The organism is Stieleria tagensis (genome assembly GCF_024129865.1).
GTDB lineage: Bacteria > Planctomycetota > Planctomycetia > Pirellulales > Pirellulaceae > Stieleria > Stieleria tagensis.
Genome location: NZ_JAMYFE010000083.1, coordinates 1 through 55,128 on the forward strand (window position 1 = coordinate 1; position 55,128 = coordinate 55,128).

Annotated in this window: 34 protein-coding genes, 1 tRNA gene and 1 pseudogene; 21 read left to right on the plus strand and 15 right to left on the minus strand. The window is 55.5% G+C overall.

The features are described 5' to 3' along the window. On the plus strand, positions 1–986 hold a 986-nt coding region (locus tag NHH03_RS19485), incomplete at its 5' end, for a hypothetical protein (RefSeq protein WP_253158754.1). 307 nt (positions 987–1,293) lie between these two features. On the opposite strand, the gene NHH03_RS19490 is transcribed toward NHH03_RS19485, so the two are convergent. The 3 genes from NHH03_RS19490 to NHH03_RS19500 form a co-directional block, all read right to left on the minus strand. Beyond that, positions 1,294–3,060, minus strand: coding sequence for a serine/threonine protein kinase (locus tag NHH03_RS19490; RefSeq protein WP_253158756.1), 1,767 nt, complete (start codon positions 3,058–3,060; stop codon positions 1,294–1,296). After that, positions 3,008–3,658, minus strand: coding sequence for an ECF-type sigma factor (locus tag NHH03_RS19495; protein WP_253158759.1), 651 nt, complete (start codon positions 3,656–3,658; stop codon positions 3,008–3,010). The genes NHH03_RS19490 and NHH03_RS19495 overlap by 53 nt, the downstream gene beginning before the upstream one ends. Before the next feature lie 131 nt (positions 3,659–3,789). After that, the gene (locus NHH03_RS19500; protein ID WP_253158761.1) at positions 3,790–4,926 is read right to left on the minus strand and encodes a PQQ-like beta-propeller repeat protein; all 1,137 of its coding nucleotides are present in this window, start codon (positions 4,924–4,926) and stop codon (positions 3,790–3,792) included. A 375-nt stretch (positions 4,927–5,301) separates the two neighbouring features. Here NHH03_RS19500 and NHH03_RS19505 point away from each other — a divergent pair, with 375 nt between their 5' ends. Further along, positions 5,302–6,597, plus strand: a complete 1,296-nt coding sequence (locus NHH03_RS19505; protein ID WP_253158764.1) for a hypothetical protein — start codon at positions 5,302–5,304, stop codon at positions 6,595–6,597. A gap of 104 nt (positions 6,598–6,701) precedes the next feature. Continuing rightward, positions 6,702–7,775, plus strand: a complete 1,074-nt coding sequence (locus NHH03_RS19510; RefSeq protein WP_253158817.1) for a squalene--hopene cyclase — start codon at positions 6,702–6,704, stop codon at positions 7,773–7,775. Positions 7,776–7,811: 36 nt separating this feature from the next. On the opposite strand, the gene NHH03_RS19515 is transcribed toward NHH03_RS19510, so the two are convergent. The 3 genes from NHH03_RS19515 to NHH03_RS19525 form a co-directional block, all read right to left on the minus strand. Continuing rightward, on the minus strand, positions 7,812–9,974 hold the full coding sequence (locus NHH03_RS19515) for an SGNH/GDSL hydrolase family protein (protein ID WP_253158765.1): 2,163 nt from the start codon (positions 9,972–9,974) through the stop codon (positions 7,812–7,814). A 146-nt stretch (positions 9,975–10,120) separates the two neighbouring features. Further along, positions 10,121–11,512, minus strand: a complete 1,392-nt coding sequence (locus NHH03_RS19520) for a DUF1501 domain-containing protein (protein ID WP_253158767.1) — start codon at positions 11,510–11,512, stop codon at positions 10,121–10,123. A 10-nt stretch (positions 11,513–11,522) separates the two neighbouring features. Continuing rightward, a complete protein-coding gene (locus NHH03_RS19525) occupies positions 11,523–13,859 on the minus strand; it encodes a PSD1 and planctomycete cytochrome C domain-containing protein (protein WP_253158769.1) in 2,337 nt (778 codons plus the stop codon). A gap of 226 nt (positions 13,860–14,085) precedes the next feature. Between NHH03_RS19525 and NHH03_RS19530 the strand changes: the two genes are divergently transcribed. The 6 genes from NHH03_RS19530 (at position 14,086) to NHH03_RS19555 (ending at position 17,966) form a co-directional block, all read left to right on the plus strand. Continuing rightward, positions 14,086–14,823: a hypothetical protein gene (locus tag NHH03_RS19530; protein WP_253158771.1), complete on the plus strand. Its 738-nt coding sequence runs from the start codon at positions 14,086–14,088 to the stop codon at positions 14,821–14,823. A 217-nt stretch (positions 14,824–15,040) separates the two neighbouring features. Further along, the gene (locus NHH03_RS19535) at positions 15,041–15,571 is read left to right on the plus strand and encodes a hypothetical protein (RefSeq protein WP_253158773.1); all 531 of its coding nucleotides are present in this window, start codon (positions 15,041–15,043) and stop codon (positions 15,569–15,571) included. Between the two features lie 13 nt (positions 15,572–15,584). Then, positions 15,585–16,217 (plus strand): DsbA family oxidoreductase, encoded by a 633-nt coding sequence (locus NHH03_RS19540; RefSeq protein ID WP_253158775.1) that lies wholly within the window; start codon positions 15,585–15,587, stop codon positions 16,215–16,217. Further along, positions 16,214–16,618, plus strand: coding sequence for a DoxX family protein (locus NHH03_RS19545; RefSeq protein WP_390895596.1), 405 nt, complete (start codon positions 16,214–16,216; stop codon positions 16,616–16,618). The genes NHH03_RS19540 and NHH03_RS19545 overlap by 4 nt, the downstream gene beginning before the upstream one ends. A 17-nt stretch (positions 16,619–16,635) precedes the next feature. After that, positions 16,636–17,181 carry a rhodanese-like domain-containing protein gene (locus NHH03_RS19550; protein WP_261364364.1) on the plus strand — a complete coding sequence of 182 codons (546 nt, stop codon included), beginning with the start codon at positions 16,636–16,638 and terminating at the stop codon, positions 17,179–17,181. A gap of 11 nt (positions 17,182–17,192) precedes the next feature. Next, positions 17,193–17,966 (plus strand): SDR family oxidoreductase, encoded by a 774-nt coding sequence (locus NHH03_RS19555; protein WP_253158779.1) that lies wholly within the window; start codon positions 17,193–17,195, stop codon positions 17,964–17,966. Between the two features lie 40 nt (positions 17,967–18,006). On the opposite strand, the gene NHH03_RS19560 is transcribed toward NHH03_RS19555, so the two are convergent. Further along, entirely contained in the window at positions 18,007–20,004 is a 1,998-nt protein-coding gene (locus tag NHH03_RS19560) for an ATP-dependent helicase (protein WP_253158781.1), read from the minus strand. Between the two features lie 21 nt (positions 20,005–20,025). Further along, positions 20,026–20,649 carry a hypothetical protein gene (locus tag NHH03_RS19565; RefSeq protein ID WP_253158783.1) on the minus strand — a complete coding sequence of 208 codons (624 nt, stop codon included), beginning with the start codon at positions 20,647–20,649 and terminating at the stop codon, positions 20,026–20,028. Positions 20,650–20,891: 242 nt separating this feature from the next. Here NHH03_RS19565 and NHH03_RS19570 point away from each other — a divergent pair, with 242 nt between their 5' ends. The 4 genes from NHH03_RS19570 (at position 20,892) to NHH03_RS19585 (ending at position 25,583) form a co-directional block, all read left to right on the plus strand. Next, the gene (locus NHH03_RS19570) at positions 20,892–22,052 is read left to right on the plus strand and encodes a Gfo/Idh/MocA family protein (RefSeq protein WP_253158785.1); all 1,161 of its coding nucleotides are present in this window, start codon (positions 20,892–20,894) and stop codon (positions 22,050–22,052) included. A 13-nt stretch (positions 22,053–22,065) separates the two neighbouring features. Further along, the gene (gene ispD, locus NHH03_RS19575) at positions 22,066–22,788 is read left to right on the plus strand and encodes a 2-C-methyl-D-erythritol 4-phosphate cytidylyltransferase (RefSeq protein ID WP_315861472.1); all 723 of its coding nucleotides are present in this window, start codon (positions 22,066–22,068) and stop codon (positions 22,786–22,788) included. After that, the gene (gene tyrS, locus NHH03_RS19580; protein WP_253158787.1) at positions 22,770–24,062 is read left to right on the plus strand and encodes a tyrosine--tRNA ligase; all 1,293 of its coding nucleotides are present in this window, start codon (positions 22,770–22,772) and stop codon (positions 24,060–24,062) included. Before ispD ends, tyrS begins: the two co-directional genes overlap by 19 nt. Positions 24,063–24,179: 117 nt before the next feature. Beyond that, entirely contained in the window at positions 24,180–25,583 is a 1,404-nt protein-coding gene (locus tag NHH03_RS19585) for an EF-hand domain-containing protein (RefSeq protein ID WP_253158788.1), read from the plus strand. Between the two features lie 82 nt (positions 25,584–25,665). Here the strand turns inward: NHH03_RS19585 and nrdR are convergent, their stop codons facing one another. Further along, on the minus strand, positions 25,666–26,133 hold the full coding sequence (gene nrdR, locus NHH03_RS19590) for a transcriptional regulator NrdR (RefSeq protein WP_253158790.1): 468 nt from the start codon (positions 26,131–26,133) through the stop codon (positions 25,666–25,668). A gap of 324 nt (positions 26,134–26,457) precedes the next feature. Between nrdR and NHH03_RS19595 the strand changes: the two genes are divergently transcribed. Then, positions 26,458–26,868: a GYF domain-containing protein gene (locus NHH03_RS19595; RefSeq protein WP_253158792.1), complete on the plus strand. Its 411-nt coding sequence runs from the start codon at positions 26,458–26,460 to the stop codon at positions 26,866–26,868. Positions 26,869–26,957: 89 nt separating this feature from the next. Here the strand turns inward: NHH03_RS19595 and NHH03_RS19600 are convergent, their stop codons facing one another. Together NHH03_RS19600 and NHH03_RS19605 are read right to left on the minus strand one after the other, a co-directional pair. Continuing rightward, positions 26,958–28,280: a hypothetical protein gene (locus NHH03_RS19600; protein ID WP_253158794.1), complete on the minus strand. Its 1,323-nt coding sequence runs from the start codon at positions 28,278–28,280 to the stop codon at positions 26,958–26,960. A gap of 77 nt (positions 28,281–28,357) precedes the next feature. Next, positions 28,358–30,514: a pilus assembly protein N-terminal domain-containing protein gene (locus NHH03_RS19605; protein WP_253158796.1), complete on the minus strand. Its 2,157-nt coding sequence runs from the start codon at positions 30,512–30,514 to the stop codon at positions 28,358–28,360. 369 nt (positions 30,515–30,883) lie between these two features. Between NHH03_RS19605 and NHH03_RS19610 the strand changes: the two genes are divergently transcribed. From NHH03_RS19610 to NHH03_RS28420, 4 genes and pseudogenes are all read left to right on the plus strand, one after another. Continuing rightward, positions 30,884–33,784, plus strand: coding sequence for a PD-(D/E)XK nuclease family protein (locus NHH03_RS19610; RefSeq protein ID WP_253158798.1), 2,901 nt, complete (start codon positions 30,884–30,886; stop codon positions 33,782–33,784). Next, positions 33,781–36,300, plus strand: a complete 2,520-nt coding sequence (locus NHH03_RS19615) for a UvrD-helicase domain-containing protein (protein ID WP_253158800.1) — start codon at positions 33,781–33,783, stop codon at positions 36,298–36,300. Before NHH03_RS19610 ends, NHH03_RS19615 begins: the two co-directional genes overlap by 4 nt. 63 nt (positions 36,301–36,363) lie before the next feature. Continuing rightward, on the plus strand, positions 36,364–37,677 hold the full coding sequence (locus tag NHH03_RS19620) for a metallophosphoesterase family protein (protein WP_253158803.1): 1,314 nt from the start codon (positions 36,364–36,366) through the stop codon (positions 37,675–37,677). Then, positions 37,674–38,366, plus strand: a pseudogene (locus NHH03_RS28420) (ATP-binding protein); the annotation flags it as partial. The gene NHH03_RS19620 and the pseudogene NHH03_RS28420, both read left to right, overlap by 4 nt. A 3,630-nt stretch (positions 38,367–41,996) precedes the next feature. Here the strand turns inward: NHH03_RS28420 and NHH03_RS19630 are convergent. The 3 genes from NHH03_RS19630 to NHH03_RS19640 form a co-directional block, all read right to left on the minus strand. Continuing rightward, the gene (locus tag NHH03_RS19630; protein WP_253158807.1) at positions 41,997–43,448 is read right to left on the minus strand and encodes an outer membrane protein assembly factor BamB family protein; all 1,452 of its coding nucleotides are present in this window, start codon (positions 43,446–43,448) and stop codon (positions 41,997–41,999) included. A gap of 68 nt (positions 43,449–43,516) precedes the next feature. Continuing rightward, entirely contained in the window at positions 43,517–48,679 is a 5,163-nt protein-coding gene (locus NHH03_RS19635) for a protein kinase domain-containing protein (protein ID WP_253158809.1), read from the minus strand. A 318-nt stretch (positions 48,680–48,997) separates the two neighbouring features. Further along, positions 48,998–49,183 carry a hypothetical protein gene (locus NHH03_RS19640; protein ID WP_253158812.1) on the minus strand — a complete coding sequence of 62 codons (186 nt, stop codon included), beginning with the start codon at positions 49,181–49,183 and terminating at the stop codon, positions 48,998–49,000. A gap of 107 nt (positions 49,184–49,290) precedes the next feature. Here NHH03_RS19640 and NHH03_RS19645 point away from each other — a divergent pair, with 107 nt between their 5' ends. Then, the gene (locus NHH03_RS19645) at positions 49,291–49,608 is read left to right on the plus strand and encodes a tyrosine-type recombinase/integrase (protein WP_253158823.1); all 318 of its coding nucleotides are present in this window, start codon (positions 49,291–49,293) and stop codon (positions 49,606–49,608) included. Between the two features lie 119 nt (positions 49,609–49,727). Here NHH03_RS19645 and NHH03_RS19650 read toward each other — a convergent pair. Continuing rightward, positions 49,728–49,801: transfer RNA gene (locus NHH03_RS19650), tRNA-Met, on the minus strand. Between the two features lie 474 nt (positions 49,802–50,275). Between NHH03_RS19650 and NHH03_RS19655 the strand changes: the two genes are divergently transcribed. Together NHH03_RS19655 and NHH03_RS19660 are read left to right on the plus strand one after the other, a co-directional pair. Beyond that, a complete protein-coding gene (locus tag NHH03_RS19655) occupies positions 50,276–54,067 on the plus strand; it encodes an AsmA-like C-terminal region-containing protein (RefSeq protein WP_253158813.1) in 3,792 nt (1,263 codons plus the stop codon). A 16-nt stretch (positions 54,068–54,083) separates the two neighbouring features. Further along, a complete protein-coding gene (locus NHH03_RS19660; RefSeq protein ID WP_253158815.1) occupies positions 54,084–54,989 on the plus strand; it encodes a polysaccharide biosynthesis/export family protein in 906 nt (301 codons plus the stop codon). Positions 54,990–55,128: the final 139 nt, after the last annotated feature.

Here is a 55,128-nt window from a genome sequence, read left to right on the forward strand (position 1 = left end):
GCAAGGTCTGGATCGAAGAATCGCTCGAGCATTTCGCGGCCTGCTTTGGCATCGATCTACTGTGCTATGCGATCCTGTCGAACCACTACCACCTGATCCTCCGTTCGCGGCCGGATGTTGTCGCCAGCTGGGATGACAGCGAAGTCGCACGCCGCTGGCTATTAATCTGTCCCCTGCGCAAGATCGATGGCAAGCCCGCTGTACCGACCGAGCCCGAATTGAATTCGATTCGCAACTGCCCGGTGAAATTGGCAGAGGCCCGGCAGCGGCTGAGCAACATCTCTTGGTGGATGCGGTTGCTGAATCAACGCATTGCACAGCGGGCGAACCGCGAAGAAGAGGAGATGGGTCGATTTTGGCAGGACCGTTTTCGTGCGATCCGAATCATTGATGAAGAATCTCTGATGGCCTGCGCGGCCTATGTGGATTTGAATCCGATCCGCGCCGGACTGGCCGAAACCATCGAAGCCAGCGATCACACCTCGGTGCAACGTCGCATCGAAACGCGCCAGCAACTCGCGGCAGCGTCGCAGGACACAGGCGTTGAAACGAATTCAACATCACGCCAACCCGACTCAACGATTTCACCCCTCACTCCTGAGCAACGGCGGGACAGAATCCTTGCTCAGCTCACAATTGACGAAGCCCAAGATCCAACCGGTCCGGTCGCTAGTCAAACGTCATTTCGCTGTAGCGACAAAGGATTTTTGTCGATCAGCACCGAGGCCTACTTCGAACTACTCGATTGGACAGCACGTCAGTTCCGCCCCGACAAACCCGGATCGACGCCAGCGGACGCACCACCGGTGTTGAAACGGTTGGGGTTGGAAAAACCGGCGTGGCTAGCGCTGGTCGCCAGCTTTGAAGAGTTGTTCTGTCATCTCGCCGGCCGCTGCGATCGCATCGACGTCGAGCGAAGTTATCGCACTGGGCGTCGTTTCCAAGTACGTCCCATCGCACGCGATTTACTCACTTCGGCGGCATAGCCGGCGTGACCTTCTTTGGTCAAAAAATCTCGACCTGCCAAACGCCATACCAAACCGGTTACAGCATCGGTGCGTGCTGAGCGTGGAGATTTTGAAGTTGCGCTGTTATCGAGACCCGACGCGTTTGCAAAACCAATGGCCTCTGGAAAAAGTGCAGCTCAAAATCATTGATGAATGACCGGATCTGCTGGACGCTGCCGATCGAAATCAGATGAAAATTCCTCCGCAATCGCGTCGGTCGTCAAAAAATTACGCCGAGGGGAACGACTGCCACTTGTAATTGGGCTCTGTCCCCGGTCTTTAATCGTTAGCGAATTTGGGCGTTTTCGATTTCGTCGAGTGCGAGAGACGCGGCGGCGATGCTGCCGCCAGAGAGCTTCATTCGCCATGATTCCCGTGATCCGTCGTCCGATTTCAAGGCTCGCCAGTACAGCCAAGCGGAAACAATCAGTCCGAGCACCCCCACGACCAGCGACACAACCAACGAATTGGGGTGCATCACCGCATCAAAACCGATCGCAACGCAAACGGGAATCCACATCAACCACCATGGAAATCCAATGCCCGGACCGACGCCCAGATAGACGGATTGCAGGTGACCGAGATTGTCACGGATTTCGTCAACGGGTTTCGAGTAATCGATTCGTTTGATTCGCGTGCAGATGGCCGCAGCGGAACCGATCAAGAAGATGCCATAAACATGTAGAATCACTCCGCTGATTAGACGATGCGGAACGTGTGTGTTTCTTGCCCAGCATTGAGCGCCAAGAATAATGATCGCGATCCCGATCAAGATCTGGACAATCTGTTTGTGAAAAAGTGGTTGCAATGACACTTTGACGCGATCCAATAGTTCCCGGCGTGTAATCAGCAACCGTCCGGCCAACTCCTGTTGTGCAACTGACGCCGCGCTCGCCTGCTGCGTTGCGTCAGCGGCCGCGCCCGTGACAAGTGTCTCGGCGTATGCGGGATTGTTGGTCGATGCGATCGACTGCACGTCCGATTTAATTTGGCTTGCCTGTTGATAGCGCCGCAGCGGTTCTTTTTCGAGCGTCCTGAGAACAACGTCATCCAGCCGGACATCGATTTCGACTTTCGACGATGGCGCTGCAAATCGCCCGATGGGCAGCTCTCCCGTCAGCATCTCATAGATCACGACTCCCAGCGAATAGATGTCGGCTCGATGATCGACGTTATGGGTGCCTTCCAATTGTTCCGGCGCCATATACCGCGGCGTCCCCATGACTTGGTGTGTCGCGGTCAGCAAATCCTGCTGACTCTCGTTGCCAAGGATCCGTGAGAGTCCGAAGTCCGCGATTTTTACGCAGCCGTCAACGGACAACAGGATGTTCTCGGGTTTGATGTCGCGATGGACAACGCCTTTGTCATGAGCGTATTGCAACGCGTCGCAGAGAGAGGGCACGATCGCGAGTGCATGTTCGGGTGCCAGTCCGCCGCTCTTCACAATGTCTCGTAGAGTCGAACCTTCAATGTATTCCATCAGAAAATAGTACGTGTCGGCAACGTTGCCGAATTCGTACAGGGCGACGATATTTGGATGATTCAGTTTCGCTAACGTGCGAGCTTCACGCGTGAACCGTAACGCGAACTTGACATCATGACCGAATTCCTCTGGTAGAATCTTAATTGCAACGACGCGGTCGAGACCTTCCTGGCGAGCCTTGTAGACCGCGCCCATTCCCCCCGCCCCAATCAGTTCAATGATTTGAAGCGATGGCAATAACTCGGCCAGTCGCTCGATACTCGGCGGAATAAATGTACCTGCTGGCTTGCCGCCCACGTCAAAGGCGTCGTGAATGGCTTCGGCGTCATCGGGGAAACGGTCCAGGTATTCCTGCTTGGCTGGCGTTTCCCCCCGTCGTCGTCGATAATCGACGTCAAGAACGACCAGTTCAGCTAACAATGCATCACGCTGAAAATTCTCGTCTTCACCGGCGATCACCGATTCAATCGAAGGTGCCCCACTTGTCTGCCATTTTTGCTCAAAATCGGCGCACAGATCATCGATCCGCTCCAGAGTCTCGATCGCTAGTTTCTTTTGGCGAATGCTCATTGTCTTCAAACAACTCCTGCTGACATTTTTCTCGAATCAGGTGCAAACGACGTTCAATCGTCCGCTCAGAGCAGCCAAAACGCCCGGCAAGTTCCGCGTTTGAATACCCCTCCAACTTAGCAACCGCTAAATCTCGGAGCTGTCCGACACCTAAATGAGAAAAAATTTGTTCGACCGACTCTTGCATCATCATCACCATCTCAGGTGATGGCTCGTCGCCGAGCGCTTCGATGAGATTGTCATCATCGTCCGTTTGGTTCAACGAGAGCACTTTGACGTTTCCACCACGTCGTTGCCGCTGGTCATGCCTTCGCTTGTCAACGATCTTTCTAGCCGACATCCGCAGCAACATCCGCCAAAGATCACTTCGATCCGACAAATCCGGAAACCGCCCACCTTCGGCTGCGTTGTAAAAACTGTCGAAAACACTTAGCACGATATCTTCCTCGTCCGAGACGGCTCGGTTCTGCCCATACAAGCGGGCTCGAACCGAACGCACGAGTCGATCGAAGTAGTGCTGCCAAATGCGATTCGCGGCATTCGAATCACCCGCCTTCACTAAGTCAATCCAGTGGCTGACATTTGTGTTTTTCGACATGCGGCAAGACCGAGAGATGCAAAACGGAAAGGCAACAGAATTCACACACGCAATCGTACCACCTCCAGCATGGGCATCGAAATCAGATGCCGATGGTCTGGATACCGTCCCCGAGCAATGGAATCGCCGTGTTATTCCTCGATGCGATAGATGGCGTCTGCAGTTCGCATGATCAATGCGTTGCCATCAACGGCTGCTGAGGCAAGTGTTCGTTCGCCGAGATCGTTTTCCGCCAAGACGTTGTATTCGCGACCGGTGGCGATGACTGTCGTAACACCTGATTCATTCGTGTAGTAAATCTTGTTGTCAACCAAAACAGGCGATGCAGAGAAACCGCCGCCCACGCGTTTCGTATAGATAACGTCGCCGGTCTGTGCGTCCACGCAAATCGCGATTCCACCGTCACTGATCGAGTAGATCAGTCCTTCGTGAGCGAGCATCGACGCGGTGTGGGGAACATTTCTCTTGATCGACCATTTCAAATGAGTCTCAGTGACATCACCGCTGCCCGTGGGGTCGATCGCCAGCATGCTAGGGGTATCGTAACTGGTTGAAAGAAAAACCAGCCCTTGGTGATAGATCGGTTTGGGGATGACCGAGTATCCCGAGTAGAGCAACTGCCAGATGACATTTCCGTTGGACGGATCAATCGCCAAGACACTATCGCTGCCTGGTGCGATGACTTGTTTCTGGCCATCGACGATGATCAACGAGGGCGTGCAGAAAGAAAACTTTTTCTTCGCATCGTTCGGGCGTTCCACTTCCCACGCTACTTTGCCCGTCTCTGCATCCAAGGCGACCACTTTGGGATCACTCGCACCATCACATGTAAAAATCAACTTGCCATCGACCAAGATCGGCGAGCCACCGTTGCCGTGGACGGGTTTAAAAAACAGATCGCGGTTCTGCCAAATGAGATTTCCATCGAGATCAACGCATGCAGTTCCTTGATACCCAAAATGGACAAACACACGATCACCGTCAACAATGGGCGTCGGGCTCGCATGCGAATTCTTCTTATGAATCTTGTGGCTCTTCTCGGCCGTTTGCTCCATCAACGGCACAGACTTTAAAAGATCACCGTTCTTTGCATCCAAGATGATCAATGTCAACGCGTACTCAGTCGCTTTGGCATCCGCTTCTTGGTTTTGGGGAACCGCCGCCGTGACGTATATCCGGCCATCGGCAATGACTGGAGAGGACCAGCCTTGACCCGCGAGTGGCGTTCGAAATGCAATGTTCTTATCACTCGACCATTCCGTGGGCACGTTTGAATCTGCGTTTGCGATCCCGTTTGCCGACGGACCTCGAAAAACAGGCCAAGAGTCGACCGCGTCAGACGATGTCGAAAAACAGAGAATGCCGATGGATGTCGATATCGCAAAAAGGCAACGGGAAAGGCCGCCTAGTGTTGAAGTGATCATGAGGGGGTTGAACGCAAACGTTGATGGGAGTGTTGGATACGAGGATGCCGAACATTCTATGATAACCGAAGTCCGCCAAAGTAGAATCGCCGCATCCAATGATCACCGTCGCCACATCCGCTACCCGGTTCGCGTCATACTACTGCTTCGATGATGTCCGGTCGCACAGGTGCGTTCAGAAAAATGATGCAGATGCCCGCTAAAACAGACGAGCTTGCGATGAGTAAACAAACCAATCAGAACACGACCGCTTCAATGACGCGGCGGCAGCTGCTAATTGCGTCTGTGGCAACCGGCGGGATGCTGTTGCCAGGCACCGCGAACACTTGGGCAGATGAAACGGATTCACTCTCAACCGATCATTTCTGGTATCGGTTGGCTCCCGATGGCCCCTACATTGATTCGCAACGCGACAACAAGGCATTCGGTTTCGGCCTGGACAAAGTGTATCTGTCCCACGACAACGGCCAGACGTGGCCGCACCACGCTGATTTCCCCAATGCGAAAAACATCACGTTCAGTTGCATCTTGAAGAATGGAAACATTCTTTTCGCGACACGGACGCGACTGTATCTAAGCACCGACAATCTAGGCAGCTTCAAGCAGGTGATTGTCAAAAACACCGACGGCAGCGACTACCTTCCGCATCGGCAACTCGATCCCGAAAAACCCGGCTGGTACTTTCATCCACTCGATGGCGTCCACACCTGGGAAGTTAACGGATCGGAGATGCTGGTGTGGGGAAATTATTGCAACGTCTTGGGCGGTGCGGTTCCGGTCAACATTTACTATTCGACCGATCAAGGACAGACCGTCAAAATTGCGTACTCGTTTGGTCAGAACCCTGAATTCCAACAACCAGGCGGCACGCCACGCGATCTGCTGGGCAACCCCAACAATCCGGTCGTGTGCCGGCACATCCACTGTGTCGCATTCAACTCCGCCGAGAACGCTTTTTACGCATGCACCGGTGACCACGATCGCACCGCCGCCGACGGCAGTAACAAACAAGAATGCCATTGGCTTCGAGGCACGTATGACGCCGCGGATGATTCATGGGATTGGACGGTTCTCGTATCGGTGAATTCAAACTCACGTTTCAAGTCAGGCGGCATCAACTTTGTCGATGGGAAACTTTACTGGGCGTCCGATGCCAATGGAAAGAACGGGGAAATGCCACACGATCGCGGCATTTTCCGCTGCGAACCGGCCGATCTGACGGACCAGACAAAACACGAACTGCTATTCAATCCGCTGTTCGAATCGGCCAACATGATCATCGAAGATGGCGTAATCTTATCGGCACACTACGCACCCGCGTCGCCCTATGCGACAGGCATCATTTTCTCGCCGGACATGGGCGAGACCTGGGCACAATACGATTTGAAAGAGTTCGGCCAACGCAGCGGGATTCGTTTTCAAAAAAAGAACAGCGACGGCTGGTTTCGCGTTGATCTACGCAAAGGATGGATCGAGCGCGGCGAAGTTCTATTCATCAAGCCGAAGTCCAGTTAGACGTTCTGGCGTCTATAATCGGGGCTCAACCATCGATGACTTCCAACCGCATCCGCTTTTAAGACGTCATGAAAACCAAACTGACCAGGCAATTTGCCGTTCTGATGATCGTGACAACTGCGTTCGGCTGGTCGCCGAAAGCGAGCGGCCAGGATGAGATCATCACCTTTGAGTCTGTTCCGTCAGAACGCGAATCGATCAGTGGCGAGGAACCGCTGGCCGCAGAGTTTTCGGCGAAGCAGGCAGCGATCTATCTCGACCGATCTTCGCTGACGTGGCAGAAAGAAAAGAAGTGTGTGACTTGCCACACCAACATGCCGTACATGTTTGCGCGTCCTGCACTGGCATCGGTGCAAAAAGATTCGGGCGAAGTGCGCGAATTCTTTGAACAATACCGAACGGTACGCTGGAAAACCAAGGGGCCAAAAGAAAACCAAGGTTTCTGGCCGATCGTCGTTGGGGCCGGGCTGACATTCAACGACATGCAGACCACAGGGGAACTGAGCCCAGTGACTCGCGATGTCTTGGACATGTTGTGGACGGTGCAGCGGGCCGACGGCGGATGGAAGTGGCCGCACTGTGATTATGCCCCGATGGAGATTGATGATCACTACGGCGTCACATTGGCGGCGCTGGCCGTTGGAGTTGCGCCGGGGGGATACTCCGAAACGGCCGTCGCCAAAAGAGGGCTGGCCAACTTGCGTGTATATTTGAAAAACAACCCGCCCAAATCGCTGCACCACCGAGCAATGATCGCTTGGTGTTCGAAACGCATCGCTGGTATTGAAACCGAGGACGATCGGGCAACGACACTTCAGGAACTGTTGGCGATTCAACTGGCTGATGGCGGTTGGTCAACCGCCGGATTCTTGACTGACTGGAAGGGATTGGAGCGTGATGATGGCGAACCTCTGGACACGCAAACAAGCGACGCATACGGCACGGGATTGGTCATCGTGATCAGCCGAGAGTTGGGCGTGCCGGCAAGCGATCCGCGTTTGCAAAAAGGCATCCAGTGGTTGCTCGCCAACCAACGCGAAAGTGGCAAATGGTTCACTCGTTCACCCGTCAATGACGCAGGAAATCTGATTTCCAACACAGGGAGTGCATTCGCCGTCCTCGCACTGCAAAGCTGTGGAGAGCTCCCTGGCTGGCCATTTGATTCGTCTGAGAACTGATTTCGTCAGAGCCCAAGAAAGCTGGGAAGACCGTCTCTAATCCACCAGCAAAGCGGAAAGCACTTGCGCGTAGACACGATGTCCAAAATCGTTTGGATGATTCACGCCGTTTCCGGTTAGATCCGAATCCTTCTTTCGCTTCATGAATTCGCTCCACACACTGGTCATGTCAGCCAGCGCAATCCCTGGTCCGCAAAGCGCTGCCAATTGATCGCGATACTCGGGAAATACATCGTGATTCAAACGAACCCAGTCTCGATTGCCTAGCATTGATGCGATCAAGATGAACTCCGAATTCGGTAGGGCGGATCGCGTCCGACTGATCATGGCTTCTGTATTTTGACGGAACTCCGTCGCGGAACGGGTTGCCGAATCGTTCATGCCAAACGCTAAGATGACCAAGTCGGGCTGATGACGTGTCAATTCGTCGATCATCGTGATCCCCCAGGGAGTGGATTTCCCGCCCACGGACAGGTTGGTTAGCTTTACCTTTGTGTGATAATGGGATTGCAAATGTTCAACAAGCAAGTCTTGGTAGGCTGGTTGATACGGCGCACCGTGTCCCCACGACGACGCATTGCAACCGGTGGAAATGCTATCTCCTAACAATACGACTGAGAGTTCTTTGTGATCTCGCAGTTTCTTGATCGTGATTGGAAGCATGTCTGCGTCGAATGTCGGCATCGAGACGTTCCAATCGTCAGCGGCCTTCTCGTAAGTGACGTACGTTTGCAGTTGGTGGTACTCCAATTTTCCACCGAACATGATTTCCCCGTCGCCATCACGGTGTGTCAATTGAAATCTCTGCGAATTTGCGGGACGCCGGAGGTCCGACGGCATTGTCGTCACGATACGTGAACCGACAGGGATGACAATTTCGGAACTGCCTGGCGTGAACCGGTAGTCAGTTTCGTTTTCGTAAACGATCTCACCTGATGAACTGCGCACCGAAACGATTCGTTTGATCGGGAACAACAACCTGGCGCGAGCCTGATTCGAGTTTGCATCCCGTAAAAAAAGCACGGACTCCTGTTCAACAATGTCGCCGGACCAGAACGGTCGCAACTGATCAGGCGAATAGGTCCAAGCGTCGCGCGCTAGTTGGTCACAGAGCCAGGCATAAATCGTTGCCCCAATCTGTTTGTAGCCAGTTGCGTTGGGGTGAACGGCGTTATGGTTGGGATACCCATCGACGGGATCAAGATTCAAATGCGTGGGCACACTGCTGATTTGTGGATCTGCTTTTGCCTTCACAAACTGCAATTGTCGCTGGACCAACCGATGTTGAATTCGTTTCCATCCCCAACGTGTATATCGATCCTGGTAGTTCGACTGGAACGCTTCCTGGCGAGCATTGGGAGGCGTCGTCAAGCAAATGCCAATTTGTGCCTGCGGTGCTGCATTTCTGATCGCCGCCAGCAGTTGATCCGCATGAGCAAACATCTTGTCGATCGACGCATCGATTCCAGCGGCATTTTCTGGCGGAGCGCCGAAGCAATCGTTGATGCCCAGCAGGATCACAACGTGAGTCGGCAGGTGGTCGTCACCGCGTCGGGCAAAGTACCGATGCACATCTAATTCCGGCTCTGAGGTCTCGTTGAGAAACACGAACGGACTACTGCGCTTCTGAACTGATCCATCGGGGTTGGGTTCATATTGGGTGACAAATCGAGCCCATGTCCATCCGCCATAGCCCTCGTGAGCAACACCCTCGGCAGCTGAGGATGGCCTTTGGGTGCCGATCATCTCCCAACGGTGATTGGTCGAGAGCAGCCTGGCGATTTCATTAGGATACTGAGTCGCCGAGGTCAAGCTGTCGCCGATGACCAATAGGCGAAGCGGTTCAGCAGCTGGGCGGGCGCGGTCCTCGGTCACCTTGAGAACACTCGACTTTGACTCCACTAATTTGTCGTCGGCGGTGTACACCGACACCTGCAATGAATGATCCCCGGCATCCTGAACGGTTGGCGTTGCGGTCCAGTGTCGGTCGACAGTGCGACCGACATCACATGTCACTTTGAATCGGTAATTCTGAGGCGACTGAGTCAAGACAATATTGTCAAAATACACGCTGATCGGCACGCCGGTGACAGCGAAAATCTGCGGCGGAAGCGTCAACTGGAGTTCGGTTTGACTCTGCTGCGCCCAAACCGGCGAGACAAAAACACAGGCCAGAAGCATCCAAAGCGTGCGATTCATATTGTTACCGATAGATTGTTTGATCACGTCGAGAAGACACGCAAGACGTTGGACATTTCTGTTCTTTAAAGGTTGCCGGGTAGAGTCGCCCTTCGTCAAATCAACAAGTCGCGTCTCGTTGTGTTGCCGGCGGAACTTCAATCGGTCTAGGCAAGGATCTCATGAATGACTCGCCCATAGACGTCCGTCAGCCGAAAGTCACGACCTGCATGTCGGAAGGTAAGCCGTTCGTGGTCAAGTCCAAGAAGATGCAAGATTGTTGCGTGCAGGTCGTGCACGTGAACTTTGTCGATGACGGATTTGAACCCAAAGTCGTCTGTTTCACCGTAGCTGAGACCGCCTTTGACACCACCGCCCGCCATCCACATGCTGAATCCGTGGTGATTGTGGTCTCGACCGTTTCCGTTCTCGGATGTTGGCGTGCGACCGAATTCGCCGCCCCAAACGATCAGCGTGTCTTCGAGCAATCCGCGCTGCTTGAGATCCGCGATTAGCGCAGCGATCGGTTGGTCGATATTTTTACACAGCTTCGGAACCGTCTCGTCATGACCGCTGTGTGTATCCCATGGTTGTCCGTTTCCATAGTAGACTTGGACGAACCGCACGCCGCGCTCCACCAGTCGCCGTGCCAGCAGGCATCCGTTGGCAAAATGGCCTGGGCCGTACGCTTCTTTGGACTGTTTTGTTTCTCGATTCACGTCGAATGCCTCGCTGGCTGCGAATTGCATTCGATAGGCGGTTTGCATCGATTCGTTGCGAGCTTTCAAAACAGAATCACCGGCGCGGCTGACAAGATGTTCCGCATTGATTTGTCGCAACAATTCAAGCTGATCCCGCTGGGTCTGATGATCCCATTTTGTGTTGCTCAGATGCGGCAACATCTTGTCGGGTTGAATCGTTGAATGATTGATGTAGGTGCCTTGATGCTCCGAAGGCAAGAACGCACTGTTCCAAAGAATGGAGAACCTGACGGGTCTCCCCGGGCACAACACAACGTACCCAGGAAGGTTCGCATTCTCACTGCCTAGACCGTATAAAAACCAAGCCCCCATGCTGGGCCGTGTCGGAATGATTGTGCCATTGTTCATCTGCAGCAATGCGGGCCCATGATTGGGGTTGTCCGCGTGAAGCGATTTCAGCACGCAAATGTCGTCGATGTGCCGACTGATGTTGGGCAGCAATTCACTGACGGGGACGCCGCTCTGGCCGCGTGGTTGGAATCGGAATGGGGATGGCAACAATCCGGCAGTGGGGCGTTCGGTTAACAGGTCGGCACCTGCTGGTTTTGTTCCCGCGTACTTTTCAAGCAGTGGTTTCGGATCAAACAAGTCGCCTTGAAAAGGCCCACCATTCATGAACAGGTGGATCACCCGCTTGGCTTTCGCAGGAAAATGCGGACCGATGGCGGCCGATCCAATTCCCGTAGCGGCCGCGTTGCATGAAAGCAAGTTGGTTGCACCAATCGACCCCAGTCCGCCGAGTCCGGTCAGCAGCTGTCGCCGGTCGATCGACAGTGGTCGACGCTGTGTTCTTTTCATCGGTCAGGTCTCAATCGACAAACAAGAATTCGTTACAGGCCAAAAGAACGTGCACATACTGTTGCCAACGCAATTGATCGCTCTCGCTGGCCGTGCCTAAAAACGCACGCGCCATTTCCATTTCGTTTTCAGTGGGCTCACGTGAGAACAACCACCAATAGGTTCTAGTGATCCGCCCCCGGTCACCATCGTTTGGTGCATCCTTTGTAAGCCGCGAAACAACGGCCTGCGATTGACGCAACAGAAGTGGGCCATTGAGTGCGTAGAGCCCCTGCAGGGCGGTGACGGTCGGAACACGCTGTGGGCTGTGTTGTGTCGGATCCGGAAAGTCGTGGACCATCAATGTTGCTGACATGTCGCGACGATGTACGGTGGCGTACAGCGTCCGTCGATGATTGTGGTTGTCGTCAACGTTTGTCGACGCACCACCGAGACTCAGATCAAGGAAATCGCTGGCAACCAGCATTGCATCGCGCCATTGCTCGAATGTGATTCGACGGCGATTCATTCTCGATAGCCAAATGTTGTCGGGATCAGCTGACGCGTGCTCCGATTCAGCGGATGATTGTTGCCAAGTCGCCGAAAGCAATATCTCGCGGTGCAGACGTTTGATTGACCAACCGCCTGCGACAAATCTCGCTGCGAGGTCATCGAGCAATTGCGGATGGGTTGGTCGGCTGCCCTGGTTGCCAAAATTACTGGGCGTACTGACAATCCCTTGCCCAAAATGTGCGAGCCAAATGCGATTCACGATCACTCGGGCGGTCAACGGCGCCGCATCGGTTGTCAAAGAATTTGCCAGTTCCAATCGTCCGCTACCGTTGCGATAGGGCTGTGGATTGTCTGACAGCACGCTTAAGAATCGACGCGGAACGATGGGTCCCGGTCGATTTGGGTTCCCACGAATGTATGCTGGAAGATCGCGCGGCTCCGCCCGGTATTCGATACGGGTCCCCTCTTGAGGTGTCTTTCCCGCGCGAACGACAAACATCGATTCTTCTGACAAGGCCGGCGCCAATGGCGTGTCGTACAGTGCGGTCGTGGCCTGGATGTCTTTGATTTCTGCAGCAAGTTCGGCAAGCTTCGATTTGGGTTGCGGATTTTGCTTTTTCAGCTTTGCAATCTCCGCCTCAAATCGAGCAACCTCTATTTTTGCGATTCGCACGGGTTCGTATCGCTCTTCAGAAACCAACGGCCGTTCGATTTGTCGACAACTGGCGAAAATGCCAGCCATTGCATAGTAATCCTCCGAGCTGATTGGATCGAATTTGTGATCATGACATCGAGCACAAGCAACGGTTAGTCCCAGGAAGGTCCGCGAGACGGCATCCACACGTTCTTCCCATTCGTCGGCAACGATCACATTGATGATCTCGCACGGTAACTTCAGCTCTTTCCAGTAAGTCGGGCTCAGACTGACAAATCCGAGTGCCGAAAGATCTTCCGGCCCGGTCTCTCGCATCAAATCGGTGGCCAATTGACGACGAATGAAATCGTCGTAGGCCATGTCTTGGTTCAACGCGTCGACCACCCAATCGCGATACAGATACGGCTGTCCCGCTTGGTACAACCAACTGGCGGTTCGGTCGGTATAGCGAGCCATGTCCAGCCACCACCGAGCCCAATGCTCACCGTACTGCGGCGACTCCAACAGCGAATCGACCAATCGTTCGTACGCGTTGGGCGAATCATCGGCAACAAAATCGCGTATCTGTTCCGGGGTCGGCGGCATCCCGATCAGGTCAAAACAAAGTCGACGGATCAATGTGGCGCGATCCGCAGGCGGTGACGGCGTTAACCGTTCGCGTTCCATTGATGCCAGCACAAAGTGGTCCAATCGCACTTGCGGCCAGCGGTTGTTTTCGATCTCCGGTAGCAACTGTTTCCGCAACGGCTGAAAGGACCAGAACTCTTTTGCTTTTTCAAAATTAATTTCGCCGCTGACGGGAGTAAGCTGACCTAGCGAATCGGGGTAATGAGCACCTTGCTGCACCCACCGCGTCAATTCAGCGATGTCACGATCCGAGAGCTTTCCCTTTGGCGGCATCTGAATTTCGCCATCGTAGGCGATCGTCTCGATCAGCAAACTTTCGGTGGGCTTACCCGCATGCAGCACTGCCCCGCTGTCGCCACCACGTACGATTCCAGCGGAGGAATCCAGCAGTAGACCACCATGCACAGTCTTGGCGTTCGAGGAGTGACACGAGTAACAGTGCTCGCTAAGCAATGGACGTATCTTGCGCTCGAAGTACTCGTTTTCATCCGCCAGCAAATGATGCTGACAAGCAATCGTGACGATCACGAAGACGAGCACGCTCAGAAACAACGACGGTAGGCAGCGAAGCATGGGTCGTAGGCGGAGGTTCTTGGCAGGAATTTCAGGCGGGAGAAGCATTCTATCGTATTCCAATCGTTCGGGACGATAATGGGGACACAGCCCCCATCGATTCCGCTGAAAAAAGCGATCTTGAAGAAATGGTTATTTTTGAAACCCCAACTGCCTGCGGGTTGCCGAGATTCGATGGGATGCATGACGTGAAACGCCCCCCGTACCAACACCCCAATCCAGGTCAATGACAGCAGTAAGCAACTCGAATCAATTTTTAGACACGTTCGCTGAGGTGGAGAATTGGCTGCGCCGACATTTGTCTGTCTCCAACGACATTACGTTTTCCAAAATGGTGACACACGCCTCTGGCTCGAATCGTGTGATTCGCCGCTATGCCGATGACCTGCGTGAATACGCTGAACTGCGAAATGCGATTGTCCATGACCGATCTGGCGGACGTGTCATCGCCGAACCACATCTGACTGCGGTGCGTGATTTTCAGCAGATCGCTGCCAACCTGACCAATCCGCCCAAGTTGATTCCCAAGTTCCAACTGCATGTCAAGACTCGAGAAATTTCCGATTCAGTTGGCGCTGCAGTCAGCGACATGCGCGCAGGTGCGTTTTCGCAGATTCCGGTCACTCGAGACGGCTCTGTCCATGCCGTTTTGACGGCCGAGACAGTGGCACGTTGGTTGGCGTCAGAATTGAAAAATGAAATTGTCTCGCTCAAGGAGACTGCGATTGAGCGTGTCCTGCTTCACACCGAAGAATCCGATCACTACTGTTACCTCAGTCACGATCAGACGATGTTCGACGCGATCGATGCATTCGAACACTACGCGAGTGCTGGCAAAAGCTTGGACGCGATTCTGATCTCACACGGGGGCCAGCAAAAGAACAAACTACTTGGAATCGTCACGCTGTTTGATCTTCCGCAACTGCTAAACGAGATCGGATTGAAGAAAATTTCAGCGACGTAGGTTGAACAAAGTAAAGGTTGAACCCCACTGGTACGTGCCGAAGCCCGAAATCCGCCACCCAATGTTCCACAGCATTGTCGGTGTGAAATCGTCATCGGCATCTGCACGCTGTTCTCCACCAATTCTAATCCGGCGTTGATCGCTTCGCTAGAATTGACGAACCAGACATTTGAACTGCCTAAATACCTTTCTGTCGAATCGAATCCAAGCAACCACCATGCCGCAGCATCTGACAATCATGTTTCTTTTGTTGCCTGCCATCGTGGGAATGACGCCTATCGGCATGACCTATGGGGCTGATCCGCCATTCAGGGTTAACACAAAACGCGCTGACGACAAAGTGGAAATCAACGCGGAAGCGGGCAAGACTTACTTTTCCGTAAAGAGCCCGTTCGGTATCAGCCAGGCAGTCTTCCAACGCGGCGGCATCAAATGGCCGGACACCGTGGTGTTGCGGTTGCATCTGAAGGGGCTGGAGAACCTGAAAGTTTCCAATGGCAAGGTCAGGTTAGAAGCTTCGGCATCAAGTCAAAATGGAAACATACGGCTCTGGAAGGACGGCAAGGAAGATGCGCCACTGGGTGCGGAGAATCCGTACTGGATGCAAATTCACCTGGTCCGCAACGACGGCCAGCCAGTGAAAACGATTCCGCTGAAAGACGGCTACTTTGAAATGCAGTTGCCCAACGCTCTGTTTGAAGACAATCCAGACTCGATCACGTTAGACTGGATCGACTTCTATCGTTGAACAAGGCTATACAATGAACGTTACCGTCGATGTGATTTCCGATGTTATCTGCCCATGGTGCTACATCGGCAAACGGCGTCTGGAAGATGCAATTGCTACGTTTGACGATCAGCACGACGTGCAGGTTCACTGGCATCCATTCCAACTTAATCCGACAATGCCAAGTCAAGGGATCAGCCGCAAAGAGTATCGCACCAGAAAATTTGGCAGTTGGGAGCGATCACTGGAACTGGATGCCAAAATCATTGCCGTCGGTGAATCCGAAGGAATTCATTTCGCGTTCAACAAAACGGAACGAACGCCCAATACGGTCGATGCACACCGCCTGATTTGGCTGGCCGGTCAACATCATTGTCAGGATGCAATGGTCGAGGCATTGTTCCAAAGCTATTTCACACAGGGCCGGGACATCGGCAATCAACAGACGTTGGTTGCAGTGGCTGTCGAGGCTGGACTGGAGCGGCATGCTGCCGAATCCATGTTGAGCAGTGAAGAAGGAATGGATGTGATTGCGAACGGACAAAAACGATCGCAACAGCACAACGTGACGGGCGTCCCATTCTTTATCATCAACAACGCGATAACGCTGTCCGGCGCTCAGGAACCAGAGACGTTCGTCGATGCGTTGAAGCAAGCCATCACATGAATGGGATCAAATCGACTTCCAAGTGGGTGTTGGCAATCGCCCTGATCGTTGCCGGAACGATGCACTTCGCAAACACCGGATTTTTCATGAAGATCATGCCGCCCTATCTGCCGCTTCACAAAGAGTTGGTCATACTGAGTGGCGCGTTTGAAATCTTGCTGGGGGTTCTGCTGCTGGTTCCACGATGCTCACGACTGGCGGCATGGGGAATCATCGCGCTGTTGATTGCCGTGTTCCCCGCCAACATCTACCTTTATCAGCACCAGGATATTCTTCCGGCGTCACCGACCATCCATCTGCTACGACTTCCGCTACAGGGCGTTCTCATTCTCTGGGCGTTCTGGCACACAAGGGAAGCAACGCAACACAGAGATGTTCGACCTGAATTCAACCGTCAGTGAACAAATGGAGAATCCACTTGTCCGAGATACAAACCATCACCGCCAGTGAACTTGCCCAGCGCGGCGGGGCAAACGACATCGAGTTGATCGATGTACGAACGCCGCTTGAATTTGGCGAGATCCGAGCGGTCCCGGCACGCAATCTGCCGCTGGATCGACTCGATCCAGTGGCCGTGATGCAGGCGCGCGATCCGTCCGCCGATCAACCCTTGTATTTGATCTGCAAGGGGGGAGCACGCGGCGCAAAGGCCTGTCAAAAATTCATCGACGCGGGCTATGCCAATGTCGTGAATGTCGAGGGGGGAACTGAAGCATGGGCCCAGGCTGGGTTACCGGTGGTCCGTGGCCAGAAAGTGATGTCGCTCGAACGACAGGTTCGCATCGCCGCTGGATCGATCGTGCTGGTCGGCGCGTTGCTAGGCATTTTTGTGCATCCGTACTGGGCGGGCATCTCCGCTTTTGTCGGTGCCGGATTGGTTTTTGCCGGCATCAGTGATACCTGCGCGATGGGCATGCTGATTGCCAAAATGCCTTGGAATCAGGTGAACACGGCTTCTAGGTGAAGGAAAATTTGATGACGGGATCTTTGTCGAATGACCACGCTGTGAAACGAAATCTCAATAGCAAGGTTGCTTTGGTGACTGGCGCGAGTCGAGGGATCGGAAAAGCGATTGCGGTCAGGCTAGCCGCAGACGGTGCTTCTGTCGTCGTCAACTACGCCGGGAGTGCTGATCAGGCGGCGGCAACCGTGAAAGAGATCGAAGAACATGGCGGCCGAGCGATTTCGATCCAAGCCGATGTCAGCAAAATCGCTGATGTGAAACGAATGTTTGACGAGACAACGGAAGTGTTTGGCAATCCAAATGTGTTGGTGAACAATGCCGGCATCATGTTCAACAAACCGATTGTTGAAATGGATGAACAGGAATTTGATCGGCTGATAGCAGTCAACCTAAAAGGCACATTGTTCTGCTGCCAGGAAGCGGGCAAGCGAATGACCGACGGTGGTCACATTATCAATCTCTCCTCATCCACCACGCTCATGATGCTGCCCAATTACGGCGCTTATGTTGCGTCCAAGGGTGCGGTCGAGCAACTTTCTCGGGTGCTCGCCAAGGAATTGGGCAGCAAAAAAATCAACGTCAATATCGTTTCTCCGGGGCCCACCGACACGGAACTATTCAACCAGGGCAAAAGCGAAGAACAAAAACAGAACTTTGCCCAGATGGCTGCTCTCGGTCGCCTGGGCGCCCCCGACGACATCGCGAGTGTGGTTGCGATGTTGGTCAGCGCCGATGCGGGATGGATCAGCGGACAAAACATTCGCGTCAACGGTGGGTTGGTCTGAATTGAATCCGCCGGTGCACGTTCAGGACGCGTCGCTGGTTTCAGCGACCGACTTGGCGACGTTGCTTGCGAAACTTGTTTGGATTCTGTGCTTGCCCGGTGACTTCATAGAGAAATTGACTGGGGATTGTCGGCCGGGGTTTGCCCCATTTGCGTCGCGTCAGCGCCATCGATAAAGTCAATTTTTCTTGTGCCCGCGTGATGCCGACGTAGCACAGGCGGCGTTCTTCGGCGATGTCCTCGTCGCGACCTGATTTCACGCTGCGGCTGTGCGGCAGCAGTCCCTCTTCCATGCCGACCATGTAGACGACAGGGAATTCCAGACCTTTGGCCGCATGCAGGGTGAGCAACCAGACCGCGTTTTGCATCGCCAGCTTGTCTTTTTCGTTGCCCATCTCGCGACCGGAGAGCGCGATGTCAGCCAAAAATCCTGTCAGGTCAGCATCGTCTTTGCCGTCTTCGAATGCGGAGAGCGCGTTGGTGACTTCGCCGAGCGACGCGAGCCGGTTTTGGCGGTCTTCTGGTTCGTCGTACAACCGATTGATTTCATCCGCATAGGAAGTGCGTGTGATCAGGGTTTCCATTGCGGCGGTCAGCGATTCATTTTTCGCGCGTTGATTGACGTCATGCAGCAGGCCTTGCAGATCGCCAACGCCTCGCTGTGCGGCGGGTGACAATTGCGAGACGACATCGGGACGTTGCATGACCTGCCAGATCGGAACGCCTTCTTTCACGGCATGCTCCATCAACGTTTTCACGCTTTTGGGACTCAATCCTCGCGCCGGCGTGTTGATCACTCGCAGCAACGAGATTTCGTCATCCGGCTGATCAACCCATTTTAGATAGGCCACCATGTCACGCACTTCGCGACGATCGAAGAACGATTGGCTACCCAACATCACATAGGGCACATCGGCTTTGCGCAATTCCGTTTCGAACAGCCGCGGTTGTTCATTGGTACGAAACAAGATTGCGATATCACGCGGTTGAATGTGCTCGTTGTCGATCAGGTGTTTGATTTCTCCGACGACCGACTGTGATTCTTTGGTTTCGTCTTTGTGTTGCGCGATCCGAGGGCGAACACCGTCGGGACGCGACGGGCGGAGTTCTTTGTCGTGCCGCTGGGAATTGAACTGGATCAATCGGTTGGCCATTTCCAAGATGGATCCACAACTGCGATAGTTGGCTTCCAAACAAACAATTTTTGCGTCCGGCCAATCGTTTTTGAAATTCAAAATGTGAGTCACATCGGCGCCGCGCCAGGCATAGATGGACTGGTCATCGTCGCCGACCACACATAGATTTCGGTGTGCGCCAGCAAGGTGTTTGGTGATCCGGTACTGGCTGCCGTTGGTGTCTTGGTATTCGTCGACCAAGACATGGTCGAAGCTGCCGGCCTCGATTTCGCGAATTTCCGGATGCTGGTCGAACAGAACTTCGGTTTGCAGCAACAAATCGTCAAAGTCCATGGCTCCGCGGCACTTCAGTCCTTCCTGGTAGCGTCGATAGCCGGCCGCAGCCAAGTGTTCTTTATCGGTGCTGGCAACCATGGGTGCTTGTTCGGGGTGCACCGATGCATTTTTCCAGTTGCTGATGATGCCCAGCAAATCACCGGGTTTGAGCGCCGTACCGGGAAGTCGCAATTCGCGCAAAATTGCACGTGCCAGCGATTCTTGATCGCTGCGATCGTAGATCGAAAATTTTGCCGGATAGCCGAGTGCGGTCGCGTGTCGCCGCAGCACTCGAACACAATGTGCGTGAAAGGTGCTGATCGTCGGTTCGGGACGTTTTTCGCCGCGGCGTTTTTTCTTACCTTTGTGACCGAGCAGTTCGCCAACCCGATCTTTCATTTCACCGGCGGCCTTGTTGGTAAACGTGACCGCCAAGATTCGGTTCGGATCGGTGCCGTGACGAATCAAGTTGGCGATCCGAAAGGTCACCACGCGCGTTTTCCCGGTCCCCGCGCCGGCCAAAACCAGCAGGGGACCGGCGAGTGTATCGACGGCGTCCGCCTGCGCCGGGTTCAATCCGTGAGCCAATTCGAATCCTGGGTGAAGTGATTAGCGTCCGGCGTTCCGATCAACAACCGGATCGGCCGAGCCAGTGGCGAGCAAGACCAGCGTGCCCTGCTGGGGTTTGTTGGAGTTCATCATGGTGCGACTAAACGGAATGTAATAACACGCATAGGCACCGGTCGATGCATTGAGCACATAGATGACTGACGACGCGAGAGGATTGTTATTGCTGCTGGGCATATCGACCAGCCCTGCTGTCATCATGTACTGGGTGCCTTTGCCGGTTCCCAACGCATCTTGGACATTCACGGTGAACATGCCCAAAAATTTACCCAGACGGGGGTACATGATCGAACACTGCAACAGCCCCGAGTTGTGGTCGAGCACGAACAGGCCTTCGGCGCGATCGCTGACCAGACCGGTCGCCATCGAAAATTTTTCGCTGCTCACCGCCGCGGTCGCGTCCAGCGTGGGCATTGTCAAACCGAGAGGATTGTGCGACGAAACGACAGCCTCCGCGGATTGGCTGGCGGTTTGCCGAAGCGCCTGGGCTTGGCCGGCGAAATAGGCGGCGGCGAAGACCGATGCGAGGGTAACGGCCCCCAAAATCGCGATCACGGGCCGACGTCGACCGGGTCGATCGGCGGTGGTGTGGGTTTCATGTTCCATGGAATTCTGCTCCGTGCGTGCGGATGAGACGAGGGACAGGCGTATTGCCCAGGTGAAACGGGTCGTTGATGGGTTGCCGAACAGGCCGGCGTCGCCACGGGGAATTGTAGGGCAGCGAGCGCGCCTTTACGATTGCAGACCTGACGAGATTCTCTCCCCACGTTCAAATTGTCTCCCTTTGGATCACCGAGGTCAATAAAACCATCATGGGCATTAACGCACCCCTGAATCGAAAACTTCGCATGGCATTGGTTGGAGGAGGGCAAGGATCGTTCATCGGTCGGGTGCATTCAATCGCCGCCTGTCTGGACAATCGGGCTGTCGTCACGGCGGGGGCGCTGTCCAGCAATCCAGAACGCGCCAAATCGTCCGCGCCCGACTACGGGATCGCCGAATCACGAGCCTACACCAGCTATCAGGAGATGCTGGATTCGGAACTGAAACTGCCGGCGGACGAACGAATCGATTTCGTCAGCATCGCGACCCCCAACCACGTTCATTTTGAAGTCGCCGATGCGGCGGTCAAAGCCGGTTTCAACGTGGTCTGTGATAAACCGATGACCTACGATTTGGCGCAAGCCGAACAGTTGTTGGAAACCGTCAAAAACAGTGACGTGGTGTTTGCCCTCTCGCACAACTACACGGGCTATCCCCTGATCCGCCAAGCTCGCGAAATGATCTTGGGCGGCGAACTGGGCGAGATCAACGCGATCCGGTCACAGTACATTCAAGGCTGGCTGCGAACGTCGCTGGAAGCGGAAGAACAAAAACAAGCGGCCTGGCGGACCGATCCGGGCAAAAGCGGTGTGGCCGGTGCCTTCGGCGACATCGCCACCCATGCCTACAATTTGGGCCGCTACATGACCGGATTGTTGCCCGACCAAGTCAGTTGCCACCTCAAGACATTTGTCGAAGGCCGTCGCTTGGACGACTACGGCACCGCGGTGATCCGCTACGAAAATGGCGGCCTGGGCACCGTCACCGCGTCGCAGATCAGCCACGGTCGTGAAAACGATTTAGAGATCGAAATCGATGGCACCAAGGGGTCGTTGCGCTGGCGACAAGAAAACCCCAACGAATTGATCTATCGGCAAAATGGTAAAGCCCACCAGATCTTGACCCGCGACCCCAACGCACCGTACATGCATCCGTTGGCCGCCGGATCCTGCCGCCTGCCCTCGGGACACCCCGAAGCGTTCTTTGAAGCATTTGCAAACGTCTATGCGGCGGCGTTCGACGACATGGTCAAACGGGCCAGCGGCGAAGCGATCGAGCGGCGCGATTCGGTTTACACCAACTGTTTCGACGGCGTCGAAGGCATGTACTTCATTCAACAATGCGTCGCCAGCAGCCAAGACGATGCTGCCTGGTTGCCGCTCAAGCACGCCGCGGCGCGCAAGTAAGGGTGCGGGTTCAGTGCCGGAAAAAAATGTTGCCGTGATTTTGCCCGCGGCCGGCAGCGGGCGCCGCTTCGGTAGTGAGCAAAACAAACTGTTTGCGCTGCTGGGCGGCAAACCCATCTGGTGGCATTCGGCAAATCGTTTTCGCGCCCACCCACGGGTGGCACGTTTGGTGATGCCGGTCTCGCAGACAGATCGCAGCCGATTCCAGCACGAATTTGCCGCGGCAATCGGCGAATTGGGGATCGAATTGGTCGCCGGCGGTGGCCAGCGCACCGATAGCGTGCGAAACGGACTGGACCAACTGGACGGAGATACCGCCATTGAATTGGTTGCCGTCCACGATGCCGCTCGTCCGCTGATTCGGGCTGCCGATTTAGACGCGGTCTTGATGCGGGCCGATCAAACCGGGGCGGCCATCTTGGCGACGCCCGTCACGGCGACGGTGAAGCAAACGGATGATTCGGGGGTGTCGTGCCAAACGGTGGATCGCAGTACGCTTTGGCTGGCCCAGACCCCACAGGTATTTCGCCCGTCGATTCTGCGACAGGCCTATCAAAAACATCGTGGACGCCCCGCGACCGATGACGCTGAACTTGTTCAGCGGATGGGTGTCAACGTGGCATTGGTGGGCGGTAGCGCCGACAACATCAAAATCACTCACCCCAACGATTTGGTCGTCGCCGAGGCGATCCTTACGACTCAGCAGCATTCGGACACATGCAACACAACGATTTGATTGAAGAATTGCGATGGCGCGGTCTGATCCACCAGATCACCGACGAACCCGGCCTGCAAAAACTGCTCGCCTCAGGTCCGCAAACCGTTTACATCGGATTCGATCCCACCGCGACGTCGTTGCATGTCGGATCGTTGATGCAGTTGATGATGCTGCGACGTTTCCAATTGGCCGGACACCGGCCGATCGCGTTGGTCGGGGGGGCAACCGGAATGATCGGCGACCCGACGGGAAAAAGCGAAGAACGCAATCTGCTGTCGGCCGAACAATTGCAACAGAACGTCGCTGGAATCGAATCGCAGATGCGAAAGTTCCTGTCGTTTGAAGGTGAAAACGCAGCGATCTTGCTGAACAATTTTGACTGGATGAAGGGGTTCAGCTACCTGGAGTTCCTGCGTGACGTGGGAAAGAACTTTCCGGTCGGCACGATGCTGGGGAAAGAATCGGTCCGCGCGCGACTGGGCAGCGAGGCGGGACTCAGTTACACCGAGTTCAGCTACATGTTGCTGCAAGCCTATGACTTCGTTTACTTGGCCAAACAGCAGGGCTGTCTGATCCAGGCCGGCGGTAGCGACCAATGGGGGAACATCACCGCCGGCATCGATCTGTCGCGGCGGATGTTGGGCAAGCAAGTGTTCGGCTTGACCGCCCCGCTATTGACCACCGGCGACGGGAAAAAAATGGGCAAGACCGAACGCGGTGCGGTCTGGCTGGATCGGCAACAAACCAGCCCCTACGCGTTCTACCAGTACTGGATCAATGTCAGTGATGAAGACGTGATGCGCTGCATCGCCTACCTGACCGAAATCGATCGCCAAGAATACGACTCGCTGGCCGACGCCACGCAATCTGATCCGGGTCGCCGCGCCGCCCAGAAACGGTTGGCCGAATGGATGACCGTGTTTGTGCATGGCGACGACGGGATTCGATCCGCATTGGCAGCCAGTAAAATCCTGTTTGGTGGCGAGATCGAAGACGTCGACGATGCCGGATTGAACGAGATTTTTGCCGACGTGCCCAGCCAGGAATTGCCGCGAGATTTATTGGCCGGCGAAGGCCTGTGGGTCGTCGAAGCGCTGCAGCAAGCCGGTCTGGCCAAAAGTGGCGGCGAAGCTCGGCGGAGCATCAAAGAAGGGGGCGTTTACCTGAATAATGAGCGTTTGACCGACATGGATCGCCGCCTGGGTGAATCCGACCTCGCCAGCGAAACCGTGATGGTGCTGCGAAAAGGCAAGCGGAATTACGCCCTGTTGCGATTCAAGACGGATGGCTGAACAAGTGGTATAGTCGAGATCATCCGTACCACCAAATCGTCGAATCAGCGTGATTTTCGCTGCAAGTGGCAACCTAAACTTACGAAACCTTCGAGTTTCCCTGCGGTTTAAACCACTATGAACGCTCTAAAAACGACTCTCTTCGCTGCATTTTGTGTTTTCTCGTTGGGCCAGCCCGCCGAGCTTTCGGCTCAATTTGGGCCGGGAGGTGACCGTGGGGGAGACCGCGGCGGCTCGCGTGGCGGACCTCCTGGGGGCGGTTTCCCCGGCGGAGGATTTCGCGGCGGGCCTCCCGGAGGCGGCGGCGAACGTGGTGGTGGTGAACGAGGCGGCGGCGGTGAACGTGGTGGCGGAGGCGACCGTGGCAGTACTCGCGGCGGTGATCGTGGCGGATCGCGCGGTGGACCGGGCGGCGGGTTTGACCCCAGCAGTTTCCTCAGCCGTTTGGATCGCAACGGCAACGGCACGATTGATCCCGACGAACAACAGGGTCCCGCACAGTTTTTGATTCAACGATTGCAATCGATCGACTCGAGCATCAAACCGGGGCAACCCATTTCGATCAAACGCGTGACGTCCGCATTCGAAAAAATGCGTGGAGATCGCGGGGGTGATTCTTCGTCAAACAGTCGCGGCAATGACGACGATGGATTGACCCCTGAACTGTTGGTGCCAGGATTTGGACTGGAAGTCGAGACCGCGCCGATGTTGTCCGGTTTCGGTGCCGCAGCGGAAATGCTGTCGGTGGTCGTCACTGATGACGATCTTCGCCAAGCCGGTGAAACACTGCGTCGTTACGACCGCAATAAAGACGGTGTGCTAACGAAAAACGAATTGTCCAGCCGATTTTCCGGCAACCCAATGGACTTTGACCGCAATAAAGACGGGCGTTTGACCGAAGGCGAACTGTCGGTTCGCTACGCCCGGCGACGTGAATCAACCGAAGCGAGCCGCAGCGACGATCGCGATCGACGCCGCAGCCGAGATGACCGTGAAAGCGAGGTGGAACCGCCCGATGTCTACAACGGACGTAAATCCTATCGCATCGATGGCGGCAAAGAGCTGCCCAAGGGACTTCCTGGTTTTTTTGAGGAAAAGGACACCAACCACGATGGCCAAGTGGTGATGGCGGAATTCGCTAGCGAGTGGAATGACGAAGTCGTTGAGGAGTTCTTTCAGTCCGATCTCAACCGCGACGGCGTGATCACCACCTACGAAGCAATCCAAGCCGTCGAAAACGGTGTTTCCGGCTCCTCCGGTGGTTCACCGGCGCGCTCGGACGGCGACTCGGCTGCCGCGACAGCCAGCACTTCGGCTGGCCCGGTCGGCAAAGTCGACGAAAAGATGATTAGCTATGCACAACGAATTATCGCCCGCTATGACACCAACAAAGACGAAAAGTTGACTGTCAGAGAGTGGGAGAAAATGCTGATGAGCCCCGCCGATGCCGATGCCGACCGCGACGGCGTGATCACCGTCAACGAATACGGTTGGTGGATGCAGGCGAAGAGCAAAAAGTAGCCAACCAAAATCTGGCCCGAATGGAGCGCGAAAGCCTCCATCGACGCCGCCACAGTCATCGCGATCAGCCGGCGATCAGCGGCTATTTGGTCGCGATCGGGCGTTTGGTCAGCCCGGTGACTTCGCGGATGAAGTCGTCGGCTGAGTGAAATTCTTGGTAGACGCTAGCAAAGCGAATGTAGGCGACTTCGTCCAACTGGGCCAAATGGCTCATCACGATCCGACCGACTTCCTTGGCGGGGATTTCGTCTTCGTATTCGTTGTAGATCTGCGATTCGATGCTCTGCACGACCTGTTCGATCCGATCGCTGGCGACAGACCGTTTCGAACAGGCCCGCTCAATTCCACGGCGGATTTTCTCGCGTTCAAGCGGTTCCCGGGTCTCATCCCGTTTGACGACCCGCACCGTCAGCTGTTCGATTTTCTCGACCGTGACAAACCGCCGGTTGCAATTCGTGCAACCACGCTTGCGGCGGATCATGTAGCCGCCTTCAGCGGTTCTGGTGTCCAGAACACGGTCTTCATCGAGATGGCAAAATGGGCAGCGCATAGGCAAACGATTGGGGCTGGTCTGGCTGGCTGCGCATTATCTGGCCAAAGAATGGATTCATGCAAGGGGCGCGAGTTTTGACTCCTGCCGATTCGTTTCTGCTAAACTAATGGAGCATCAAACGTTAATCTTAGTGCACGGCGGAGATCGAAGCCCGTCGTACGCAAGTCAAGCGTCAATTCGTGGCGTAAGCTTCCCGCTTGCGATTCGCCCGGTGTGGTGACCCCAAGCTGGAAGCTTACCCCACTTTTAAATGTTGACGCACCACTAGGATGTCGGATCAATTTCCTGACCTCACAGCATTTGGATCGGAGAGCGCGGCCCGTGGCAGTTTGGTTTCTTCAACGCATGGAAGGCAACGTTCAATCGGAAGTCGGGCCACTGCGTCCGAGCGAGTTGTTGTCGCTGGTTCGCAAGGGCGAGATCAAGCCGGAAACGAAGTTGCGAAAGGACGATTCGGCGTGGTTTCCCGCCGGTGACGTCGGCGGTTTATTCGAAGCAGCCCAGCGCCGTGACATTCAATATTATTGTCCGGCATGCAATCGCCGCATTCCAGAACCGCCGGTGACCTGCCCAAATTGTTTACGCGATCTAGGCCGTGGCGAGGCCCGCCAGATCCAGCCCGAAAAGATGACCAACCTTCCCGCCATCGAACAAGATTCGCAAGCCGCCGCGGAACAGAACAGTGTTCAGAGTTGGCTGAAAAAGAAAGTCGCCGGCCGGCGTTCAAAATAAAAAATAGCCGCGAGACCTGCCTGAGATTGATTGAAACCAATCTCGGACAAATCGGGCGGCTACTGGGTGATCCCTTGTTTAACCGGTGCTTAGAACCGAAGTTCAGCACCGATATTGACGCCGTAGTAGAACAGGCCCTGATCGATGTCGATGTTTCGACCAAGGTTGTTAGTCACCGCGGTGTTGATTTGGTCTGGTGCGGTGGCAACGTTGGTGATGTACCACATCTCGCCGCCGGCTCGAATCGATAACATCTCACCCATTTGGTAGCGGATTCCGCCGCCGATTTCGAACACACCCGCTAGTTCGGTGTCGTCGCGGTTGCGTCGGATGACAGAAGAACCTTGGTTGCGAAGATCAACATTGCTTTCGGCAAAGTTGGCGTAGGCACCGGCACGGCCACGAAAATCAGTGTAGACGTGTTGTGCAATCGGGTACAACAAGTCCAACCCACCTTGAATCCCGACCAACGCGTTTTCAGTCTGGCTACGAAGGCTGGCACTGGTGTTGCCGGCGGTCTGTTGCGATGCCAGCAAGTAGTCTTCTTCGATGCTGATGTAGCGTCCACCGATCAGCACCTTTGCGACGTCCCAGCCGACGAGTGTTTTGTTCAATTCGCCGCTCCAGTATTCGCTGGTGTAGGCTTGGTATTGAACGTTCGCGTTGCTGAATGGATCCAACACGCTGCCGTCAAATCCGTTCGGCGTGTTCCCGTCTCCATCGTACAACAGGGTGTTCAGATTGCCTGTTCCATCGACGGCCAGCACGCTGCGATCAAACTCCAGCGGCCCGACCCAAGTGAACTCGTATCCGTTGACACAGTTCGGCAGCGACCCGATCGTGATTCGCGGTGCCCATTCAAAGTCGAAGTCGTCCATCGGCACGTTCTGCGACAAATTGAAGTCACTGTCGCCGCCGCGTTGCATGAACAATCCTTCGACAATCACATAGTGATAGGGATTGCATGGCACGCCGCAGGTGTTCGACGCGTAAGCTCCACCGCCGTATCCACCGTAGCTGTTGCAGCCACCGTTGCAGGAGCTTTGGTTACAGCTGTTGCAGGCAAAGCCGACTTGAGCGACGCGGCCAGCGTTTGCCTGTGAAACGTCGCCGACGACAGTTCCCATCGCTTGTGAGATGGCCCCGGGGGCCATTGCACGCGGTGAAATGTCAGCCGCCGTTCGCACGGACGAAGCCGAAATAATTTGCGTTCCCGGTGGCAATCCGAAGCTCGCCCCGGCGGCGGTCGGACCGCTCGCGAGCGATGCCTGACCGGGTGTCATGGAATTCACTAACCCGGGTTGTGCGGAAGCTGCGGAACCGCTCAGCACGGTCACGGCGGCCGCTGTTGCGATCGCCAAAGCGCCTGCGGCGTGCTGCCGGATGACGGTGTGGATCAGACGGATGTTCATGTCGAACCTCGTTGACTATCGGTGCGGAACAAGACCGCAAAGGGATCAGGGGTTAGTGTGATTGGACGCGGTGAAAGTCAGCGGACTTTCAAGTTGTCTTGTACGGGGACCAGGCAACTTTTTCGAACCATGCGAATGATTTGTTTCGCAGACGTTTCGGTATCACAGTGGCCGGTCACGACCAACTGCCCACCTTCCCGCGAAACAACAACACTGGCTCGCGGGAATGCTTTATCGATGGAATCGTTCAGTAGCGCGGTGTGCTCGGACACTTTGTCGCCGGTTGCGTTAACACCATCGCTAACATCAATCGCGAAGCTTTGCATCCGCGTCGGCTCACCCGGTGCGATGTCCGCCCAGATGGTCAACGTGGTTTTGCCCAGCCCAGTGCCGATCAATTTGATTTGATTGGGGCCCGACGCAAACGCTTGGCAGACATCCTTGTTAGCGATGCTGACACGACGCAAGCGGCCACCGATGGTCATCGCACGCACTTGTGCGCGAGACAGTTGCAATGTTGCCGGCTGCTTCGGCTCTTCCGGTTCTTCGGCAGCCTGGACGATCGAATGATCCGCCAGTGGCGTTTCGTATCGTGTCCGATTGTGCTGGCTGGACGCCAAACTGGCTTGGGTGCCGGATTCTGCGCGACGATGGGTCGCATCGATGATCGGTTGATCAAACTGCGGTGCCGTTCGCCCGCCTGTGCTTCCGTCGACCATTTGGTCAGACAGTTGGCCATAGGTCCCTTCGTTGTCCGTGATCTCCGGTGGTGCCGCAGGCAACATCGGCAATTGCGACGGTGCATGCATGGCTTGGCCGGCCGGTTCGGCAAAGGTGTCTTGCAGCCCCGCGGTGTAACCCGCGGCAGCAGACGGTGTGTGATTCGTTGTCTCGGCGGATTCAAACTCGATTGAATCGGACAAACCGCTGATCACCGGCGACGACGACGGGTCATGGTCGACCGCGCCCACGAAGGAATCCGGTGTGCTTCCGTCGGATTCGCTGCGAGCGATCTGAATCGGGGGTGTGGTCACCGCGATGGGTTTGCGACCGACTTTTTGAACGCTGACGACAGCTGGTGGTGGTGTGACGTCTTTATAAAGCAGCGAACGTCCATTCGAATCGGCCACGTCATCGACCGACTCCTGTTGTGACACGGTTGCCGGCGCGGCCTGACGACTAAAGTCCACCACAGGTGCCAATTGGACAGGCGTGTCGACCGCGGCCAACGGCTCTGGAGCGCCAATGGCCGGGTCGTCATCGCTTAGGTCGCTGTCATCAAGTTTGAATTCTGCGATTTCATGCTCTGCGGCTTCGGGCTCGACCGCATGCACCGTGGCGCCGCCGGTTGGCTCAGCCATCACCGGTGGCTCCGCTTCCATCACAGGGCTGAATTCGGAATCCGCCGAATGATCCGACAGCGACAGAAAGATAGGCTGTGTTTCCTGAACCGTTTCGTGTCCATCGCGTGCATCGGTGACAGGCATCACCTTTGACGGTTCGGATGGATCCATCTCGATCGGCTGGGATGTCGCTGCGGTCGCGGCTTGCGTTTCCGATCGCGGCAACGGGGTGGCCGATTCATCGGCGATTGCCAATGGGGTCGGACTGGGTGCAGTGAGTTGGCCGACTGGCGGTAGCGCCGCACGACTCGGTGCATGGCCTTGATAGGTCACAACGGCTTGGCGTCGTTGACGGGCAAAGGCGTTGGCCGCGGATTCAACCGCTGGAACCGCGTTTGATTGGCCGCTTTCCACACTCAGTCGATCGACCGCTTCGGCCTGTGGCGTTTGCATCAACGCCGGTTGTTCATTCACGATCAGCGGGGACTGCGTCGCCGGATCGATTTGCTCAGCAGCATCGGGTGCAGCTGTTGAAGCGGCTTCGGCGGATCCGATGTTCGTGAAACCGATCGCTTCAGATTGGCCTTTCAATCGCACGCTGGGCGCTTCGCCCGCAGTCAACTGAATCGTCGCGACCGGGCTGGATCCGGGAGTCGTGGTCAGTTTGGTGGTGCGACGCACGATGGTTGGCGTCGACGACGGCATCGGCAACGCTGTCGGCACTTCTAACCTAGCCGGTGCCTGCTGGCTGACTGCCTGCTGCCCCACAGGTTGTTGGCCGTTGGCAGTTGCCGTCGTGGTCACGATTAAAGCAAGCAAAACGGCTCGCTTTGCGACTCGTGTCGTACGTTCGACGTTTCGGCTCATCTTTTCCGCGTTGGTTACACGCATGCCGCGTTCCTGATCCCGGTGAATTCGGTTTCGATCGACTTTGGATTGGCCGATCGCGGGATGTGCCCCCCTCGGCACACCGCCGGACGTTGCAGCAATTGCGCACTACACGTCCGATGGTCTACGTATCGGATGCGTCTTGGTGGGACATTAACGATTCTCTGGGCTCGAACGCTTGTAGCAACGGAAACATCTGAAACGAGGATGCAGATCGTTCCGGGTGCCCGGTCACACGTTTTCCGTAGAATCGATACGATTTGACCAGACGTGTCACTGCGTTCGGCGATAAACGGCGGGCGATCGCGGCTACGTCGCCCACTGCACCGTTATTGGTGACTCCGATTCATTTCCTTGGGAAAGAAGCTGGCAATGTCTTTCGACCTCTTTGCGGACCAAATCTGTCAACGTGTGTTTCTGGGTTGGGAAACTCCGCTGTTGCCAGCCGTTGTCCGCTATTTCAGCGATCGTTTTGCCGCTTCGGGCCGTCTGGATCTGAGTGGTTGGTTGTGCGTCCTCCCCTCTGCCCAATCGCGTGCGCGGCTGGAGGAATTGCTGGCGGGCGCCGCAGCCACCCAGCAGTGGGTCTATTCGCCACCCGAGATTTTGACGACTGGCGATTTGGCTGAATCGCTGTACAAACCTGAACGCCCGATTGCGATCGAATTCGAGCAAACGTTGGCTTGGGCACGGGTGTTGCGTGCTCAATCGGCCGACCGTCTACGGCCAGTGCTGCCGGTGCTGCCGGAAACGGATTCGCTGGGTCCCTGGTTAGAACTAGCAGGAACGCTGCGGCGATTGTCAGCTGACCTGGCGACCCATGACGTGACTTTTCTGGAGGTCCAGGAAATCAGCGAAACCGATGCCGAACGCGCGCGGTGGAGGCTGCTGCAAGAACTAGCGGATGACTATTTGTCAGAATTGGAACAAGCGGGTTTGAGCGACCAGCATGTGCAACGGCGACGGGCAGTCGAGCGCAAAACGGTTCAGTGCAACCGCGCAATCGCATTGATTGGAACCAGTGACCTAAACGAATCATTGGCCAAGGTCGTTTGGCAGGTCAACAGCGAGTTGATCGCGTTGATCGCGGCGCCGTCTGACAGCCAGCAGCGGTTTGACGAATTGGGACGCTTGAAGACGGAGTCATTTTCGGACTGGGAGTTGCCGATCCGAGACGACCAGTTGATCGCGGCAGCCGACATCGCCGACCAAACCGCTGCGGTGGCCCAAATCGTCACCGAATTTGCAACGGAACATCCGCCGGCCGAAATTGCGATCGGTGTGACCGATGGCTCACACGTCGACCCGCTAGAATTACAACTCGACGGCGCCGGATTTTCGACCTACCGCCACGTCGGCTGGACCGTTTCCGCATCGGCCATCGGACGCCTGATTGAATTGACGGCAACCGTCATCCAACGTCCCACCTGGCGTTCGTTAGCGGCACTGGTGCGTCACGGCGACGTCCACCGCATGCTGGCATCTCATCCAGAATTCGTCAAACATGACTATTTGGTGGATCTGGATCAGTTGTTGGCAAATCACTTTCCGATCAACCTGGCCGATCCGCTGCCCAGTAAAGCGATCGAGCACTATCCCGCCGCGATCGCGCTCAAGGACCATGTGCTGCAGTGGCTCTCGCCGCTAATGCCGACCGCCCCAAAACCGAATTCGAAGACTCAACCGGTCACGCGGCCGATTGCACAATGGTGTGTGAATCTGTCGCAGTGGCTGGATTCAATCTATCCCGTCGACGATGACGGAGTGATCCAGGGGACCGTTGGATCATCGACGACAGCGAATCGACAGCGCACGCACCAGGCGCTGCGCACCGCACGTGATTTGATCCAGCGTTTTGCCAAACTCAGCCAACATCTGGACCTGCCGGTCACAGCCGGTTCGGCGCTGGAAACCGTAGCGGGACGTTTAGCAGACCAGCGTTTCGGCCAACAACGACAACCCGATGACCTGCCGATCCACGGTTGGCTAGATTTGTCGTTGGATGATTCTCCAGCAATGGTGGTGCTCGGTTTAAACCATCCGTTTGTGCCTTCGGCGGTCACCAGCGATCCGTTTCTGCCCGGCGCTCTACGCACGAAACTTCGAATCGCCGACAACGATCGCCGCTACGCTCGCGACGTCTACGCAATGCAGTTGATGTTGGCGACACGCAAGGAAATTAAATTTATTGTCGGCAAGAATGCGGCGGATGGATCACCGACACCGCCCAGCAGATTGCTCGCTGCGGCGCCCCCCCAAGATCTCGCACGACGAATCCGCAATCTACTCAGCGGTGACCGCCCCCAACACCGCCTCTCCCATCGCTGGGACAACCCGATCGAAAAAACGGAATTGCCGATCCCGCAAATCCACGTCACTCAATGCCCGGTCCAATCAATGAGTGTGACCGCATTCAAATCCTACCTGGAATGCCCCTATCGGTTTTACTTGCGGCACGTTCTAAAACTGAAACCGATCGACGATTCGGCAAACGAATTGGCGGCAAACCAGTTTGGGGATTTGATTCACGGCGCGGTCGAGAATTTCGGCGAATCGGATGACAAATCGGAAACCGATGAACAGCGGATTTTCGCTGCGTTGAAACATCACCTGGCCGAGTACGCCGCGTTGAATTATGGCGATCATGCCGAAACCGCGGTCCAACTGCAAATCAAACAAGCCGAGCGCCGGCTGCGCAAGGTCGCAACCGAACAAGCCCTGCGTATCAGCCAAGGATGGGTAATCCATGCGACCGAAGCCGCCGTCGAAGATAGCGACGGCGCCGGGATCACGATCGATGGCAAACGGATGCGTCTTCGAGGCCGCTTTGATCGTATCGATCGCAACACCAACACCGGGCAATGGGCCATCTTGGACTACAAAACCCATGGTCATAAACCGGAAAAGAAGCACTTGGCCAAAGACCCCGCAACGGGCGAACAAATTTGGATCGACCTGCAATTGCCTCTCTACCGGATGATGGTTCCCTATCTGGGAATTGAAGTCCCACCCCAGGAAGTCCAACTTGGGTATTTCAACGTCAGTGACAAAGACGACGAAACCAAAATCAATCTAGCAACCTTCACCGAACCGTTGATGGAGGAAGCCGAGCGATTGATCGAAGACTGTGTGCGACGAATCTTTGCCTGTGATTTTGCCCCGACCAGCGGCCGTGTGATGTACGACGACTATGAAATGATCTTGCAAACCGGGATTGCCAGCCGAATGCTCGAGCGTGAAGGAATCGCCCAGGAAGCGGAGGAAATCGTATGAGCACTGAACTCGCCCAACCACCACAGGACGCCAGTGAACTGTTTTTGGATGGCAATCTGCCGCCGATGCTGGTCCGCGCTTCCGCTGGCACTGGAAAAACGTACCGTTTGACGGCGCGGCTGTTGCAGATTCTGTTTCAAGGTGCCGCGCCCGAAACCATCTTGGCAACCACATTCACTCGCAAAGCCGCGGGTGAAATTCTGGAGCGGATCTTGACCACATTGGCCAATGCATCCGATCCCGAGAATCCATCGGCACTGGATGAACTGCGTCGCCAAATCGGAATTGAATCGCTCACCCGCAATGCCTGTTTGCAACTGTTAAAAAAGTTGATCGCAAACATTCATCGGCTGCGGGTTTGCACGCTCGATAGCTTGTTTACCCAGCTGGCCAAATCGTTCCCGTTCGAATTGCAGCTTCCCCCTGCTTGGCGATTGACGGACGAAATCGAAGAGATTTGGTTGCGCGAGCGCGCGATCGATGCCGTGGTTTCCATGTTGGATCCAGGCGAACTCGCCACGTTGCTGTCGATGCTTAGCAAAGGGGAAACGAAACGATCAATTGTTCGTGAATTGATTCAAATTGTTTCGGGCACCTACGCGGTCGCACGGCAAAGCGATCCCAGTGTTTGGGACCAACTCGATTCACCGACACGGCCCGATGACCAAGTGTTGACTGCGGCGGCTGGCACATTTCGAATGTCCGAGCCGAAACAGAAAACCGTCCGCGCCAAACTAGACGCGATGGCGGAGATTTTGGAAACGCGTCAATTCAATGCGTTGATCAAAGAAACGTTGATCAAGAACTACGTCAAAGCTAAACGTCTGGGCGAAACGACCAAACTGGGACGATCTGTCCTGCCGGATGGATTGGATGATGCCCTGGGCGCGCTTTACGCCGCGGTTCGCAGCGACACGCTGTCCTTACTGGCTGCCCAAAACCAAGCGACCGGTCAAGTCCTAGCGTTGTACGATGGCCAGATCACGCAATTGAAACAGTCTCTGCGGACCCTCGGTTTTAGTGATATCGCCGTGCGGCTGGCCCGCCAATTTTCCGGTGTCGATCACCAGTCACTTGGGCGGCGAATGGATGGAGCAATCGACCACGTGTTGCTGGATGAATTCCAAGACACCTCGCCGGCCCAATGGCAAGTCCTGCGACCGTTTGCCATGCGTGCGACCGATATCGCTGTCGATCCAGTCTCGCAACCCGATGCAGCCGTCAAACGATCGTTCTTTTGTGTCGGTGATACCAAGCAAGCGATCTACGGTTGGCGAGGTGGCGTTGCCGAAATCTTTGAAGCCGTCAGTGAAGAAATTCCCAGTGTCCACTCGGTCGAGCAAAACAAGAGTTTTCGCAGCAGTCCGGTGATCATGGATGTGGTCAATCGCATCTTCAAAAACCTGAAACGCCACGCGCTGACCGACGCCGCCAGTGACGGCAATGACGCCGACAAAGCCACCTACCAGGCAAAAGCGATCCTAAACTTTTCCGCTCGCTTCCCGACGCACATCGCCGAAAAACAATCGCTGGCGGGATATGTTCGTATGGAATCCTGTCGCAAGGTCGACAGTCGTGAAAGCGCCGACAAGGCTCAGGCATGTTACGAACTGGCAGCGCAGCGGATTGCTGAACTGCACCACCAGGCCAAACGGCGCTCGATCGGCGTGCTGACGCGAACCAACAAAGGCGTCGCAACGCTGATTTACCTGCTGGAAAACCTCGGCGTCGATGTCAGCCAAGAGGGCGGCAACCCGCTGGTCGATTCGGCAGCGGTGGAATTGATTTTGTCAGCGTTGATGATGTCCGAACATCCGGCCGATGGTCGCTGGAAATTCCACGTCGATCATTCACCGTTGGCACAGGTCGATGGTATGTCAGCCGACTATGTGCGTGATTTGGTGACGGAAGTTGGGATCGCCCGCGCAGTGCATCAGCTGGCCGGATTCATCGCCCCGGTCTGTGACGCTCGCGACACGACGCGGTTGAAACAATTGGTGCAACTGGCGACGACCTATGAAAGTGGCGCGACAGGCCGTTTGCGCGATTTCGTCCGGATGGTTCGTGAAAAACGCGTCGAGCGCCCCCAGGCGGCCGCTGTCCGTGTGATGACGGTGCACCAATCCAAAGGGCTAGAGTTTGATGCGGTCTTTTTGCCCGAACTCGATGGGCGACTGTCGGGTCAACCACCACTGTGCATCGCCGATTCCCCTAAACTAAGCGAACCGCCGACGGCAGCGTCGCGATTCCTAAGCGGCGAAGCGTGGCACTTTTTTGATCCCCAATGGCGAGCCGCCTTTGGTGCCGATGCGGCGTCGAAGATGACCGAGTCCATGTGTTTGTTGTACGTCGCCATCACACGGGCTCGCCAAGCGTTGTATCTCGTTGTCCAACCCTGCAAACCAGACGACAAAAAATCGTCTGCATTAATCCATGCGGCATTGGGCAACGAAACCGATTTGGCGGCCGGAGAAACGGTCCTGTTTGAAACAGGCAATCCGAATTGGTTCGCTTGAACGGCACGATGCGACAAAGCCGCAATCTGATTTCTTGATCTCTCACTCATTCTGTTTGACACCTTGGCCATCCGAAAAGTACTGCATGCGGCTGACATTCATTTGGACAGCCCGCTCCAAAAACTGGACCAATACGACAACGCACCGGCACAGAAGATTCGCGGTGCAACACGCCGCGCGCTGGAAAACATGACCCTGTTGGCGATCGATCAACAGGTCGATCTAGTGGTGATCGCCGGCGACCTTTACGACGGCGACTGGACCGATCAAAACACCGGATTGGCATTCGTTGCTGAAGCCGCCCGATTGGTTCAAGCTGGGATCCCATTGCTGGTGATCCGCGGCAACCATGATGCCGCCAATCAAATGACGTCGTCGTTGCCGCTGCCGAAAAATCCGGACGGCAGCGAGATCTTTCTGGCAACTGGAAAACCCGAGTCACGGTTCTTGGAAGACTTGGGTATCGCGGTTCACGGCCAATCGTTTCGCACCCGCGCCGAACGTGGCAATCTGGCGGCCAAGTATCCAGATTCGGCTGCGGGGATGTTCAACATTGGGCTGTTGCACACGGGATTGGAAGGAGAAACGTCGCATGCCCATTATGCCCCCTGCAGCCCGGCGCAACTGACCGACAAACATTACGACTATTGGGCGCTCGGCCACATTCATTCGCGCCGCGATCACGCAATCCCAGGCGGACCGCCGATCGTGTTCAGCGGCAATCTTCAGGGTCGACATATTCGTGAACAGGGCCCCAAGGGATGTGTGATCATCGAGATCGATGAAAAAAATCAATGTCAGTACGCCTTTCACCCCCTCGATGTGATCCGCTGGCACCAGTGTTTACTGGATGTCAGCGAGATGGCCCACCGTGATGAAATCAGTGACGCCTACCAACAGTGGCTGGCCGACACCATCGAAACCAGTGACGACCGGTTAGTCGTTGCCCGCGTCCGATTGGTCGGCCGGTCAAAACTGCATGCTGCGTTGCATCGCCACGAAATGGCCATTCGATCCGATCTGCAAGCGATCAGTGTGGCGTCCGGAGCGGATCTGGCCTGGTTGGAGGACATCAAAATTCGGACCTCGATGCCGAAAGCTCGCTCGACGCCATTGAATCTGGACGGCCCGCTGGAAAGTCTGAATCAAGTCCTTGCGGAATTGCGCGACGACGAGGCACTCGCAAAAATCTTGGAAAGTGAACTGAGCGGGTTGCAAAAAAAATTGCCAAAGGAACTCAAAAGCGATGATCAAACCGCGTTTCCTTTTTCGGATCCGGAGTGGATCAACGGATTGATCGAATCCGCCGCAGCCGACGTCTTCGGTCGCCTGCAGGAAGACGAGTTCGACGACGAAAGCACGGAGGCACTGCGATGATCATCCAACAATTGAACCTCAAAGCATTTGGTCGATTCAGTGACCAGACACTCGATCTGTCAGCCGGCCCGCGACGATTCCATATCGTCTATGGTCCGAACGAGTCTGGCAAATCCACCTGCCTGCGCGCGATTAGCTCGCTGTTTTACGGCATCCCCACTCGCACCACCGACAACTATCGACACGGCAACGCCAAGCTAAGGATCGGTGCGACGTTGATTGACCAGAACGGCCAGCCACTGACCGTGATTCGACGCAAAAACGGGAAAACCAAGCTGCATGCCGCGGACGACAAAACGCCGATCGACGAAGCTGTTTTGCAACAGTTGTTGGGCGGCGTCGACGAAAGCGCCTTTCACCATCGATTCGGATTGTCACATGATCAATTGGTCGAAGGCGGGCAAGCGGTCTTGGACAGCAAAGGCGAACTGGGTGAAATCCTGTTCGCTGCCGGTGCCGGTGTTGGCCGTCTGAAAGCGATCCAAGCCAAATTGGACGAGGAAAGCAAAGAGCTGTTCCTGGAACGCGGCAAAAAGGCCATCAACGTTTATCTGAAGGAACTCGATGAAAAAAGAACCGCCCTTCGTGACCTGCAAACGTTGCCGACAGAATACCGGTCGCTACGAACCCAATTGAGTGAAGCCGAGCAACGATCGACCGAGCAGTCAGCAAAGCTGGCGCAGCTGCAATCGCAACTCGAAAAACGCCGTGCGCATCAAAACGCAATTCCGATCGTCCCCGTTTGGCTGCGAGAGAAACAACGTGTCGCAGAATTTGAAGGCGTACCAACGTTGGATGCTGATTTCACGGCAAGACGCCGTGAAGCAACCACCGATCGGATCAATTCGCAACGCCAGGTCGACGAGCTGAGCCAGGAATTGAAGTCGATTCAAGACCAGATCGACCAAACGCCCACTGGTTCCAATGCTATCGAGCACCAACAGGAAATCGTTGGGTTGTTTCAAGCCATCGCCGCACGTCAAGCGGCGTCAAATGATCAACACGGACTGCGCCGAGTGGTTCAGAACCACAATCGGCATTTACAAGAATTGCTCCGTGATTTGGAGATTGAAATTCCAGATGGCAATGCTGATCACAATGCTGCAGATGACAGCCAACAACAACAGATCGACAGGCTGATCGCCGGTCTGCATGTCAGCGACGCGACACGTATGTTGGTGAGTGAGCTGACGGCAAACTACCAAGCGCTGCGACAACAAGAGCGAATCAGCGATAAAAAGGTCCAGACACTGCAGACCCAACTGGCCGATTTAGAGCGTGAACTGGAACAAACGTCCGATATTGGGGACTGCAAACAGCTCGACTCGGTGATCGCTGACGTCGGTGCCCCGGCCGCGCTCCTGGAACCGGCCGAGCAACAGTTGGCAACCTGCCAACAATTGCACGCCGAATGCGAACGTCTGTTTGCGGAACTCAATGTTGACGCAATGGACATGCCGACCGCGATCGCACTGCGATTGCCGACCTCCGATGAAATCGACCGGCACGATGACACACAAAATCGGCTGACAAGTGAACTGAAGTCTGCCAAACAAGAGCACCAGAAACGGCTCACGCGTCAGCAACAGCTCCGCGACGAATTGAATCAATTGCAAGCCGACGGACCATTGCCGACCGAACAACAACTTGCTCAGTCCAGGACAACTCGAGACCAATGGGTGGAACAAGTCGATTCCGCGGCCGATGACGCAGTCCAAGTCCGCGCCCACGTCCATTCCGTTCGAACGTCGATCCGCGATTCAGATGACGTGGTCGATACCATTCGGAAACACCAGCAACAGGTCGCTAAACGCGATGCCGCTGTAAAAGAGCTGCAACAACTTGAACGAGAAATTCAGTTGTCCGATGAATCCGTTGCCCTAGCCCAGGCGTTAATCGACCAGGCCGATACCGATTGGCAACAGATCTGGCAATCCCGTGGCGTCATCAGCGGCAGTGTGCGCGAGATGCGTCGCTGGATCAGCAGCCATGAATTGTTGGTCAATCAACACGCCGCACTTCAACAAGCCGAAAACAACCGCAAGGCAGCCGAAACCAAAGTCGATCGCGCAACCTCGCGATTGAAATCTGCCGTTCAAATGGCCTGGGCAGCGCGAACCGCTGATGCTCCCGCTCAGACACTCGATTTTGACACGATGGGTCTGGAATCACTGTATGACGCCGCGTCCAGCCTGCGGACACAGATCAACCAAGCAGCGGTCGAATTGGCCGACTTGAAACGCCGACGTTTAGAAACTCAAACAGCATTGCCTAGCGCCCAGGCGGAACATCAATCAAATGTCCAGCTACGCAAAGAATGGGACACCCAATGGAAACAAACAACGCAGTCTTTTGCCGGCGGACGTCATGACCCGCCAAATGTGATCGGCGAGCGAATTTCGAAGATCCAGGAGATGTTCCAGGAAAAACGAGAACGAGACATCGTGTTGGGACGCATTCGATCAATCGACAACGATAACGAAAGCTTTGCCCAGCGAGTCGCTGTGGTGGCCGATTTGGTCGGCTTGCAATCACCACCGGCGCTAACCAGTGCTCAAGTGGCTCAGCTGTTGCACCAGACGTTGCAAGACGCAACCACTGCGCTTAATCAGCGCAAACGACTGGTCAGCGATTTTGACGATCGAAATGCCAAATTGAATCAGGCCAACGAGCGACTGCAGCGGGCAATCGGCACACTAACCGAACTCTGTCGCGAAGCCGGGGTGCAGTCAGCCGAGCAATTGCCGGAGCTAGAAGAAGCGTCCACGCAAAAACGTGCCGCGATGGAGGCGATGCGCAATGCCGAGACACAACTCGCATTGATCGCCGGAAAAACGTCGATCGAATCGTTTGCCGCGGAAGCCCAGTCCCACGATCCAGGTGAACTGGCCGCAGAGATCCAAGACTTGGAACGCCAGATTGCGGATCTAAACCAACAGCGCGAAGCGATTCAGCAGGAAGTCGGGGGCCTGAAGAAAGAGCTGTCACGGATCGACGGCGGCGATCGCGCTGCTGAATTGAATCAATCCCTGCAGCTGTTGACCGGACGGATCGAACGCGAATCACAGCAATATGCCAAACTGCGGATCGCTGCGATGATCTTGCAACGTGCGATTGAACATTACCGCAGCGAAAATGAAAGCCCGGTGTTGGCCATCGCTTGCAAAGCATTCGAGGACCTGACCTGCGGCCGCTACATCGGTTTGAAGCCTGAATTCGACGACCGAGGGCGATCGCGACTGTACGGCGTTGAACGTACCGATTCGGGGGAGGAATCGTTGGTCGCAGTGGATACGATGAGTCTGGGGACGGCCGATGCATTGTATTTAGCAATGCGTTTGGCATCACTGGAACATCAGTTGTCAGCGGGTGTTCCGATTCCCGTTGTCATTGATGACTGCTTGATCCAATTGGATGACGACCGCGCGATTGCAGCGATGAAACGTTTCTCAAGCCTGTCCGAAAGGACGCAGGTCATCCTGTTCACCCACCACCAGCACTTGGTCGATCTCGCGCAATCGGAGCTCGGTGAAGGCAATTGTCATCTGCACCGACTCTCAGAATGAACGGACAGATCAGATCAAGGCCTGGGGCTGACGCCATCAGGCTATCAACTCCCGTCGCTCCGCAACTCAATCACCCGTGTTCCCCACCAGCTCTCAATCACGCGTGTTCCCCGCCGGCTCTCAATCACCCGCGTTCCCCACCAGCTCTCAATCACCCGTGTTCCCCGCCGGCTCTCAATCACCCGTGTTCCCCGCCGGCTCTCAATCGCGGAGCGATGTCATTCGTTAGCCAGGGGTGAAACCCCTGGATTGAGCAACGACCTACCGCGCAGTCGCGGAGCGACGACATTCTCTACCGCCCCTCCGGGGCTCCTTGATGTTCTTTAACAATCAAGGCCTGGGGCTGACGCCACCAGGCTATCGACTCCCGTCGCTCCGCGACTCAATCACCCGCGTTCCCCACCAGCTCTCAATCACCCGTGTTCCCCGCCGGCTCTCAATCACCCGCGTTCCCCGCCAGCTCTCAATCGCGGAGCGATGTCATTCGTTAGCCAGGGGTGAAACCCCTGGATTGAGCGACGACCTACCGCGCAGTCGCGGAGCGACGACATTCTCTACCGCCCCTCCGGGGCTCCTTGATGTTCTTTGACAATCAAGGCCTGGGGCTGACGCCACCAGGCTATCGACTCCCGTCGCTCCGCGACTCAATCACCCGTGTTCCCCGCCAACTCTCAATCGCGGAGCGATGTCATTCGTTAGCCAGAGGTGAAACCCCTGGATTGAACTTGCCTGTCAGCGGTCTTGATTGCCGATTCAATCCGCGATCGCCAAGCAGACGACTTTCTCATCGCCCCGGATCAACATTCGATTGCCAACAACGATGGGTGCGGCCCAACACGGTGATGAGACAAGATCCGTGAAATCGTATTCGGCGACAACATCCAAACGCTCTGGATTGGGGCGAATGATCTGCATTCTGCCAATTTCATCCCAAACAATGACTTTGTCTGCCACGCGCGTGACCGAAGTGCGAATCCGTCTCTCATCGACCCAGCGGACTTTTCCCGTCGCGAATTCCACACAGCGAAAATCACTGTCCGGATTGTTGCGTCCACTGCAACCGTACAAAAACCCGTCGATCAAGAGCGGCGTGGACCAATGGCAACGCATCGATTGTTCGCGGCGATTCTGAGGCGGATCTTGCCAAACAATTTCACTGTCGGTCGGTGTCGCTTTCAACAACAAACTGCCGACTTGATAGCACTCGCTAATGAAAATTCGGTCCGCATCAACAATCGGCAGGATGGCATTCACGCTTTCGACGATGTCTGCGCGATGTGGTTGCTTCCACAACACTTTGCCGTGTTCAGGGTCAATTGCCAACAAGTGGTCACGGGCAAACTGCAAGACAATTGTCTGTGATCCGATTTGCATCGTCCGCGGGCTGCTGTAACTCGCCAGATCCTGGCCACACCGCCACAGTTCCTGACCGTTATGCAGGTCAAAGGCAACCACTGCCGACCCGTTAGATATCACACGGTCGAGTCGCCCTGGCGCGATCTTTTGATCCTCCGCAGGGCTACCACCGACCGGAACGATCACCCGGTCATTCCAAATCAGCGGTGATGCGGCGACACCAAAGAAATTTTGCACCACGCCGTACTTCAAACGCGTGTCAACGCTCCAACGCAGTTCACCGTTCTGCACAGCACGACAGCACAATTCGCCGCTCACTCCAAAGGTCACGATCGAATCGCCCTGGATCGCGGGTGTGCCGCGTGGTCCCGATTCATAGCCATACATGTCCCGATAATTCAAAGGGCGATTGACCGACCAAATGGGTTCCGCGTTTTCAATCTTCAGCGCTCGCAGTCGCTCGACCATCTGGCCGCCATCGCGGGAAGCGTCAAACTGATAGTAGACGCCATCGGCAACAGCACCCAGTCCGTACCCGTCGCCGACCGGCAACTCCCAAGCGACCTGGGGCTGGACCGACCAATCCAATTGCATTCCTTCGACCGGTGCCACACCATCAAAGTCCTTCCCCAACAGGCGCGGCCAATCCGACCCACCAGCAGCGGTTTTAACTGGCGGCAGGTTTGGCCGGTCGGCTGCGTTGACCGATTGGTCGGCGGAGTCCTGCTGACTGGTTGATACACGCGGGCTGTCAGAATCCGTCTGTGCATTACAAGCCACCAGGTGACACAGACACAGCAGGCTGGCAATCAACGGATAACGGCTTCGTACGGCGGGAAAGGTGGTCATGTAAATAGATTTCAACTGCGATCGGTGGGAATCTCGAATCGCCAGTTTAACATCTGATGCCGCTGCCACTACCGTGGCGACAATGCGTTGACCAATGCGATCGCACCGGCGACCCGCTGTTGCAGCCCGCTTTCGCCTTCGCGGTCGACGACGCTTTGAAATCGCTGCAAACAGAACAACAGCCCCGAACTGCGCTCCGCAGTCAACTGCTCACCCCATTCCTGTTTGATCGCCAACATTTGCTGAACTTTATCCGGCTGCGCGTCACCGTCAGACTGCAGGACCTGATTCTCCCAATACAGCAGGGCATAGAACACGATCAGATAACAGTTCTGCTGGACGTAGTCACGGATCTCGGGCTGGGTTTCCAAAAACGCTGCGAGATCGGCGGCAAATAGGAACATCATTTTCGCAGTCCGTTCGCGTGCCGCAACTTCGCCCTCGCTGAAATGTCCTGCCAGGATCGCATAGTCGCCACCGGACTGTGGATCGATGATTTCGGCGTAGGCCCGCACGCCACGTGACAAGTCCACGGTCAAACATTGTGTCTGACGTCCATCGCGACCGGTGGCGACACCGACCACCAGTTCGCGCAGTGCTCGCGAAGCGGTCTCGGCAAGGTTGTAGGCGGATTCATCGTCACCGACCTTCGTACCACGACGAACCGTCTGGTCCAACGTCCGAAGCACATTGGTAAACACATCCGGATCCGATGACAGATTTCGCCATCCGATATCCGACAGCGTCCCCAGCCGCGCAAGCACTTCTTCGATCGGTCCTTGATCGTCCAAGATTTGCAAACACTGCACCGCTTTGTCCCAGCGACGGTTCAATCCAAATCCCACGCTGCATTCACGCGCCAAACTACTACGCAACTCGATCGCCAACGATTCGTCTTGCACGAACGGACTGGCCGCTTCTGCGAGTCCCAGCAAGCCGGCGGTGTTTCTGCGTTCCGAATCCACCTTCATCTTCCAAACGTACCATTCCACCACCTCCGATTTGAGATGGGTTTGAAAATCCACTTCCGCTTGTGGTGCATCTCCGAGTGCATCGTCAGCGCGACTTAAAAGGCGATCTTGCTGATCCTCCGGTCGCTGGATTGCATCTCGAAACAAGCAGCGTGCTAATGAATAGCGAGCTTTGAAGTCACTAGGATTTTTCTGCAACGCCTTTTCAAACGCTGCGGTCGCGATCTCAAAGTATTTTTTTCGATCCGACTGCGCTTGCGAATCCGACCCCGGTGACGCATAAAATGCCAGGTCCTCACAGACATTGCCTTTGGTCAAATAGGCTGTCCCCAATGTGAAACGCAGCGTGTCTTTCCACCGATCGTTGTAAATCGACAACGCGGATTCAATCCGCTGCAACGACGCCAGCAAGATCGTTCGTTTGGCATCGGGACTGCGTAGTGTGAACGCATAACGCACTCCCATCGCTGCGGATTCACCCAGTAATTGATACAGTTGCTTTGATGCTGTTTGATCAAGTTCCGATTCGCTTTGCAGCGATTCGATGGCGGGCAATGTCGATTCGTAAGCTTTCGACAAATCCTGCGACCTGCGATCCGGATCGGAGTGCGACATCGCCAATCGATCCCACGCTCGTTGTCGATAATTCCCGATGGTTGCCTGGTCGGCGCCGACGGATTCCACGCTGTCAGCCAGACGCAGAATCAGTTCGCCCGTGATGCCGTCGATCTGTAATGCCGACTCAATGACCAACAACCGATTGGCCAATCGCTCGGCCGGCTCGGCGCGGCTATTGGACGCAGCAAGCGTGCCTACAGCCATACAATGCCGATGCAATAATTCTCGATCCTGATACTCCGCAGCTACCAACGGGTCGCTGTACGCCGGCGCCGCCGACTGACAAAACGCAATCAATTCTTGTGAATCAACGGGAGTCGGCTGAACAAGTTTTGGCAATCCGTTGAGATCATCGAATTTCATTTGCGGAGCCACAACCTGTCGAACCGTTGGACAGATCACACGTTGGATCAGCGTGTTCTTATCACGGGAGCCCCCCGTTCCAGGCCCAAATTGCTGTCGGCCAAAGCGATTGACGAGCTCCGTCGCGGGACCGATCAACCATTGTGAAGCAATCGTGTCGGCCGACTTGGGATCATCACTCGGTTGGAATTTCTGCAACCCGACCGAGACCAAACCCATCAACAATTGGTTAGGTAATTGTGCGATCGAGTCGGATGACGTGAGCTGCTGTTTCAGAGCATCGGGCAGCGAAACCGTGTCCAGTTGGTCTGAGTTTGCCGCCACAGACCAGAGAAATAACTCATGACTGAGTTCGGCGGTCACCCCCACATCAGATTGATCCGCCAGGAACTGCGCCAGATCCAAGTACTGCTTGGCCCGCCGCGCTGAATCGGTGCCCGAGTCGCTATCGGAATAGCGACTGTCAACGATGTTGTCATCGGTCACGGCTGATTCAATCACGGCGCGGCGAACCATCAGGTTCATGCCGATTTGAATTCGTTCCTGTCCCAGCGAACCGATCAACTCACTCGGCTGAGAACGCAACGCCATGCCCGCTGGTCCGAGGTCCTGTCTCAGCAAAGCCGCACAGCAAGCGGACAAGAAATCGGCATATGACGCCGCCACCTTGTCTAGCAATGTCGCACTCGGCGACTGAAGTACTTTGGCAGCCGCACGAATCTGAAAATCATCAGGCACGCTCGATCGTATCTGCTGCTCAACCCGCACTGCCGCTCCCAACGGAGCAAACTGCTGATCGTCATTGAGTGCCAGACACAGTTCGGTCAATTGATTCGGATCCGTTTGACTCTGTAGACCGGAAATCACTGCAGCTGCAAAAAATTCCGCTGGGACTGCGACGTTGATCGCGTTGGCAATTGCCTGAGCAGCATGCAATTGAGTCATTGCATTGACCTGGGACCCATCGTCTTCGCGGACCGCACTGCGCTGCGTCTTTGCGACTGCCTGGTCGGCCACAAATCTTAGGTAGCTCGACAGTGTGTCGCGCAATCTCATCGCGTTCAGTTTTGCGACATCAATTTGCCGAGCATCGAGTGCCTGTTGCAATCGATCGAGTCCATCGACGGCATTTCGTTGCTCGGCCAACAGACGCACGATCCCGACCATTTCCGTTTGCTGCGGACTTAGTCCCTGGGTGCGATCAAATCCTTGGAGTAGACGGTCGGTTTCGTCATAGTGTTGGCCTTCGGCGCTTGCGCGTAGGTCTGCGATCTGCTTTTCAAGCTGCAGATCCGGAAATTGGTCTAAAACACGCCGCATGGTTGCCTGACCAATCTTGTCAGCTGAATCGTCGCGGCGAGTGATCGATGGTTCCACCGCGAGTATGAATGCCTCTCGGATCGAAGCCCAACGATTTGCATAGACGGTGGGCAGGCTTTGATTCAGATCGTCTTGCTTGGTGACACGCTGTTCGGCACGAATCAAGTCATCCAGACGAGTTTCCTGTAACCAGTGTGTAGCAGTCCACTTCTGAAACTGGTCGGGCTGGCTGGTCGCCAAGACGGGCAACAAAGTCGCAAAGGTCGAATTGAGTCCGCTGGCAGGACCGAGGTCCAACCTTGGATCGTCCACCAGTCGGCGTAGCGCGGCAACATGATCTGCACTGGAGCTGGTTCCATCGAGCAGCGCCAACCGAATCGCCGCGGCGTGGTACAGCGCCAGAAATCTCACGTATTTTGAGTGCATCGCTGGTGCCTCAGATTCTGCCCAGTGCTGCAAACCGGACGGAATCGCAGTCTGGGGATCGGGCTGATCAGGCTGGCACTGCGTCAGACAGTTCTGCAGCTTGTCGCGATCGTCCGCAGACAACTTGCCACCGGGACGTGACTCCGTTTCGCCAAGCGTCAAATGAAATCGGTCCAGTAATCGAAGCGCCGCATCAGCAAACAGCGTTTCAGCGGACTGACTGGTTTCGCCGGTCGATTTCCCCAACACGTCCGCAGCTTGATCCATGATGCCGAGCAGGAGAATCTGTGAGCCTTGAAAATTCTCGGCTTCGGTGCTTTGAAAACTGGCTCGGGCTTGGTCAAGTTTGTCCGCGATCCGAATCTCACTGGGAAAGAACACTTCGTTGAACGATTCCGGCGCGATCGACCTCCACACTCCCACGCCCAATCCCGCGACGACCAACAAGAGTGCAACCGCAGCAATCATTCTGCCGACCGTAATGCCGCCGCGCTGGTCGACTCCGGACGCCAGGGCCAGTGCATTGATGAATTCGGTACACGATGCAAAGCGTTGATCCGGCTCGCGTCGCAACGCTTTTTGCATCACCTTGCGTTCGGCCGGTTGCAAGTCGTCTAGATTCAGTTTCTCAGTCGACTTGGCCGACAACATGCTGGCATGCGACGTGATGTCAAACGGCAGCAACCCAGTTCTTAGTTCGTAGTAGGTGACCGCCAACGAGTACTGGTCGCCCTGACGGCTGTAGCCTTCGTGTTTCAGCACCTCTGGCGGCGCATACGCCGGCGTTGCGAACGCTTGTTGTGTTTCACGCATGTCGCCTTCGATGCGTTTTGCCAATCCAAAATCGCAAACCTGGGCTTCGCCACCGACCAGCAAAATATTCTGTGGCTTGATATCGCAGTGGTAGATCTGGTGTTCTCGGTTAAGCAAATCAATCGCACTGGCGCTGGCGCGTAGGTAGCGGATCGTTTCCACCGCATCCAATCCCGCCGCGACGTTGTCATCCGGGGTCAAACCCGATTCGGCACGCACCGCGTTCAGTCGATCGTGCAAGGTGCAATCACCCAAGCCCATCACAACGATCAATTGCTCTGCCGAAATCTTGGGCTTTTCCGATTCGGTCGACTGCTGCTGCGGGATTGGCTGGGGATCGTTTGCACTGATCGCCATTGTGCCGCCGATCGCACCGGCGGGGGTGCCGGCAGCAGGTGGTGCGGCATCAATCGAATCGACAGTCAATTGCTCGGTTTCGCCATCGGCCAAGACACGACCATCGGCATCCATGGTCCAGAAACCGAAGACGGGGCACAGATTCGGATGATGGACATCACGAATCGTTTTCAGAGCTTTGAGTTCTTTCCTGCCACCGAGGACCGACAGTGAGCGAACAATTTTGAGTGCGACTTTAATCCCGCCTGCGGCCTGAGCCTGCCAGACGTCTCCCGCCATCCCGCTGCCCAATGGCGAGATCAAGGTGTATCCGGGAACGACTTCCATTCCAGGCTGATATTCAACGGGTGGTGGTTGCGTCATCAGCAAACAAGGCACATCAATGAATGCGCAGATCGTACGGCGGGGGATGAAACCAGCCTATTGTGATACCAGTTTTGACTGCGATTGCCAGCGGATTGACGCACACCCACAGTTTCATTTCCGACAATTCAGCCCCCCGCGCCGTCGACACATGCGTTCGTCCGCACTGTTCGCGGGTGAGCCGTAATGGACCTTGCCAAAGATCCCAAGCAGAAGGAACGTTAACAAGATAATTTTTTGAGCTGACCGACGTAGCTGTCTTCCGTGCTTTTGGGATGGTGCAGCCGTCGCATCGTTGCTCGCATCCGGCGAATGCATTCAGGCTCGCAGAACGCTGCCTTGGTAGGTCTCGATTGCCCGAGCCGCCTGCAATCGCCGCCAAGCCTCCATTTTACGATCTCGCAGGCTTTGCAAAAACTCGATCACCAGCTCCCGTTTGACCGTATAATTGGGCGCGGCGGATTGGTCCGCTACCACCGACGGGAATGCGGCGAAAGCTTTCATCCGCTTGGAAAGCCATTCGATCTCATTCGCTGGCAGTTTGCCGCTGCTGCAACCCAATGTTACGCACCGCCGTTTTCGTGTTCTCTGCGGTTCTGGTCAGCACTCCCATGCACCTGGATGTGCGATCCATCGTCCAGCAAATATCCAGCTCGAATCCAGGCGGCACAACAGGAAAAGCACGAACCAAGCGAGAGATACGCGATTTTCTAGTCGCTGTCGACCACGAGGGCCACCGGCTCGACTTTCACGCCCTCCGCCACACCTGCGGCGCGTGGCTAGCGACCCAAGGAGAAAACCCCAAAACGATTCAGACGATCATGCGGCATTCATCGATCACTCTGACGATCGACACCTACGGCCACCTTTTTCCCGCTTCCAAATCCGATGCAATTCACCGAATGGGCCGCGAGAACTTCTGCGGGTAGTCGTTTTCGGCGCCGTGTAGCGCCACGCCGGACCGTGGTGCACTACCAAAAAAAACACCGAGTCACATTTGACCCGGCGAATTGCGATGTAAAACACGATTTTTCCGTGTTTTACGCAGTAGCGGCAGAGGGACTCGAACCCCCGACACGCGGATTATGATTCCGCTGCTCTAACCAGCTGAGCTATGCCGCCTGAAACTGTGTCGACTCGCTTGGAATCGGCTTGGCGAAGCGACAACTTTAGCGAATCAACGCCGGCTCGCAAAGGCACCTAGAGAGGGTGGAATCTCGTTTTGCTTAGGTTCACTGGCTTGCGCCAGAATGACCGAAAAAATGCTCTTCAACAGCACGCCGCGACATCACGCTGGACGGGCTTTTTTAACGCGCTGGCTATAACGAGGTGTCAGCTGTTTCCAGTCGAGTGGTGACGTCAATTTGAACCACAAATTCACGCGTGGTTCGCTCTTTCAGCCCCAGTGCAAAATGGTGTACTTCCAAGAGATCTTTAGCACTTGTCTGGAATCCCCCGAAGGATCTAAGCCTGCTCCAGGGGGTGCGATTTCACCGAATCGGCAAGCCATTGTTTCTGAGAATCAATCGAGACGGATCAGCGAAAACCTTGCGCCAGCGGTGTCTGAGGGCCATTCGTCGTCTGACGGTGCTGTTCATGCTGGCATTGACCGTCGGCATCCTGGCACGCAACTCGATCACCCGAGTTGCTGCGGTTCACATCGCATCACGGGTGATAGGGGCACGCGTTGAGATCGGAAGCGTCAGCATCGGTTGGTCGCAGATCAGTGTCCGCCAAATCAAGTTGTTCGAACCGGCAATGGCCAACCAACAGCAACTGTTGGTGGAACGAATGAGTGTCGTTCCAAATTTGTTGATGGGGCTGCGCCGCGGCATCTGGCTGGAACGAATCGAGGTCGAAAAGCCGCTGATTCATGTCCGATTGGATGCTGATGGCAAATTGCTTTCGCAATTCCCGCAAGGTAGCCAAACTGAATCGACGGGCGAATTCAATTTACCGTTGCAGCAAATCAGAGTGATTGACGCTGGGCTGGTCGTCCACCAATTCGGGCGCCAAGACTGGAAAGTCGACAGAGTTGAAATGCGTGCGGACGTCGGCGCAAACATTGAAGCGAACGCTGTCGTGCCAGACTTGCTAGGCGCCAGAATCGATGTGCGGTGTAGTCTTGACGCCAAGACTTTGGGCGGCAGCAGTCGTCTTTCGCTCGCCGGCATGAAGATCGATACCACGGAACTGGCCCGCCTGCCGCTTGTGCCGGCGGACTTGGCCGCCGAGCGAATCTCAGCGGAGATGGGGTTCACGTTGGAGGGAACGCATCCGGCTAACGAATTGAATCCACTTGCGCATTCCTTTCAATTCCAGGGCGATGTACACGGCATCTATTCCGAGCGATTGAAGACGCTATGTGAACACGTCTCTGTCTCAGCCACTTACGATACCGACGAGTTGATCGTTGCAGCGAAAGCCGACCCATTGCGTGGACGCTGTGCAGTGAATGTCACTGCGAATTTGATCGCTGATCGCCCAACCGTTTCCATGCACGCCGAACTTGCGGATTTGCATCTTCACTCTGTGGCACGCCTCGCCCCTGAGTTAGAGCAGTTCGACAGTCGCTTGCAAGCCTCTGCATCGATTCAATGCGCAATGACCGATGGCGGCATCGATTTTGATGGTCGTATTACAAGCCGGGCAACACAGAATGAATACGACAAGATTGCATTGCCAGATATCGATTCATTGGTTTCGGCCAGCGGACGTCTCGTGCCGGACCAACCGAATTCGTTGCAGGGGGTCGTCAACGGACAGATCAACAGCCAACCCTTTGATCTGACACCCTTGGCCGACCTGCTGGGATTGCCACCTGCCCACGGATCGATCGCGTCGCTGAGTCAATTTGAGATCCCACTTGGATCCATCAACGATCCTGCCACCTACGCGGGACACTTGAATCTGCAAATTCAAGGGATCGAGTGTTCCGAATTGACTGTCGACGACACGACCGTCATCGCAAAATTGAAGTCGGGGCTGGCTGAAGTTTCCGTCAGCGAGATTGTGATTCGCGATGCAGAGCGTTCTGCTATCGCAACGGTCAGTCCAACGTTGGAGGCTTCGCTGCTCGGCAAAGGACGCTTGTCGTCACGCGTTCAGCTGGCCTTGAAACCTTCGCGGGCAATCGTGAGTCGGATCGGAGCTGCGCAGTTGGACCCGCAGGGCGAGATTTTGGTCCAGGCACAGGCCGAGTGCGGTATCGCATCGTTACAAAATCCTGCGGATTGGAGCGTCGACGTTCGCCTGCAAGCAATAGAGCTAGCCGCCTTGGGCGAAACGTTGCAGGACATTGAGTGGCAAGCCAGGCTAAAGGCGGGCGGTTTGGAAATGGATCCGTTGGTTCTTACTTGGCGGGACAGTCTGTGTACCGTGGATGCATCCGGAGCGATCGGCACCGCCATTTCACTGGACGGAAATGTCAGCGTTGAACGATTGCAGTTAAAAGATCTTGGTGACGTCGCGTCTCGATTTTCGTCCACGCCGCTGCCGTTAAGCGGACTGGCGAGCGTTGACGGAAAGTTTGCTATTCTGCAGTCACTCGACGGTACCGGTCCGGTCGTAAAAGCATCGGGAGTGGCCCGTTTGGAACGAGCGGTTTATGCAAACGCTGCGATTGGGAATGCCCGCCTGAATTGGGATGCAGATCTGAGTGGATTGCTTTTGTCGTCTGCGTCAGAGGAGTTTCTCGGGGGACAATATCAAATCACGGCACGGATGCGAGATTTGGATTGGACCCGGACTCAATTGGAAGGAAAATTTGCCGGTATTCAAGTTCCTCGGCTGGTTGCTATGTCGGGCCAACCTGTTCCATCAACCGGAACTCTGCAAGGCGGTTGTCGATTGACATCGTTGGCCAGTTTGCAAGAGTTGTCCGGTGAAGCCTGGCTGGAGAGTCGCCAGGTGTCGGTTCAGCGATTGCCGATTGAAATTGGAGTGGCAAAGGTCACAGTAGCCGGCGGTGAGTTGGCGGTGCAAAGCGAAGGACGGATTGCCGATGGGCATTTTGATGTTGTCTTTGATGGATCGATTCCTCAGCTGACGAATCATTTTGCCACCCCGAACCGACCGCTATCCACCGTCCCGGTGACAGGACAATTCAAGTTGGCCGGTCTGTCGATCCACGAGCTGGTCGATTCATTGGGGCTGCCACGAGAAGCGATGACCATCGGTGGAACGCTGTCCGCGGAATGCTCGCGAGATCAAGCAGCGTGGGACGGTCGTCATTTGTGTGTTGCCTCGGGTGCCGTGGAAGATTTGCGACTGCGAAACGCCGGTCTATCAGAGCGGATCACTGTGGACATGACGTTGATGCCCGATCGTTTGGAGGTCAATGGCATTCGCGGCCGATTGGCTGACGGGATGCTGTCTGGTACCGCGTTGGTCCGTCTGGAATCGATCCCCACTGGTCACTTTGACGTTGCTGCCAAGCGGGTGAACCTTCGCCGGTTGGCATCACCATTGGGTGTTCAAGATGTCTCTGGCACCGGCACGGTTTCATTGCGAGGTCGAATCGGACCGATTATCACCGGGGCGGTCGACATTACGGCCGACAATGTCGTGGCCGCTGGAGTCGCTGTCCGCCAGGCGAGGTTTCCAGTCACCTGGTCTTTCACGCCGAATTCGAAAATCGCGAGATGGCAATGCCGATCTGGCGTGGTTGCGACCGGCGGAGGCAACGTGAGGGTCGCTACCGAAGGCAACTATGCCAATAGTTTGACAATGAACACAGCCGTTCATGTCGAAAAAGTCGATTTGGCGAAACTGATGCGCAGCGGTTCTGTCGGATCGGGGATTGTTGATGGCGAAGCCAGCCTGCGTGCCAAGCGTGCTCGCACCACAAAGCAGTTGGTCGGTGACTATGCGTTTGAGATGAAAAATATTCAGGCCCTGGAAATTCCAATTCTGAATCAGCTACCAAAAATGGTGACACTTTCACCGCCGGTTCCAGGGCGAGGACAAGACGGCGGGATCGTGCGAGGCAGAATCGGTAGTGGACTGGTTTATCTGGATGAGTTGGCAGTGCATCAAAGCAATGTGCAAGTGATGGTGTCGGGCACCGCAACCATGGAAGGCCGATTGGACTTGGACGTTGTCGCCAGCACGGAGTCTGAGAGTCCAGCCGATCAGTTGGTGTCCCTGTTGGATTCTCCGCTAATGCTGGCCGCACCGGCGCCGGTCGCCTTGGTCGTCAAAGCCAACGAGTTGCTAAAAGATCGAGTGGTCCGAGTTCACGTCGGTGGCACCGCCGATCGGCCAACGCTGCGATTGCAACCTGGCAAACAGCTGAGCCAGGACGCCGTCCGTTTCTTTCTGACAAACAGTTTCGGTTCGACCGTCAGCGGTCTAGCCAACTCCAAAACAAATACACAACGACGCTAACGAACAGGATGTTGAAATGCGTTTTCTGAATCAAGCCGCATATGACTTGTATGGCCCCAAAGCTATCGTTCGCGTTGCGGCGACGCTGCTGTTAGGGATGGCACTGTTGCTGCCAAGTTCCGGTTGCAAAACCGCGGCCTCGATGGGGCTACCTGTCTCGGCCGGTGGCCATTCGTTGCTGTCTTACGCAGGTGAGTTAAGGCAACGAAGCGGTCATGGAAAAAACATGCCGACGGAACTCGCCAAACTGACGCTGCCGCCGCACCGTGTCGAGGCTGGTGACGTTCTGGTGATCGAACCCAACGACTTCAATTCCCCCGTGCGGCTCTCTTCGGATCAAACCGTTCAACAAGACGGCACGATTGAACTGGGTTCCTATGGACGTTTGTTGGTTTCCGGTCTGTCGCCGGAGGAAATCCAAGAGCAGGTGCAGTCCGTGGTGACCAAACAAGAAATCGAAAAGCAGCAGACACGAATGGAATTGGCTTCGCATCGCAGCGGAGGCTTGGGAGTGCCCGCCCTCGAAACGGAAACACCTGACTATGGAGTCACCGTGCGGTTGGTGAACAAGGAAAGCGCATTGTTTTACGTGATGGGCGAAGTCAACGCGCCAGGATCCTATCCATTGGTGGGTCACGAAACAGTGCTCGATGCGCTGATCGCTGCGGGCGGACTTTCGGATCGCTGCAACGACCACAAAATCATCTTGACGCGTCCGCAGGCAGATGGGCATCCCCGCAAGATCTTGCCGGTCTGTTATCAGCAAATCTTGCAACTCGGTGACGTGTCGACGAACTACCAACTGATGCCCGGCGATCGCATCTATGTGCCGAGTTTATCTTTGTGGGAAGACGTGAAGCAGAGCGTCGCTTGGAAGAACGAAAAGAGTTGCCCCCATTGTCGTGAGTACACGACAAAATGATAAGGCCGTGTTTTTAAGTGGGGCAATGATCTTCCTAACCCGAAGCGTGGGTTTTGAAGCCAGCGCTTTGATGGTAACCCGAAGCGCGAGCGAGGGATTTAGGGTGTTAACGGGATCCCTCGCTCACGCTTCGGGTTAC

What these genes read in the sequence shown, in the direction of transcription:
- NHH03_RS19490 (WP_253158756.1), bottom strand. Translation starts at nt 3,060, where the DNA reads ATGAGCATTCGCCAAAAGAAACTAGCGATCGAGACTCTGGAGCGGATC.
- NHH03_RS19495 (WP_253158759.1), bottom strand. Translation starts at nt 3,658, where the DNA reads ATGTCGAAAAACACAAATGTCAGCCACTGGATTGACTTAGTGAAGGCG.
- NHH03_RS19505 (WP_253158764.1), top strand. Translation starts at nt 5,302, where the DNA reads ATGAGTAAACAAACCAATCAGAACACGACCGCTTCAATGACGCGGCGG.
- NHH03_RS19510 (WP_253158817.1), top strand. Translation starts at nt 6,702, where the DNA reads ATGATCGTGACAACTGCGTTCGGCTGGTCGCCGAAAGCGAGCGGCCAG.
- NHH03_RS19515 (WP_253158765.1), bottom strand. Translation starts at nt 9,974, where the DNA reads ATGAATCGCACGCTTTGGATGCTTCTGGCCTGTGTTTTTGTCTCGCCG.
- NHH03_RS19520 (WP_253158767.1), bottom strand. Translation starts at nt 11,512, where the DNA reads ATGAAAAGAACACAGCGTCGACCACTGTCGATCGACCGGCGACAGCTG.
- NHH03_RS19525 (WP_253158769.1), bottom strand. Translation starts at nt 13,859, where the DNA reads ATGCTTCGCTGCCTACCGTCGTTGTTTCTGAGCGTGCTCGTCTTCGTG.
- NHH03_RS19530 (WP_253158771.1), top strand. Translation starts at nt 14,086, where the DNA reads ATGACAGCAGTAAGCAACTCGAATCAATTTTTAGACACGTTCGCTGAG.
- NHH03_RS19535 (WP_253158773.1), top strand. Translation starts at nt 15,041, where the DNA reads ATGCCGCAGCATCTGACAATCATGTTTCTTTTGTTGCCTGCCATCGTG.
- NHH03_RS19540 (WP_253158775.1), top strand. Translation starts at nt 15,585, where the DNA reads ATGAACGTTACCGTCGATGTGATTTCCGATGTTATCTGCCCATGGTGC.
- NHH03_RS19545 (WP_390895596.1), top strand. Translation starts at nt 16,214, where the DNA reads ATGAATGGGATCAAATCGACTTCCAAGTGGGTGTTGGCAATCGCCCTG.
- NHH03_RS19555 (WP_253158779.1), top strand. Translation starts at nt 17,193, where the DNA reads ATGACGGGATCTTTGTCGAATGACCACGCTGTGAAACGAAATCTCAAT.
- NHH03_RS19565 (WP_253158783.1), bottom strand. Translation starts at nt 20,649, where the DNA reads ATGGAACATGAAACCCACACCACCGCCGATCGACCCGGTCGACGTCGG.
- NHH03_RS19570 (WP_253158785.1), top strand. Translation starts at nt 20,892, where the DNA reads ATGGCATTGGTTGGAGGAGGGCAAGGATCGTTCATCGGTCGGGTGCAT.
- tyrS (WP_253158787.1), top strand. Translation starts at nt 22,770, where the DNA reads ATGCAACACAACGATTTGATTGAAGAATTGCGATGGCGCGGTCTGATC.
- NHH03_RS19585 (WP_253158788.1), top strand. Translation starts at nt 24,180, where the DNA reads ATGAACGCTCTAAAAACGACTCTCTTCGCTGCATTTTGTGTTTTCTCG.
- nrdR (WP_253158790.1), bottom strand. Translation starts at nt 26,133, where the DNA reads ATGCGCTGCCCATTTTGCCATCTCGATGAAGACCGTGTTCTGGACACC.
- NHH03_RS19600 (WP_253158794.1), bottom strand. Translation starts at nt 28,280, where the DNA reads ATGAACATCCGTCTGATCCACACCGTCATCCGGCAGCACGCCGCAGGC.
- NHH03_RS19605 (WP_253158796.1), bottom strand. Translation starts at nt 30,514, where the DNA reads ATGCGTGTAACCAACGCGGAAAAGATGAGCCGAAACGTCGAACGTACG.
- NHH03_RS19610 (WP_253158798.1), top strand. Translation starts at nt 30,884, where the DNA reads ATGTCTTTCGACCTCTTTGCGGACCAAATCTGTCAACGTGTGTTTCTG.
- NHH03_RS19615 (WP_253158800.1), top strand. Translation starts at nt 33,781, where the DNA reads ATGAGCACTGAACTCGCCCAACCACCACAGGACGCCAGTGAACTGTTT.
- NHH03_RS19630 (WP_253158807.1), bottom strand. Translation starts at nt 43,448, where the DNA reads ATGACCACCTTTCCCGCCGTACGAAGCCGTTATCCGTTGATTGCCAGC.
- NHH03_RS19635 (WP_253158809.1), bottom strand. Translation starts at nt 48,679, where the DNA reads ATGACGCAACCACCACCCGTTGAATATCAGCCTGGAATGGAAGTCGTT.
- NHH03_RS19640 (WP_253158812.1), bottom strand. Translation starts at nt 49,183, where the DNA reads ATGAAAGCTTTCGCCGCATTCCCGTCGGTGGTAGCGGACCAATCCGCC.
- NHH03_RS19645 (WP_253158823.1), top strand. Translation starts at nt 49,291, where the DNA reads ATGCACCTGGATGTGCGATCCATCGTCCAGCAAATATCCAGCTCGAAT.
- NHH03_RS19655 (WP_253158813.1), top strand. Translation starts at nt 50,276, where the DNA reads ATGCTGGCATTGACCGTCGGCATCCTGGCACGCAACTCGATCACCCGA.
- NHH03_RS19660 (WP_253158815.1), top strand. Translation starts at nt 54,084, where the DNA reads ATGCGTTTTCTGAATCAAGCCGCATATGACTTGTATGGCCCCAAAGCT.